At 60.1% G+C, this 57671-nt stretch carries 47 protein-coding genes and 1 pseudogene (1 of these 48 running past the window's edge); 19 read left to right on the forward strand and 29 right to left on the reverse strand.

Annotated features, from left to right (window positions below; genetic code table 11):
* The 4 genes from AB6809_RS09460 to AB6809_RS09475 all read right to left on the reverse strand — a co-directional run.
* The coding region (locus AB6809_RS09460) for an NAD(P) transhydrogenase subunit alpha (RefSeq protein WP_371026453.1) at positions 1 to 296 on the reverse strand (296 nt) is incomplete at its 3' end.
* A 25-nt stretch (positions 297 to 321) separates the two neighbouring features.
* Complete coding sequence (locus tag AB6809_RS09465) at positions 322 to 1464, reverse strand: Re/Si-specific NAD(P)(+) transhydrogenase subunit alpha (protein WP_371026454.1); 1143 nt, start codon at positions 1462 to 1464, stop codon at positions 322 to 324.
* Positions 1465 to 1563: 99 nt separating this feature from the next.
* Positions 1564 to 2562: an NAD(P)H-binding protein gene (locus AB6809_RS09470; protein WP_371026455.1), complete on the reverse strand. Its 999-nt coding sequence runs from the start codon at positions 2560 to 2562 to the stop codon at positions 1564 to 1566.
* Positions 2563 to 2604: 42 nt separating this feature from the next.
* On the reverse strand, positions 2605 to 3777 hold the full coding sequence (locus AB6809_RS09475) for an iron-containing alcohol dehydrogenase (RefSeq protein ID WP_371026456.1): 1173 nt from the start codon (positions 3775 to 3777) through the stop codon (positions 2605 to 2607).
* 207 nt (positions 3778 to 3984) lie between these two features.
* On the opposite strand from AB6809_RS09475, the gene AB6809_RS09480 reads away from it, so the two are divergent.
* The 3 genes from AB6809_RS09480 (at position 3985) to AB6809_RS09490 (ending at position 8020) form a co-directional block, all read left to right on the forward strand.
* Positions 3985 to 5787: an acyl-CoA dehydrogenase C-terminal domain-containing protein gene (locus AB6809_RS09480; RefSeq protein WP_371026457.1), complete on the forward strand. Its 1803-nt coding sequence runs from the start codon at positions 3985 to 3987 to the stop codon at positions 5785 to 5787.
* Positions 5788 to 5832: 45 nt separating this feature from the next.
* The gene (locus tag AB6809_RS09485) at positions 5833 to 7068 is read left to right on the forward strand and encodes a CaiB/BaiF CoA transferase family protein (protein WP_371026458.1); all 1236 of its coding nucleotides are present in this window, start codon (positions 5833 to 5835) and stop codon (positions 7066 to 7068) included.
* A 76-nt stretch (positions 7069 to 7144) separates the two neighbouring features.
* Positions 7145 to 8020 carry an SDR family oxidoreductase gene (locus AB6809_RS09490; RefSeq protein WP_371026459.1) on the forward strand — a complete coding sequence of 292 codons (876 nt, stop codon included), beginning with the start codon at positions 7145 to 7147 and terminating at the stop codon, positions 8018 to 8020.
* Positions 8021 to 9105: 1085 nt separating this feature from the next.
* Here the strand turns inward: AB6809_RS09490 and AB6809_RS09495 are convergent.
* From AB6809_RS09495 to AB6809_RS09515, 5 genes are all read right to left on the reverse strand, one after another.
* Positions 9106 to 10974: an AMP-binding protein gene (locus tag AB6809_RS09495; RefSeq protein WP_371026460.1), complete on the reverse strand. Its 1869-nt coding sequence runs from the start codon at positions 10972 to 10974 to the stop codon at positions 9106 to 9108.
* An 82-nt stretch (positions 10975 to 11056) separates the two neighbouring features.
* Positions 11057 to 12193 carry an acetyl-CoA C-acyltransferase gene (locus AB6809_RS09500; RefSeq protein WP_371026461.1) on the reverse strand — a complete coding sequence of 379 codons (1137 nt, stop codon included), beginning with the start codon at positions 12191 to 12193 and terminating at the stop codon, positions 11057 to 11059.
* Between the two features lie 84 nt (positions 12194 to 12277).
* Positions 12278 to 12868 carry a MaoC family dehydratase gene (locus AB6809_RS09505; protein WP_371026462.1) on the reverse strand — a complete coding sequence of 197 codons (591 nt, stop codon included), beginning with the start codon at positions 12866 to 12868 and terminating at the stop codon, positions 12278 to 12280.
* Positions 12811 to 14898 carry a 3-hydroxyacyl-CoA dehydrogenase NAD-binding domain-containing protein gene (locus AB6809_RS09510; protein WP_371026707.1) on the reverse strand — a complete coding sequence of 696 codons (2088 nt, stop codon included), beginning with the start codon at positions 14896 to 14898 and terminating at the stop codon, positions 12811 to 12813. The genes AB6809_RS09505 and AB6809_RS09510 overlap by 58 nt, the downstream gene beginning before the upstream one ends.
* A 216-nt stretch (positions 14899 to 15114) precedes the next feature.
* The gene (locus AB6809_RS09515; protein ID WP_371026463.1) at positions 15115 to 15810 is read right to left on the reverse strand and encodes a TetR/AcrR family transcriptional regulator; all 696 of its coding nucleotides are present in this window, start codon (positions 15808 to 15810) and stop codon (positions 15115 to 15117) included.
* 306 nt (positions 15811 to 16116) lie between these two features.
* Here AB6809_RS09515 and AB6809_RS09520 point away from each other — a divergent pair, with 306 nt between their 5' ends.
* The 6 genes from AB6809_RS09520 (at position 16117) to AB6809_RS09545 (ending at position 22640) form a co-directional block, all read left to right on the forward strand.
* Positions 16117 to 16935, forward strand: a complete 819-nt coding sequence (locus tag AB6809_RS09520; protein ID WP_371026464.1) for an ABC transporter ATP-binding protein — start codon at positions 16117 to 16119, stop codon at positions 16933 to 16935.
* A 3-nt stretch (positions 16936 to 16938) separates the two neighbouring features.
* Positions 16939 to 17706, forward strand: a complete 768-nt coding sequence (locus tag AB6809_RS09525) for an ABC transporter ATP-binding protein (protein ID WP_371026465.1) — start codon at positions 16939 to 16941, stop codon at positions 17704 to 17706.
* A gap of 65 nt (positions 17707 to 17771) precedes the next feature.
* Complete coding sequence (locus tag AB6809_RS09530) at positions 17772 to 19040, forward strand: branched-chain amino acid ABC transporter substrate-binding protein (protein WP_371026466.1); 1269 nt, start codon at positions 17772 to 17774, stop codon at positions 19038 to 19040.
* 31 nt (positions 19041 to 19071) lie between these two features.
* Positions 19072 to 20019, forward strand: coding sequence for a branched-chain amino acid ABC transporter permease (locus AB6809_RS09535; RefSeq protein WP_371026467.1), 948 nt, complete (start codon positions 19072 to 19074; stop codon positions 20017 to 20019).
* A gap of 20 nt (positions 20020 to 20039) precedes the next feature.
* Complete coding sequence (locus tag AB6809_RS09540) at positions 20040 to 21353, forward strand: branched-chain amino acid ABC transporter permease (RefSeq protein WP_371026708.1); 1314 nt, start codon at positions 20040 to 20042, stop codon at positions 21351 to 21353.
* 216 nt (positions 21354 to 21569) lie between these two features.
* Positions 21570 to 22640, forward strand: coding sequence for a porin (locus AB6809_RS09545; protein ID WP_371026468.1), 1071 nt, complete (start codon positions 21570 to 21572; stop codon positions 22638 to 22640).
* A 715-nt stretch (positions 22641 to 23355) separates the two neighbouring features.
* Here AB6809_RS09545 and AB6809_RS09550 read toward each other — a convergent pair.
* Together AB6809_RS09550 and AB6809_RS09555 are read right to left on the reverse strand one after the other, a co-directional pair.
* On the reverse strand, positions 23356 to 24225 hold the full coding sequence (locus AB6809_RS09550) for a TniB family NTP-binding protein (RefSeq protein WP_371026469.1): 870 nt from the start codon (positions 24223 to 24225) through the stop codon (positions 23356 to 23358).
* A 9-nt stretch (positions 24226 to 24234) separates the two neighbouring features.
* A complete protein-coding gene (locus tag AB6809_RS09555; protein WP_371026470.1) occupies positions 24235 to 25854 on the reverse strand; it encodes a Mu transposase C-terminal domain-containing protein in 1620 nt (539 codons plus the stop codon).
* A 283-nt stretch (positions 25855 to 26137) separates the two neighbouring features.
* Here AB6809_RS09555 and AB6809_RS09560 point away from each other — a divergent pair, with 283 nt between their 5' ends.
* Positions 26138 to 26338, forward strand: coding sequence for a hypothetical protein (locus tag AB6809_RS09560; RefSeq protein WP_027803822.1), 201 nt, complete (start codon positions 26138 to 26140; stop codon positions 26336 to 26338).
* A 312-nt stretch (positions 26339 to 26650) separates the two neighbouring features.
* Here AB6809_RS09560 and AB6809_RS09565 read toward each other — a convergent pair whose 3' ends face one another.
* The 6 genes from AB6809_RS09565 to AB6809_RS09590 all read right to left on the reverse strand — a co-directional run bounded on the left by AB6809_RS09565 (position 26651) and on the right by AB6809_RS09590 (position 35034).
* Positions 26651 to 28144: a methyl-accepting chemotaxis protein gene (locus tag AB6809_RS09565; RefSeq protein WP_371026471.1), complete on the reverse strand. Its 1494-nt coding sequence runs from the start codon at positions 28142 to 28144 to the stop codon at positions 26651 to 26653.
* Between the two features lie 51 nt (positions 28145 to 28195).
* A complete protein-coding gene (locus AB6809_RS09570) occupies positions 28196 to 29839 on the reverse strand; it encodes a GMC family oxidoreductase (protein ID WP_371026472.1) in 1644 nt (547 codons plus the stop codon).
* 4 nt (positions 29840 to 29843) lie between these two features.
* Positions 29844 to 31340 carry an aldehyde dehydrogenase gene (locus AB6809_RS09575; RefSeq protein WP_371026473.1) on the reverse strand — a complete coding sequence of 499 codons (1497 nt, stop codon included), beginning with the start codon at positions 31338 to 31340 and terminating at the stop codon, positions 29844 to 29846.
* 67 nt (positions 31341 to 31407) lie between these two features.
* Complete coding sequence (locus AB6809_RS09580; RefSeq protein ID WP_371026474.1) at positions 31408 to 32592, reverse strand: OmpP1/FadL family transporter; 1185 nt, start codon at positions 32590 to 32592, stop codon at positions 31408 to 31410.
* Between the two features lie 51 nt (positions 32593 to 32643).
* The gene (locus AB6809_RS09585; RefSeq protein WP_371026475.1) at positions 32644 to 33606 is read right to left on the reverse strand and encodes a 2Fe-2S iron-sulfur cluster-binding protein; all 963 of its coding nucleotides are present in this window, start codon (positions 33604 to 33606) and stop codon (positions 32644 to 32646) included.
* Positions 33607 to 33711: 105 nt separating this feature from the next.
* The gene (locus tag AB6809_RS09590) at positions 33712 to 35034 is read right to left on the reverse strand and encodes a Rieske 2Fe-2S domain-containing protein (RefSeq protein WP_371026476.1); all 1323 of its coding nucleotides are present in this window, start codon (positions 35032 to 35034) and stop codon (positions 33712 to 33714) included.
* Between the two features lie 433 nt (positions 35035 to 35467).
* Here AB6809_RS09590 and AB6809_RS09595 point away from each other — a divergent pair, with 433 nt between their 5' ends.
* Positions 35468 to 36409 carry a LysR family transcriptional regulator gene (locus AB6809_RS09595; protein WP_371026477.1) on the forward strand — a complete coding sequence of 314 codons (942 nt, stop codon included), beginning with the start codon at positions 35468 to 35470 and terminating at the stop codon, positions 36407 to 36409.
* A gap of 53 nt (positions 36410 to 36462) precedes the next feature.
* Here the strand turns inward: AB6809_RS09595 and AB6809_RS09600 are convergent, their stop codons facing one another.
* From AB6809_RS09600 to AB6809_RS09635, 8 genes are all read right to left on the reverse strand, one after another.
* Positions 36463 to 37632 carry a porin gene (locus AB6809_RS09600; protein ID WP_371026478.1) on the reverse strand — a complete coding sequence of 390 codons (1170 nt, stop codon included), beginning with the start codon at positions 37630 to 37632 and terminating at the stop codon, positions 36463 to 36465.
* A gap of 287 nt (positions 37633 to 37919) precedes the next feature.
* Complete coding sequence (locus AB6809_RS09605) at positions 37920 to 38873, reverse strand: Gfo/Idh/MocA family oxidoreductase (protein ID WP_371026479.1); 954 nt, start codon at positions 38871 to 38873, stop codon at positions 37920 to 37922.
* The gene (locus AB6809_RS09610) at positions 38870 to 39712 is read right to left on the reverse strand and encodes a class III extradiol dioxygenase subunit beta (protein ID WP_371026480.1); all 843 of its coding nucleotides are present in this window, start codon (positions 39710 to 39712) and stop codon (positions 38870 to 38872) included. Before AB6809_RS09610 ends, AB6809_RS09605 begins: the two co-directional genes overlap by 4 nt.
* Entirely contained in the window at positions 39705 to 40115 is a 411-nt protein-coding gene (gene ligA, locus AB6809_RS09615) for a protocatechuate 4,5-dioxygenase subunit alpha (protein ID WP_371026481.1), read from the reverse strand. The genes AB6809_RS09610 and ligA overlap by 8 nt, the downstream gene beginning before the upstream one ends.
* The gene (locus tag AB6809_RS09620) at positions 40112 to 41026 is read right to left on the reverse strand and encodes an amidohydrolase family protein (protein WP_371026482.1); all 915 of its coding nucleotides are present in this window, start codon (positions 41024 to 41026) and stop codon (positions 40112 to 40114) included. Before AB6809_RS09620 ends, ligA begins: the two co-directional genes overlap by 4 nt.
* Before the next feature lie 113 nt (positions 41027 to 41139).
* Positions 41140 to 41841, reverse strand: a complete 702-nt coding sequence (gene ligK / locus AB6809_RS09625; protein ID WP_371026709.1) for a 4-carboxy-4-hydroxy-2-oxoadipate aldolase/oxaloacetate decarboxylase — start codon at positions 41839 to 41841, stop codon at positions 41140 to 41142.
* A 5-nt stretch (positions 41842 to 41846) separates the two neighbouring features.
* Positions 41847 to 42875, reverse strand: coding sequence for an amidohydrolase family protein (locus AB6809_RS09630; protein ID WP_371026483.1), 1029 nt, complete (start codon positions 42873 to 42875; stop codon positions 41847 to 41849).
* Positions 42872 to 43981, reverse strand: a complete 1110-nt coding sequence (locus tag AB6809_RS09635) for a 4-oxalomesaconate tautomerase (RefSeq protein WP_371026484.1) — start codon at positions 43979 to 43981, stop codon at positions 42872 to 42874. The genes AB6809_RS09630 and AB6809_RS09635 overlap by 4 nt, the downstream gene beginning before the upstream one ends.
* A 114-nt stretch (positions 43982 to 44095) precedes the next feature.
* Between AB6809_RS09635 and AB6809_RS09640 the strand changes: the two genes are divergently transcribed.
* A complete protein-coding gene (locus AB6809_RS09640; RefSeq protein ID WP_371026485.1) occupies positions 44096 to 45043 on the forward strand; it encodes a LysR family transcriptional regulator in 948 nt (315 codons plus the stop codon).
* A gap of 342 nt (positions 45044 to 45385) precedes the next feature.
* Here AB6809_RS09640 and AB6809_RS09645 read toward each other — a convergent pair whose 3' ends face one another.
* From AB6809_RS09645 to AB6809_RS09655, 3 genes are read right to left on the reverse strand one after another with little or no spacing between them, the layout of a single operon-like run.
* Positions 45386 to 47041: a tannase/feruloyl esterase family alpha/beta hydrolase gene (locus AB6809_RS09645; protein ID WP_371026486.1), complete on the reverse strand. Its 1656-nt coding sequence runs from the start codon at positions 47039 to 47041 to the stop codon at positions 45386 to 45388.
* Between the two features lie 59 nt (positions 47042 to 47100).
* The gene (locus AB6809_RS09650; protein ID WP_371026487.1) at positions 47101 to 48144 is read right to left on the reverse strand and encodes a hypothetical protein; all 1044 of its coding nucleotides are present in this window, start codon (positions 48142 to 48144) and stop codon (positions 47101 to 47103) included.
* Positions 48141 to 49490: an MFS transporter gene (locus tag AB6809_RS09655; RefSeq protein WP_371026488.1), complete on the reverse strand. Its 1350-nt coding sequence runs from the start codon at positions 49488 to 49490 to the stop codon at positions 48141 to 48143. The genes AB6809_RS09650 and AB6809_RS09655 overlap by 4 nt, the downstream gene beginning before the upstream one ends.
* 112 nt (positions 49491 to 49602) lie before the next feature.
* Between AB6809_RS09655 and AB6809_RS09660 the strand changes: the two genes are divergently transcribed.
* Both AB6809_RS09660 and AB6809_RS09665 read left to right on the forward strand, forming a co-directional pair.
* Positions 49603 to 50511 (forward strand): LysR family transcriptional regulator, encoded by a 909-nt coding sequence (locus AB6809_RS09660; RefSeq protein ID WP_371026489.1) that lies wholly within the window; start codon positions 49603 to 49605, stop codon positions 50509 to 50511.
* 170 nt (positions 50512 to 50681) lie between these two features.
* Positions 50682 to 50983, forward strand: a pseudogene (locus AB6809_RS09665) (AMP-dependent synthetase); the annotation flags it as partial.
* 93 nt (positions 50984 to 51076) lie between these two features.
* On the opposite strand, the gene AB6809_RS09670 reads toward AB6809_RS09665, so the two are convergent.
* Complete coding sequence (locus AB6809_RS09670; protein ID WP_371026490.1) at positions 51077 to 51973, reverse strand: LysR family transcriptional regulator; 897 nt, start codon at positions 51971 to 51973, stop codon at positions 51077 to 51079.
* Positions 51974 to 52258: 285 nt separating this feature from the next.
* On the opposite strand from AB6809_RS09670, the gene AB6809_RS09675 reads away from it, so the two are divergent.
* The 5 genes from AB6809_RS09675 to AB6809_RS09695 all read left to right on the forward strand — a co-directional run.
* Positions 52259 to 54139, forward strand: coding sequence for a TRAP transporter large permease subunit (locus AB6809_RS09675; protein ID WP_371026492.1), 1881 nt, complete (start codon positions 52259 to 52261; stop codon positions 54137 to 54139).
* A 108-nt stretch (positions 54140 to 54247) separates the two neighbouring features.
* Positions 54248 to 55327 carry a TRAP transporter substrate-binding protein gene (locus AB6809_RS09680; protein WP_371026493.1) on the forward strand — a complete coding sequence of 360 codons (1080 nt, stop codon included), beginning with the start codon at positions 54248 to 54250 and terminating at the stop codon, positions 55325 to 55327.
* A gap of 32 nt (positions 55328 to 55359) precedes the next feature.
* Positions 55360 to 56076 (forward strand): HpcH/HpaI aldolase/citrate lyase family protein, encoded by a 717-nt coding sequence (locus AB6809_RS09685; RefSeq protein ID WP_371026494.1) that lies wholly within the window; start codon positions 55360 to 55362, stop codon positions 56074 to 56076.
* A gap of 13 nt (positions 56077 to 56089) precedes the next feature.
* Positions 56090 to 56824, forward strand: coding sequence for a dienelactone hydrolase family protein (locus AB6809_RS09690; RefSeq protein WP_371026495.1), 735 nt, complete (start codon positions 56090 to 56092; stop codon positions 56822 to 56824).
* Positions 56825 to 56851: 27 nt separating this feature from the next.
* A protein-coding gene (locus AB6809_RS09695; RefSeq protein ID WP_006048710.1) for a D-2-hydroxyacid dehydrogenase family protein crosses the window boundary here: on the forward strand, positions 56852 to 57671 show its 5' portion. It continues 167 nt past the right edge of the window; 820 of the gene's 987 nt are visible here — the first part of the coding sequence; its start codon is at positions 56852 to 56854; its stop codon lies off the right edge, out of view.

Consider the following 57671-nt stretch of genomic DNA (forward strand, 5'->3'; position numbering starts at 1 on the left):
TTTTTCGGCTCTTTCTTGCGGAACATCTCGAGCATTCGCCGCGTGACGAGGAAGCCGCCGAACACGTTGACCGCCGCGAGCGCGACGGCGAGCGTGCCGAAGAACTTGCCCGGCGTGCCGAGCGTGAGGCCGGTCGCGAGCATTGCGCCGACAATCACGATCGCGGAAATCGCGTTGGTCACGGCCATCAGCGGCGTGTGCAGCGCGGGCGTGACGTTCCAGACGACGTGGTAGCCGACGTAAATCGCCAGCACGAAAATAATCAGGTTGATGACGGTGTGGTTGAGCACTTCCATCGCCGTTTCTCCAGGTGAATTCGCGTTATGCCTTGCGCGCGACTTCGCCGTCGCGGGTGAGCAGCGTGGCCGCGACGATGTCGTCGGCGAGGTCGATGTTCAGCGTGCCTTCCTTCGTGATAATGAGCTTGAGGAAGTCGAGCAGGTTGCGCGCGTAGAGCGAGGACGCGTCCGCGGGCACCATCGAGGCGAGATTCGTGTAGCCGACAATCGTCACGCCGTGCCTGACGATCACTTTGTCGGCTTCGGTGAGCGGGCAGTTGCCGCCGCGCCGGCCTTCATAGTCCGCGCCGCGGCCCGCTGCCAGATCGACCAGCACCGAGCCCGGTTTCATCGCCTGCACGGTTTCGACCGAGAGCAGCGTCGGCGCCGCGCGGCCCGGAATCAAGGCGGTGGAGATCACCACGTCGGCCTGTTTCGCGCGTTCGTGAACGAGTGCCGACTGGCGTTGCAGCCAGGAAGGCGGCATCGGCCGCGCATAGCCGCCGACGCCTTGCGCGGCTTCGCGCTCTTCATCGGTTTCGTAGGGGACGTCGAGAAACTTCGCGCCGAGCGATTCGATCTGCTCTTTGACGGCGGGACGCACGTCGGATGCCTCGATCACGGCGCCCAGGCGCTTGGCGGTCGCGATCGCCTGCAAGCCCGCCACGCCCGCGCCGAGAATCAGCACGCGCGCGGCTTTCACCGTGCCTGCGGCGGTCATCAGCATCGGCATGAAGCGCGGATAAAGCGTCGCGGCGAGCAGCACCGCCTTGTATCCGGCGATGTTCGCCTGCGACGACAGCACGTCGAGGCTTTGCGCGCGCGTGGTGCGCGGCGCGGCTTCGAGCGCGAAGGCGGTGACGCCCGCCGTGGCGAGTTGCTGCGCATTCTCCGCATTGAACGGATCGAGCATGCCGACCAGCGTCGCGCCGCGTTTGAGCAGCGGCAGTTCGGCTTCCGTGGGAGACTGGACTTTGAGGACGAGGTCGGCGCCAAACGCGCTGGCGGCGTCGACGATTTCCGCTCCAGCTGCGACATATGGGTCGTTCACAAAGCTCGCATTAATGCCGGCACCGCTCTGCACGAGAACATGATGCCCCTGCTCGACGAGTTTTCTTGTCGTCTCAGGCGTCGCCGAGACGCGGGTTTCGTGCGCGCGCGTCTCAATCGGTATGCCGATTTTCATATGTCGATGGACTCCGTGATGAGAATACGTCACCTTTCGATTGACGACGCATAGGCCGCGTCACCTGCTAATGCACAAATTCGCGACCCTGCCCGCTTACTAGCGATCGTTTTTATGCTGGTCAGTGTCGCTGATTTGCGCATGCGGCGTTTCGTTGGAAGATGGCCTTGACGCAGTGAACGCCTTTGCGCTTTTTCTCACAAAATCCTGCACGCTAAGAGGTGCCTTCCCTGTCAGATCAAACACGTCGCTGGACATGCGGTCGTAACGCCCCGCACGATGCAGATCGGCCATGGTCGTGAGGTGGTTGACGAGATGCAGCGGCAGACCCCTTTCGAGCAGTTTCTCGCGCCACGGTCCTACCTCTATGTCCTGATAGGTGATCCGACGTTCCAACGCCTTTGAGTATTCTCCAGCGTAAAAGTCCATGTTGTCCGAGTGCGGCCCCGTCAGGTGATACGTCTTGCCGACATGCGGTTGAGGATTTACCAACAGTTCAGTGACCACGCGCGCGACATCTTCTGCGGCGACAGGTGAGGTCTTGCCCCGGCCGAACGGCAACCGGATTTGATCAAACTGCTTGACCGATTGCGCCGAGAACATCATGAAAAAGCCTTCGAGAAAAACCGTTGGCCGTAGATATATAACAGGCAGTCCTGACCAATCAAGCGCCTGTTCGGCGAGCCAGTGCAACTTGTGCTGGGGACTGTCGGTTGTCTCTGTGATGCTCATTTGCGACAGCGTCATCTGCGACATGTTCACGAACGCTTTAACGCCGTGATGCTTTGCAACGCAAGCGGCATTGATCGTCGCGGCCAGATACAGGTCGGAGACTGACATGCCGAAGTACATGACCTCGCAGCCCTCGACCACGCGATGCATCGCATCCAGATCGAGCAAATCGCCCATCACCACTTCAGCGCCCATTTCCCGCAGTGCCAACGAACGATCATCCTCCTTGCGCACCATCGCCCGAACTCTTTTACCCCTTTCCAGCAGCAACTCAGTGACGGTGCGGCCGACCGCGCCCACGCGCCCGGCAGCCCCCGTTACCAGAATCGGTTTCTGATCCGACATATCAAACTCCTCTTGAGCCATGTCTACTCCTCTGCGTCCCGACAGAACAGAGGAGCCGAACGATCAGGCTGCCAGGTTCAAAATCTCGAGCACGCCTGCCGGCTGATTCACCGGGCGCGGATTGCTGAAGATAAAGAACTCGGTCATCGTGTTCTCTGCGACGAGCTCGAACTGATCGGGGCCGACATCCACTTCGCGAAGACTGGTCGGCAGGCCTAGCGACTGGCAAAACGTTTTGAATGCAACGGAGGCGGACTCGCCGGACTGCCCAAGCGCCTTCGCCAGCGACGCCTGAGCGTCAGCCGTAAAAGGAAGGTTATATTCAAGAATGCCGGGCATCATCACCGGCGTGCATAGAAAGTGCGGCACGCCGCACGTGCCTCCAAGCACGTGCCCGATCGCGTGACTTGCGCCCATGGGCACGCGAGCCTGCAATCCGAACGAACAGAGCCACGAGGCCACCTGACACTGGTTAGCAGCTTCAAGATCATTGCGGTCGTTGCGCGCGCGCGGCAGCCATTCGCGCATCAGTTCGATCCCGCGCAACACCGCAGCATCGACGAGCGGATTGCCCTGCGGCGAACAAAGCGCTTCGATTGCGTGATCCATCGCACGCGTGCCCGACCCCAGCAGCAGCGACTCGGGCGCATAGGGCAGAAGCTGCGGATCGAGAATGATTGCGATCGGCATCATCTTCGGGTGATAGAACGTCTGCTTTAGCTTTCTGCGCGCATCGGTGACGAGGCAACCGGCGTTGTACTCGCCACCGGAAAGACTTGTCGGAATCGCAATCATGCGTACCGTCGGCCCCTTGTAATTGCTGATCTTGCGACGGCCCTGCTCGTCGAGTTGCACCTCGAAGCCGTCCAACCCATCTTCATCGAGAATCTGGTGCTCGATGCAAAGGGTAGTAATCTTTGCAATGTCAACTACAGAGCCGCCACCAATAGCGACTATCAGATCCGCTTTTGCGTCGAGTGCGGCGCGCGTAGTCTCGACCGCGCCGTGCCGTGTGGTGTGCTGCGCGACGCCGTCGAATACGCCAACGCAGCGTTCGTCCAGCGCGGATACGATTTTTGCGATCTCGGAAGTGGTCGTATTCAGTGTCCGGCTGACGATCAAAAACACCCGCTTTGCGCCCACCCGTTCGACTTCCGCCATTAGCGTTGCGGCCGCTGGCCGGCCGAACGTAACCCGCTCCATTGTCGGGAAAAGATGTGTGCCCTTCGTTCGCATGACTTTCCTCCTAAGTTGTCCGTGATCGGAATCAGCCGCCCTGTTCGCCAGATTCGACGCGACAGCCGGATTTCCATGCAAGTCTCCTCTTGCACTGTCAAGTATCCGGAGATAACATAACACTGTCAAGTTTAATAATTTGGCACCTGAAAACCGCCGGGCACAGGCGTCAGGCTGAACTACAAATCAACCTTTCTTGAGACAACCATGCCAGGTTTCGACGCCCCCATCCGAGAACTTCGATTTCTACTCGAAGACGTTTTCCGGTTCGACGAAAAGACGGCCAAACTCCCAGGTTTCGAGGACGCCACACTCGATGTCGTCATGGCGATTCTCGACGGCGCGGCGACGTTTGCGCGCGAGGTGCTCGTTCCTATCAACCTGCCCGGCGACAAGGAAGGCTGCCACTTCAGCGATGGCACCGTCCGCACGCCCCACGGCTACAAGGCCGCTTACGATCTTTATTGCAAGAACGGCTGGCCCTTGCTCGCCTCGTCGCCCGATTGGGGCGGTCAGGGCCTCCCGCCTTCCGTCGCTCTCATGGTGCGGGAGTTCATAGCCTCGGGCTCCATGTCGTTCGGCATGTATGCGGGTCTATCGCAGGGCGCGTACCGTGCCATTCTCGCGCACGGCACGGATGAACTGAAGGCCACTTACCTGCCCAAGCTCGTCGATGGATCGTGGACCGGCACCATGTGTCTGACCGAGCCCGATAGCGGCTCGGATCTGTCATGTCTGCGTACACGGGCGGAGCCCGATGAGCAAGGCAGCTATCGCATCACCGGTACAAAGATCTTCATCTCCGGCGGCGATCACGATCTCACCGAGAACATCGTTCATCTGGTGCTAGCGCGCCTGCCCGATGCGCCGCCCGGCACGCGCGGCATCAGCCTTTTCGTCGTGCCGAAGCGGATCCCCGACTCCGCGACGGGGGAGGTCGCGCCTGATTCGGACGATCTTGTGTCGACCGGAGCGATTGAGCACAAGATGGGCATTCGCGCGTCTGCTACTGCCACGCTGAATTTCGAAGGCGCTCGCGGCTGGATGATAGGTCAACCCAACGGCGGGTTGCGCGCGATGTTCACGATGATGAACTCCTCGCGAATCGGGGTGGCCGTGCAAAGCGTCGGCGTGTCGGAGATCAGCTATCAGAACGCGCTCGCCTACGCGAAAGAGCGACGGCAGGGCAAAGCGCCGGGGCACAGCGGCGAACAGCGCGCCACGCCGGATGCGATCATCGATCATCCCGACGTACGCCGCGCGTTGCTCACGATGAAGGTACTGGTCGAGGGGATTCGCGCACTCTATGTCGAGTCTGCGATGCTTCTCGACGTGCGCGCGTCACAACCGGATTCAACCGAAGGGGAAGCCGCGGAAAGCCGGCTCGCGCTTCTCACACCTGTTCTGAAGAGCTTTATTAGCGATTGCGCGGTGCAAATCACCGATCTCGGTGTGCAGATTCATGGCGGTTATGGCTACGTGCACGAGACCGGCATGGAGCATCTGTTCCGCGACGCACGCATTGTGCCGCTCTACGAAGGCACGAACGGCATTCAGGCACTTGACCTCGTCACTCGGAAGATCGGTCTGGAAAATGGTCGTGTGTTTGACGCGTGGTTAGCTTCGATCGATCAGGTTATCGCGAGTGCGTCCAGCATGAAGGCACTTTCGCACCTGGTGTCTGCCCAGCGTCGCGCCGTCCAGCATCTCCGCGATGCGACTGACGCATTGCGCGCGTGGAGCAACGGAAAGGGACCGGATCAAGCCGGCGCTGCCACGGATTACCTGCGGCTATTCGGACTCGTCGCCATGGGCGCCGTCTGGCTGCGCATGGCCGAAGCGTCCTCGGCGGGCCGCGAGCGGGAACCTCATCTAGCGTCCTTCCATAACGGCAAGATCGGTGCAGCAACGTTTTATTTCGAGCGTCTGCTTCCCGAGTCCGACTGGCGCTTCGACAGCGTAATGCAGGGCGCACGCACTTTAATGACGTTGCGCAGCGCCGAATTCTGACGCGTCCGTAGGCGCGGCGCGCTTTTACCCATTTCGAGGAGTCATATGTCTACAGATAACACTCACGGTCCGCTCTCCGGTGTACGCATCCTGGACCTGTCGAGCATTGTGCTCGGTCCCCTTGCAACGTTGACGTTGGCCGGCCTCGGCGCGGAGGTCATCAAGATCGAAGCCCCCGACGGCGACAACGTGCGGGAGGCCGGCGTCATGCGGCACGACGCGTCGGAAGACGAGCACGTCAAGATGGGGCACGTGTTCATGCACAATAATCGCGGCAAGAAGAGCATCGTGCTCGACCTGAAGCGCGCCGAGGCGCGCGACGCGTTGCTTCGTCTGGTTGAAGATGCCGATGTTTTTCTGTCGAACGTTCGCCCGGCGGCAATGAAACGGCTTGGACTCGACTATGACGCGCTTGCGAGCGTCAACCCCCGACTTATCTATGTCACGGCGACCGGCTACAGCCAACGCGGACCCTACGCCGACCGGCCGGCCTATGACGACCTCATCCAGGGCGCTACGGGCATCCCGTGGCTTCTGCAGCAATATGGGGGCGGAGAACCTGTCTACGCCCCTGTGTCGCTGGCCGATCGTGTCACCGGTCTGCACGTCGCCTACTCCATCAGCGCTGCACTGTTCTCCCGCGAACGCAATGGTTTAGGCCAGCAAATCGAAGTGCCGATGTTCGAAAGCGTCGCGCATTTCGTGCTCGCCGATCACATGTCAGGAAAGACCTTCAGGCCCGCCGAAGGCGAGGCGGGCTATGACCGGTTGTTGTCACCCGATCGACGTCCGTACAAAACCGCCGATGGCTACCTGTGCGTCCTGATCTACAACGACAAACACTGGCGCGAGTTCTTCCGCGCAATCGGCAAGCCGGAGCAGTTCAGCAACGACATCCGCTTCTCTACCCAGCGCAATCGCTCGCGCAACATTCGCGAGGTCTATGCATGGGTTGCATCGGTCATGCCAAGCCGTACCACCGCGCAATGGCAGGCGTTGCTGGACGAGGCCGATATCCCCTATCAGGTGGTCAATTCAATGGACGATCTCCTGAACGACCCGCATTTAAATGCGACCGGCTTCATCGGCGAGGAAACGCATCCGACCGAGGGCCGGGTGTGCACGCTGGGCAACCCGACCGTCTGGTCGGGAACGCCGTTGCCGCCGCTCGCGCCCGCGCCAAAGCTCGGCCAACACACCGCGGAACTCCTGGAAGGGATCGGTTATTCGCCGGAAGAGGTCGACCGCATTATCGGTAAAAGCTCAATCGCCATGGACTAGCTGGCAGCCTCCACCGTCGCGGCATCTCCCGCGTCATTGACCATTCACTCAACATCGACTGTTACGAGGGATTCACATGTTCAAAAATGATCTTCTCAAGGGCAAGCGCATCCTGATCACCGGTGGCGGTTCCGGTCTGGGCAAGGAAATCGCTGCACGCTACCTGGAGCTAGGCGCAGATCTTTACATTTGCGGACGACGCGACGTAGTACTGAACGAGACGGCTGCGGAATTGATGGACCGTTTCGGCGGATCCGTGAAAGGCTACGCGGTCGACATTCGCAATGCGGAAGCAGTCGATCAGATGGTCGGCGAAATCTGGAAGGATGGCCCGCTCACCGGTCTGGTCAACAACGCCGCCGGCAACTTCGTCAGCCGCACGGAAGATCTGTCCTCGCGCGGGTTCGATGCCATCGCGAATATCGTGCTGCACGGAACGTTCTACGTGACGCAGGCGGTCGGAAAACGTTGGATAGAAGGCCAACTGTCCGGCAGCGTGGTGTCCATACTCGTGACCTGGGTGATGAACGGCGGGCCGTTCGTGGTTCCGTCGGCGATGTCCAAAGCGGGCGTCAATGTGATGACGAAATCGCTCGCGGTCGAATGGGGACGCCACCAGATTCGCCTGAACGCAATCGCGCCAGGGGTATTTCCGACCGAAGGCATGAGCAAGCGTCTTTACCCGGGACGCGACGACGCCGGCCGCTCAGAAGGCAATAGCCCGATGGGACGCGCGGGATACATGTCCGAGTTGCAGAACCTTGCGACCTTCCTGATGGCGGATGGCTGCGAATGGCTAACGGGCCAGACGATGACGATTGACGGCGCCAATTCGCTGGCCACCGGCGGCAATTTCTATCACTTCAAGGACTGGACCGATGCGGATTGGGACCACGCGCGCAATTCGATCCGAGAGCTGAACGACCGCGATCGCGCAGCCCGCGCCGTGTGATCGCGTTCACCGGTCTTGCAGCAAGACCGCGGCGCGGCGCGCTAATGCCGTTCAGTCAAGGTCTTTTCGAAGGTACAGACGGGAGTAACGCCAAGGTCGCGTTTTGACGACTTGGCGCCTGAGCAGCCGGATCGTTTTTCATTGGACGGGACTTCACCCGCCCCCGCAAACGCCGAACGCATGCGGAGGTTTCGCGGAGGCGCGCGTAAAGACGGTCCGCAAGTTTCTGCTGGATTGTATGGTGGGCTCGCGCGAAGCTGATGTCGATTGGTAGGAGTTTCCCTCACTTGCGGCGCTGGTGATCTCATTGCGGATCCGGTTTAGGCGATCAACGCACCGTATCTTTCGTGATACGTCCGTTCGACGATGCTGCCGTCCAACGTCAACCTCGAACTCTATATCGATTGCTTGATCACCCCAGTAGCTGGTCTAGATCTGCCGGCGACGCTGTAAGCAGGCGACGATATCTGCGTCTCTGTAGACGTTGGCGATCCCCAAGCAAAGTCAACGGCACGCGTTCGCGTCGACGCACGTCGACGGTCAGACCGCCCGTGCTTGCAAAAAATCCGGCAAAGCCAGCCCCTTCTTGCGCGCCTGCGGTGAGACGCGCATGCACACCGCCGCATGGTCAGCAGTGCCACAAATCACTTCCGGCAGAGATTCACGCGCCCCGGATCAGGAAGTGACGATTGGCGGCGGTCCCGTCAGGCCACACAGCATTTCTGCCACTCGAAGCGGGGATGTCCGGCTAACCGGCGCACATCGGCCTGCTCCTTTGCTTCAATAGCGTAGGTCAGGTGGTCCGCGAACATTGCGTCTAAAAGTTAAGAGTTCGGCGCAACGTTTGCGACCTGACCTGCAACAGGAACAAGACGCCGCTGGTCGCTTAGCCGAACCGCACTATGAGGGAGGCGCCGTTTTTTGCTCATCGACGATCGTCGCCATACATCTTGACGAAGAGCTTCGCGAGCCTGCGCGATGCATCAGCTTCGCGAAAGAAAAAATGCTTCCACCTTCGGTGGCCGCACATCGATTGACACTACCGGCGCAGGGGCGCTGCCCACGCCGCTGTCCCGCTCAAACGTTCATAGACCGGCCACCACGTGCGTGGGCCGCGGGACGGCAAACAATGTTGTGATAGCCTCTGCGCGTCGCTCCATGACTGCACGCTGGTTGATGCTCCCCTTGTCCGTCAGCTCATAGTGTTGCAGCGAAGGCGGCTCGGCCAGCAGGATTAGCCGGGCGATATACATCGACGCCCCCTTTTGTCCTTCGTTGGCGACACGCAGGCGGCGCTGGAGTTCCACAAGTAACGCGGGATGCTCCGGCAGATCTTCTACGCTGTGACCACTTAGTTCCGGTAGTGCTTGCGCGCACGCAGCGGGGTCGTGCCACGCCAGCACGCCGAGCGTGTTGTCGCCGTCGTGTACGATCACCGCTTCCTTAATCAACGGGCCACACGCGTTGAGCAAACGGGTACGCAATGCGGCTGTCCTCACCCACGTGCCATTTGCAAGTTTGAAGTCTTCTGCGAATCGACCGGCAAAGCGTAGACCCGCGACCGGGTTGTCCGGATTGACGAAGCGCACCGCGTCCCCCAGGATATAGAAACCTTCATCGTCGAACGCCGCTGCGGTCTGCTCCGGAGCATTTAGATACTCACGCACTATATTCGGCCCCTTGATACGCATTTCGTAGCGGTCCGGGAGGTCCGTGTCCGCTATCAACTTGAGTTCGATACCGCATAGCGGCAAACCAATGCAGCCGACGTCGTCGACGGCCCAATACTGCGTGACGGCCGGCCCTGAGCTTTCCGTGGCGCCGAACACGGATGTCAGCACGACGCGCTGGCCTGTCGCGCGGACCGCGACCGCCTGAAAGCGGTCGTAGACGCTACGTGAAAGTATCGCACCGCCGTAGTAGACGTAAGCCAGCCGCGAAAAGAAGTGAGCGGCGAACTTAGCATCGCGTTCCAGGGCGTCGATCAGCATCGACAGCCCTGCCGGTACGTTAAAGTACAGCGAGGGCGCGACTTCCGCGAGGTTTTTCAGCGTCGCGTCGAAACGGCCGGGCAATGGGCGGCCATCGTCGATATACAACGTCGCACCGAACCGCAGGATCCGGTTCAACACGATGTTCCCGCCCATCACGTGGTGCCAGGGCAGCCACTCCAGATAGACCGGTGCATAGTCGGGGGCCTGTTCGAAAATGCTGACCGTCATCTCCTGCGCGGCCGCGAGATTGCCGCGGCTCTGGACGACGGCTTTCGGCATCCCTGTCGATCCAGATGTGAACATGTATTTCGCTGGCAAATCCGGACTCAGATTTCGGTGCCGTGACTCGACATCTGGATCGATAGCCGTGCTCGCAAGATCGGCGAAGCGCAACATGCCGGGGCGGACATTCTCGACCGCCACCACGCGTTCGGGCGCCACGTCGAGCGCCGCCACCGCGCCGGCGAAACGCTCTGCGTCCTCGACGAAAACCATGTGTGGCTGGACGAGCGACACCGCATTACGCAAGCGCGCGTAGTTGCCGCCGATCAGCGAATAGGCGGGCGACACCGGCGACACGGGCACGCCAGCGTACAGCGCGCCCCATGTCATCAGGGCCTGCGCGATCGAGTTTTCCGACAGAATGACAAGCGGCGCCGTCGTGCCAGCACCGTGCCACAGCAATGCCGAGGCAATCGAACGCACGGCATTCCATACCTCGCTCACGCTCCACGCAATCCAGTCGCCGTTTGCGTCCCGCTGCGCGAGCATCGGATTATTCGGCCGAACCCGTGCCCAATGTTCAAGCCAGTCCGTCGTGCACGACTTCACAGCGGGCAAAAACTTGCCCGACCGCACTATCAGCGTGCCGTCCGGGTGCCTCTCGATATCGACTGAAGGCTCGCGAAAGCCCGGCTCGCGGAATGGCAGTTCCGTGAGATCCGCAACCGTTGACGTCATATAGTCCTCTGATGTTGTCCCGTCGACGCGCTTATCACCTCGTCGCGTCGCTCAGCGTTTCCTGTTTGACCGCGCGGCGCGATTAGAGCGCCTCGAGAATCGTGGCGATACCCTGCCCTCCACCGATACATTGCGTTGCCAGCGCATAGCGTCCGCCGTTGCGTTTGAGCAGCGACGCGGCCTTGCCGACTAGACGCGCACCCGTTGCGCCAAGCGGATGGCCGATCGCAAGCCCGCCGCCGTCGAGGTTGACACAGGCCGGCGACAGTTTGAGCTCGCGCATGCACGCGACCGCCTGGCTTGCGAAGGCCTCGTTGATTTCGATGACATCGAGTTGAGAGGCGTCGATACCGGCGCGCTGCAACGCCTTGCGGGTGGCCGGAATGGGGCCGATGCCCATCAGTTCGGGTTTGACCGATGCGACCGCCGCGGACTTCACTCGAGCGAGCGGTTCGAGGCCGTGTTCGCGGGCAAACGCTTCGGTGCAGATGAGCGTGGCGGAAGCGCCATCGGTCAGCGGCGACGACGTGCCGGCTGTCACGCTCCCGTCATCCCTGAATACCGGCTTGAGGCCAGCGAGCGCCTGCGCATTCGTGCCCGGTCGGATGCAGCCATCCTCGGCGACACGGCCATCCGGCGTTTCGATCGGCACGATCTCGTCCTTCAGTCTGCCTTGCTCCCGCGCCGCAGCCGCCTTCGCATGAGACGTGACGGCCAGCGCTTCCTGAGCCTCACGACTCACCTCGTAGAGACGCGCAACGTTCTCCGCGGTCATGCCCATCGACGTGTAAACCTCCTTGTAGTCGCGTTCGAGCACCGGATTGGGCGATTTATTGAAACCGCCCTGCGGCACGCGCGACATGGACTCGACGCCGCCACAAATAAAGGCGTCACCGAAGCCGAGCGCGATTTGCCCGGCGGCATAGTGAATCGCGGACATCGACGATCCGCAGAAACGGTTGATCGTCGCGCCGGGCACGTGCTCGCCGATGCCAGCGCGAAAACTGACGATACGCGCGATGTTGTGCCCCTGCTCCGCCTCGGGATACGAACAGCCCAGCACAAGATCTTCGATCAACGCAGGATCGAGCCGCGTGCGTTCCAGCAACGCAGCCACGACTTGAGCCGCCAGATCGTCGGGGCGCACACCAATCAGACCGCCTTTGCGCGCGAGATGGAAAGGCGATCGGGCAAAGCCGGCTATTACAATATCGTTCATTGCACTTCTCCTGACTGAAAACCAGCGCGGCTTGCGGCGCCCGGCATATTCGGAATTCGTATCCTGCGACCAGAAAACCTTCGGCTATTTCAGGTCGTCGGCCGGGCGGCGCGGAATGCTGGTGAGCCCATAAAGCCGCATGACGAGTTCATCGCGTTGATTCTTCAGGTCGATGCGTCCTTTCGCGATACCGCGTTTCGGCTTGTCAGGATGGGTGATGATCTCCACCAGCTCACGTTCGACATATACGACATCGCCGGGTCGCACCGGCAGAAGCCAGCGCAACTCGTCCGCACCGACGCCCACGATTGGCGTTTCGCCGAATAGACGAGCCCGCACGCACAGTTTCATTGCCACCGCGGCGAGATGCCAGCCGCTCGCGATCAGCCCGCCAAACGGACCCGCTTTTGCCGCCTCCATATCGGTGTGAAATGGCTGCGGATCGAATTTGCACCCGAAGTCGATAATGTCCTCGGCGTGGAGGGTCATTTTTTCGCTCATCCATTTTTCGCCGATCTTCAGGTCTTCCAGATATCGCCGCGTCATAGGTGTCGCTTCCCGCGCTCCGCGCGCTTCGTGCATTATTGAGGCCCGCCGTGCTGCTGAACGAGCTACCGCTACTCGAAGCGCGCCCCTCGCTGCGCTAACTTCACGAGCAGCGCGGCGGGCTGCCATTGGTCGCCCCGATAGCCGCTCTGGAATTGCCGAATTCTTGTCAGCACTGTATCGAGCCCCAGCGTGTTCGCGTAGTACATCGGGCCGCCACGCGTCACCGGGAAACCATATCCGGTCGCGTAGACCACATCGATATCGGATGCCCGTTGAGCGATACCCTCCTGCAGAATCAATGCGCCTTCATTGATCAACGCGAGCATCAGCCGGTCAACGATTTCCTGTTCGCCTATTGCGCGCGACGGCACGCCGATCTCTTGCCGGTAAGCAGACACAATCGCGGCAGCTTCGGGATCGGGAATTCGCTTACGGCTATTCTGCTCATAGCGATACCAGCCTTTACCGGTTTTCTGACCCTGACGCCCCGCTTCGCAAATGCGATCTGCGACGCGTGAATACACCATGTCAGGACGCTCGCTATAACGGCGTTTCCGGATCGACCAGCCAATGTCGAGGCCGCTCAGATCGCCAACTGCAAGCGGCCCCATCGCCATACCGAAACGTTCCATGGCCGAGTCGATCTGCTCGACAGTGCATCCTTCGTCGAGCAGGAACAGCGCCTGTTGCAGATAACGCTGCAACATCCGGTTGCCGATAAAACCGTCGCAAACCCGAGACATCACCGCCGTCTTTCGCAGCTTGCGGGCGATCTGCATGACGGCGATCAGCACCTCGTCGGAAGTCGTCCGGCATCGCACCACCTCGAGCAGACGCATCACATGCGCAGGGGAAAAGAAGTGCATGCCGACCACGTCCTGCGGCCGACTCGTCACGGCCGCGATCGCGTCGATGTCGAGCATCGACGTGTTCGTCGCCAGAATCGCGTGCGGCGGTGCGAGGCTGTCAAGTTCGCGGAAGATTTGTTGCTTGATTTCGAGTTGCTCGAAAGCCGCTTCCACGACCAGATCGACGTCGCTCACCGCGGAGGGAAGAGAAACCGTCGGAGCGATGAATGCGAGCCTACGGTCGCGCTCATCAGCACTAATGCGGCGTTTCACGACGTCGGCCTCGAACACGCCACGAATGATCGACATGCCACGCTCGAGCCCTTCAGGGCTCGCATCGATGAGCGCAACCCGGATCCCCGCATTCGCGAAGCAGACCGCAATGCCGGCGCCCATCGTGCCTGCACCGACAATGGCCACGGTGCGGATATCGCGCGGTCGTACATCGGCGGAAACGTCCGCGATCTTCGCGGCGTTGCGCTCGGCAAAGAAGTTATAGCGTAGCGCTTTAGACTCGGGTGTTTCGAGCAGTTCGAGGAATCGCGCACGTTCGAACTGGCGACCTTCTTCAAAGCTCAGTTTGGTCGCTGCCACGCAGCAATCGACGATATAAAGCTTTCCCTTATGGCTGGGGTAACGCTTGTTGATATCGTCGCGCAATTGATCGAACAGATCAGCGGGCGCCGTGTCCATGCGGACGCGGAGTTGGCTCGTCCGGCGCAATGGCGCGCCTTCGGCGACGAGTTGGCGTGCAAAGCTCACCGCATCGTCGAAAAGATCGCCATCCGACAGACGGTCGACAAGGCCTTGCCGGTGAGCCGTCGCTGCATCCACGGGCGAGCCGCTGAGCATCACCCTGGCGGCGTACTCCATGGGCACGAGTCGCGGCAAACGTTGCGTGCCACCCGCGCCCGGCAGGAAACCGAACGTCACCTCGGGCAACCCGAGCTTCGCATCGGCGGCCGCGATGCGGTAATGCATCGCCATGGCAAGTTCCAGGCCTGCACCGAACGCAAATCCGCCGATGGCGGCAATCAGCGGCTTGCCGAGCGTGTCACAACCTTCGATCAATTCGGGCATGGTGGGCGACGACAGCTGCGCGGCCGTGTTGAATTCGCGAATTTCCGCGCCACCGCAAAACGGCCGTGCGCCGCCCGTGAGGATAATCGCCGAGACATCGTCGCGCGCCGCAGCATGTCGCAGCTGGTCCTGCAGCGACTTACGCTGCACGGCCGACAAGCTGTTGACCGGCGGGTTCTGAAAAGTCACGACGGCAATGCCCTCCGTGACCGAATAGGCCGACTCCATGTCCATCTCGTCTCCTGATTATTGCAACGCCGGGAAAGGTCGTGCCGCTATCGATGAACAAGCCAGGCGGCCTCATCGATCTGCGCTGCAATTCATTGTGACAGCGTCAAGTTTGAGTGTCAACAAAGCAGTACAGACGTGCCAACAGGAGGTGAAGAGAAGCGTTCAGATCAACGAGGGTCGGGTGGGCGATGCGTCGCGCAAAGAAGCCGCGCCTTATTTCCTCGCGCGCCCGCCGGTGCGTGCTGGTGCGGGTGCATCAGCCTCAAAATGCGGCATCTTCAGGCCGCCGAGCAGCAAGTTGGTCACGCCAGTGCAGACTTCTTCGATCATGTCGTCCGGAACCTGGCAAAGGCCGCTCTCACGATCGGAAAGCAGCGTAGCGAGCCCGTGCATACCCGACCAGACAGCAATTGCGGAAAAACGCGGCGGACGGCCATCCTCCGCATGATCGGCCATAAATTCGGCGATGGTGTTATTGAGGAACTGAAAGGAGCCCGCGCTGGCTTCCATTAACTCCGGGTATTTACGCTTGTCGGAAACGCGCGGGCCGAACATCAGATGGAAAAGCTCAGGCTGCTCCAAGGCGAACTTGACATAGACCCGCATGATCACGCGCAGCCGGCGCTCTTTGGTCATGCCGTCTTTCAGCGCAGCGAGGCGCTCGCTCATCAATCGATGGAATCCCTCGGTTGCGATCGCCGCCAGAAGCCCTTCCTTGTCGCCGAAATGATGCGTCGGAGCGGTCTGTGACACCCCGGCCGAACGCGCCACTTCACGCAAGGACAAATCGGCCGCGCCGCGCAATGCCAGCAAAGCGATGCCACGTTGCACCATTTCCTCTCGCAGATTGCCGTGGTGCCACGACACTTTTTTGGAGGGTTCGATATGGCCGGATACAGAAGAAGACATAAACTTTTCACTGAAATATTAGGGGCCACTGCGGCAGACAGCATGCTTATATTCGTATCTTACCCTCTTGCAGGACAGAACGAAGTAGCAGCGCAGTGAACGCTGCGCCATCACATCGCGCGAAAGATCTCTGGAGTAGGTAACCAGGGGAAATCCCCGACGGAAAAGTCATTGCAAGCTTATCCCCCGCTCCCTATGATCCCATTAACTTGACACTGTAACGTTATGCAACGCTTCAGCCGCCGAAAATCGGCTACTGAAACGTAATCGGCATAGACGGTTTGCAGCAGGCTTAGGGTTCTGAAAATGACAGAGACGCACACAGGATCGCATCAGTTCCCGGCCGCCCTCGCGCTTGCTGGGTTGAAGAAGGCATTCGGCCCTACCGAGATCATCCGCGGCGTCGACTGGTCGGTACCACAAGGCGAGTGCCACGTCCTCATCGGTCCGAACGGAGCAGGAAAGTCGACGTTGTTTCACCTGATCAGTGGCCGATATCTAGCCACCAGCGGCACCATTCGTCTGAACGGTACGGACGTCACGCGGTACGGAGCAACGCGTATCAGCCGTGTCGGGCTTGGACGAAGCTTTCAAACAGCAAATATCTTCGGTCGGATGAGTACGTTCGAAAACGCTCGCATCGGCGCGCTGCGCGCGGTCGGTCATGGCGCGTCGTTCCTGCGACCTCTGCCGCGCGGTGGTGCAGCGGACATCCGCGCGCTCGAAGTGCTCGATGAAGTGGGACTGCTCGATAAGCGCAACGAACCGGCAGCACTTCTCTCATACGCGGATCAGCGCGCGCTCGAAATCGCACTCGCGCTCGCCGGCGGCCAGAAGGTCCTGCTGTTCGACGAACCCACGGCCGGCATGAACAAACAGGAAACGCGCAAGGTCATCGACCTAATGCAGAGACTGCGCGCGGCCGACCGAGAGCGCACCATTGTGATCATCGAGCACGACATGGACGTGGTGTTCGAACTGGCCGACCGGATCTCCGTGCTGGTCTATGGAGAACTCATCGCGACCGACACCCCCGCTGCGGTCCGGGCGAACAGAGCGGTACAGGAAGCCTATCTCGGCACGCCTGCCACATCCGCCGCAACTCATTCCCACCAGAAGCGCTGAACCATGAATGCATCCCCCCACCCGCACGTGGCAAAGAGCGCCAACATGACGCCGCTTTTCAGTGCCAGCGATATCGTCGCCGGATATGGACAAAGCCGGGTATTGCACGGCGCAACCATTCATGTGAGCCGAGGGGAGACCGTCGGACTCCTGGGCCGCAACGGCGTCGGCCGCTCGACGCTGCTTAAAGCGATCATGAAGCTGCTACCTGCGAGCGGTGCGATCGAAATGGACGGCGCGCCGCTCGGCGAGGCCAGAACCCATGACATGGCGCGCGCGGGGATCGGCTACGTCCCCGAAGATCGGGCGATCTTCCCGGATCTAACCGTGCGCGAGAACCTGTCGGTGGGACTGCCGCAACGCGGCCGCGCCGGATCGGCGGCGCGCGAACGCGCGACGTGGACCGAAGAAGAGTTCTTTGCGATGTTTCCGAACCTCAAACGCAGAGCAGACGTTGCCGGCGGGGTGCTTTCCGGAGGCGAGCAGCAGATGCTGACCATCTGTCGCACGCTAATGATGCAGCCGCGCCTGGTTCTGGTCGACGAACCGACTGAAGGCCTGAGCCTGTCGATGGTCGATCAGGTCGCACAGCTCCTGAGGGAAGTCGCGCGGCGCGGCGTAGCCGTGTTGCTGGTCGAACAGAAGCTAACTATCGCGCTTGGCTTGTGCGACCGCATTAACGTGATGGGGCATGGCCGCATTGTCTTCGACGGGAGTGTCGACGAATTCGAAAATGATCCTTCCGTGCGTGCCGAATGGCTAGAGGTTTGATCAAACACGCTGTCGATAAGGCAGGCGGCCATTCCCAGCGATGGCCGCGTCAGAGGAGATTCACGATGTTGCAGAAATTCAGTCCCGTCCTGCGCCGATCGTTGAGCGCGTGCATGATCGCAACGCCCTGCGCGCTTGGTGCGCTTGGCATTTTTGCCTCGCCCGATGCGCACGCTGCCCCGCCCATCAAGATCATGGTCATCGAACCGATGTCCGGCCCCCAGTCGTCCACCATGGAAGCGTCTGCAAAGAACCTGCAATATGCCGTCAAGCGCGACAATGATGCGGGCGGTGTTCTCGGATCGAAAATTGACCTCCAGTTCTGTGACGACAAGTTCAGCCCGAAAGACGGAAAAGACTGTCTTGACAGAGCGATTGGCAGCGACACCCACTTCGTGATGCAGGGCATCGGTGCGAATGTCACGCTGACGTTAGTCGACGCAATCGAGAAATACAACGCGCGTAACCCCGGCAAGGAACTCATTCTGATCAATTGGGCCGGTCTGGATGAAGAAATGACCGGGAAGTACTGCTCATTCTGGCATTTCCGCACTGACGGGCATATCGGCATGAAGATGAAAGCCGCTGTCCTCTCGCTCGACCAGTCGGTCAAGCGCGTGTACCTGATAAACATGGATTACTCGATGGGCCAGAACGCGGACGCCGCTACGCGGCGCCTGCTGAAACAGTACCGCCCCGACATTCAGATCGTCGGCAGCGAACTGCATCCCCCAAACCGGGTTCAGGATTTCACGCCGTATGTCGCCAAGATTAAGGCTGCGAAGCCGGACGTGATACTTACGGCTAACATCGGCACCGACCTGAGCCGGCTGATTCGGGCGGGTAACGACATCGGCCTCGAGGCACGTTGGTACACCGTCTACGCCTCGCAACATGGACAGGTTACGACGATCGGCGCGAAAGGCGTCGGCAAGGTGTATCAGGCTTCTGACTCAATCATGAGCATGGACAACCCGGTAATCGACAAGCTGGTCGAACAGTCGCGCGCCGACGGCTACGGTGATTTCGAAAGCGTGCGGCTCTATCGCGGCTACCTGTTTCTGACAGACGCCATTCGTGACGCGAAGACAACGCAGCCGCTCGCAGTGGCGAAGGCGATTGAGAAGACAACAGTATCGATCGGCGACTACAAAGCGACGATGCGCGCGTCCGACCATCAGGCGCAATTGCCGATGAACCTCTCGGTGGTCACCGCAGACGCCAAGTTCAAACAGGAAGGTACGCCGTGGGGTTTCAAGTTGCTGAAGAGCTTCCCCGCCGCTGAAATGACCGAGCCCACCGATTGCAAGATGAAGCGGCCGCCCGGAGCCTGAACGGGTGCCAGACAATCAACGGACGATAGACATGCAAACTCTCGCACTGGGACTGTTCAATGGCATCAGCTACGGCATGCTGCTGTTCCTGATGGCAGCCGGCTTGACACTCGTTCTCAGCATGCTGGGCATGCTTAATTTCGCGCATCCTGCGTTCTACATGCTCGGCGCGTACTTCAGCTACTCGGTCGCGCAGTTGCTCGGGCTCGGCTACTGGTGCGGACTCTTCGCGGCTCCGCTGTGTTGTGCGCTTATCGGCGGTCTCGTCGAGCGATATCTATTGCGCCGGGTCATTCAGTTTGGCATTTTAGGGCCGCTATTACTGACCTTCGGCCTTGGCATCGTCATTGTCGAATCCGTGACGCTGTTATGGGGCAAACATTCGGTTCCCTATGCCGTGCCCGCTTCGCTGGATTTCCCGCTGTTCTCGCTTTACGGCATCGATTATTCCGCCTACCGCGCGTTCACTCTCGTCGTCACCATCGCAGTGCTCGGCGTACTGTATTGGTTACTCAAAGGCACTCGCATCGGCACGACGGTTCGTGCGTCCCTCTCGCATCCCGAGATGGTCAACGCGCTCGGACACAATTTGCCGCGCCTGCGCACCAATGTGTTCGCCTTGGGTTCGGCACTCGCCGGTCTGGCTGGCGCACTGTCGGGGAACATCATCGGCACTGAGCCGGGCATGGCTGCGCAGCTCGGCGGCATACTGATGATCGTAGTTGTCGTCGGCGGACTCGGTTCGCTTGCCGGAGCGTTCGTTTCGGCGCTGCTGATCGGCATACTTCAGACGCTGACCGTATCGACGCCGTTATCGTGGTCCGACTTTCTCACGCCGTTGCAGCACGTGCTTTCCGGTATTGCAACAAACGAGGCGCTCACGCAACCCGTCAGCCGGTTCGCTCCTTTGGTTCCGTTTGCCATCGTCATCGTCGTGCTGGCAATTCGTCCGCGCGGCTTGATGGGACGTCGCAATTAATGGACTTCGATATGTCGACAATGAATAGTGGGCAACCTGTCGTTGGAACTCCGGTCCAGCAATCCCTTGCATTGTCTGGCAACGCCGAGCGCTGGCAAGCGTTTTTGCCGCCTCGACCGAATCTGGCCCGAAGCATTTCATGCTGGGGTGCCGCACTGATCGCTGCAATCGCGTTGCCGTTTATTTTTCCCGGCACGCTGGGCATCTCGGTGCTCACGCAAATCTGCATTGCCGTGACGTTCGCGCTCGCCTTCAACATGCTGCTCGGCGGGACCGGGATGCTGTCGTTCGGTCACGCGCTGTATTTCGGCACGGGTGCCTATGCGACCGCGCATTTCCTCAACTTTTTCGGCGGGGCGGTGCCCGTCGTGCTGGTGCCGTTGGTCGGCGGGCTTGCCGCATTGCTCATCGGTGCGTTCATCGCGCTTTTCACCGTGCGTAGCGGAAAGGTGATCTTCGCGATGATATCGCTGGCGGTCGGACAGCTTGCGTATTCCGCAGCGACGATCATGACGGGATGGTCTGGAGGCGACGAGGGTATCCGACTGGACCCAACACAAGCGGCCGGATGGGGCATCGACTTCGGCTCGCCGCTAGCCGTGTATTTTCTCGTGGCCGCGTGGGCGTGGCTCGCGGCGCTTGCCATGCATACTTTTACGCGGACGCCACTTGGCCGGCTGATGAATGCCACGCGCGACAACGCCGAGCGAATGAATTTCGTCGGCTTTGATCCGGTGATGATTCGCGGCCTCGCTCTCACGCTTTCAGCGGGTTTCGCGGGCATCGCGGGCGCCCTCTATGCACTCGCCTTCCAGGTCGTGACGCTCGATACTCTCAGCATCGCGCAAAGTACCAACGGAATGCTGCATACATACATCGGCGGCCATACGACTTTCTTTGGCCCGGTAGTCGGCGCGGTGCTAATTACGGTTATTTCGGCCCATTTGTCCACACTGACCGACGCGTGGTCGCTCTACATCGGCATCTTTTTCGTTGCCGTCGTGGTATCGATGCGGCGTGGCTTGACCGGTTGGCTGGCTGATCTGTCACGCACCGGCGCGAACGTCTATCGCAAAGGCGGTGCGCAGCGCGTCGTCAAACTGGCGGCACCGAGCTTGTTCGGCGGCATCGCGGTATGCGCGGGATTCATCATGGCGATCGAGATGACCCGCTCGCTCCTCGAAGGCATGGGTGCGCCGGTCAGAGTTTCATTTGGCCCGCTCGGAACTGGTTTCCAGCTTGACCCTCAACAAGCGATCTATTGGATTTTCGCCGCCCTGCTATTCGGCGCTGGCGTCGGAATCATCCGCAAGCGTCAGAAGAACCGCAACTAGCAGCTTTACTCATCCCTTTCCGAACTGCGGACGACGCGAGAACGCCCCCGCGTGTCCGTCCGACCACCATGCGCCCACGCGGCGCGTCCGCGGCGAGAGAAAAGACTCCACAGCTCGCAGAAGAAGCGCCTCGACGTTTATTTGCCCAAAACTTGACATTGTCAAATTTTCGTTGCGGCCATAAAACGAACAACAGACAAAGGTAAGGAGAAGACCTTGAAAAAGCTATACCTCGCAGAAATTGCCTTAGCCGGCGCCGTTCCGCTGTCAAGCTATGCCCAAACGTCGGTGACCCTTTATGGCGTGGTCGACAGCGGTATTTTATACAAGACGCATGCGGGGTCGGGCGGCTCCGCATGGTCACTGGGAACAGGCATCGATTCGACGAACAGATGGGGTTTGACCGGTCGTGAAGATCTCGGCAACGGCCTGTACGCGACGTTCGAACTCGAAAGCGCCTTTCGCATCAATACGGGCGCTTTGATCAATGGCGGCCAACCCGCGAGTTCCGGAACCGTGTTGTTTGATCGGGGAGCGACAGTCGGCATAAGCAGCAACGTTGCGGGCGCCCTTCTGCTCGGCAAGAACCGCTCACCGCTGTTGCGCACCCTGGCGCGACTCGATATCGAGGGCTATTCGAATTTTGGCTCATTGAACAACCTTCTTTATGAGAACCTGTCCGGCTATACGGGGTATCAATACTCGTGGGTGGACAATTCCGTCGAATATATGAGTCCGGATATCGGCGGGTTCCAGGGTTCGGCAATGTACTCGTTCGGCGGTGTGGCGGGCGATATCAAATCCAAACAGGTGTTCTCTATCGGCGGCACTTATCATCTGGGCAGTTTCACGGGCGGGGCGGCTTACTTCTCGGGACATGACGTGACCGGCGCCACCGATGCCACCACGGCGCGCGCGTATACCGTCGGTGCAAATTACGGCTGGAGCCAGTTCAAGTTCATGATTGATTTTGCCAACTTCAAGAACCCTTCGCGCGGCACCAGCGACAACTTTTACACCGCCGAGGTCGCGTACATGCCGACGTCTTTCTGGACCGTCACCGCAACGTATATGTATCAGGACGACCGCGTCACCAGTGACCGCAATGCCAGCCTGTACAAGCTCGGGCTGAACTATGCGCTGTCTCGTTCCACATCACTATATTCGTTCGTAGGCTATGTGAGGAATAACAAGCTGGCCATGTTGGGATTGCAGAACTCCGCTCCCACCGGAGTCACGGGAAAGAATCAGTTCGGTGCTGCAATAGGCGTTCGCCATCTTTTCTGATACTACTTGCTGCCCATTGCCGTCCGGTCGTCGTTCGACTAGGCAGCTGCAGTCCAGCGAGCGTACATCTGCGTTCATCGAGACCGAAGTTCAGCGCGGCGTCGGGATCGGACGTGGTCACGATGTTCCACCCTGCCCGACCGCCGCTGTTGGAGCCCACAATTGACGCTAGCAGCGTTCACAGAAGCGCTAGCAAGTTCAGTAACGCCGCTAGCGTAGCCATCCGTTTCTGGGAAATCGGGGAGTTCGATAGCGCGATATTGCCCGGAGCGCCGCACCGCAGTTGGCGGCTTTTCCAAAGACCGATGCAGGGACCGCTTCCAGCAGGCTATGATGCACGGTGCAGTATTCAGCATCGGGACTGAGCCATTCCCTCTTCCACCGTGGGGCCGAAACGTCGACATCGTTGAGCACGAGACATTTGAAACAATAGACAAGGTAACGCTGGTCGGCCATCCATTCGGGTGGCGTCTGGATCGCTGCCAACCTACCCTCGCTCATCCGCGCCAACTTGGACAGCTGATCCAGCGGTGATGCGGAGACCGGGGGAAACAATATCCATCCCGCTTTTCCAAGGTTCGGCAGATCCAGCCCCGTGCTCGTTTCCCACAGCATGCCCACGCTAATCTGGCAACACGTCGCGACTCGACCTAGCCAGCTGCCAAATGCCTCTTCGAAAAACGGCCTGGGAGCAAGAGGCCATGGCTTCACAGGATCAGGCATGTTCGCGAGCGACACGCTCGAGATGCGAGATGTCGATGAGCTCTTCTCCGTTTCGGATAGAAAGCTCCGCTCCGTCGTTCAGGATTGTCGAAATGGCGCCGGTAAGCCCACCACTCGCTTCCAGAACGTACTGGACAATCTCGCGCCGTGAAAGATCGGACGGTTTCCTTAGCGGCAGCACCCTTTCGAAGGCGGCGAGAAGCCGCCGAAGGCTATCGCTCTCCCTCCACCGCGGTATCTCGAATGGCCTGTAACGGCTCACCATCTGCGGATCGGTTTGAAGCGCAAGCACTGCGTCGCGCGTGCCCACCAGGACCATGCTGATCTGCAGATCATTTGCAAGGTATTTCAGCAGATTCAGAGAGGCACGCTGCTCACGATACGTTCCTGCAAGCAGGTGATGCACCTCATCCACAATCAACATTTGCGGCGACATCCGTTTCAGGATATCCCGCGCCAGCCGTTCGAGAGACGCCAGACCGGCAGCAGCGTTATGGGGAGCGCCGAGTTCGAATAACAGCGCAGAACAAAACCTATGTTGATCTGGAGTCGGGGGCATCTGGACGGAAACAACCGGACACCGCTCTACACCTCGTCTCTCGTCAAATTCGTTGGGATGGGCACGCCTGAACTTCGCCGTAATCTTGGTCTTCCCAATGTTCGAATCGCCGTGCAACAAGAGGCATGGCATACGGTCGCGTGGGGGTGTCTCATAGAGCCTCTGAAGCACCTGTAACGCTTCGGTCGCGCGCGGATAATCGATCCAGCGATCACGAAGGAGACCTTTTACACGATCCTCGCTTCCCAACTGCGCCTGCTCTCTGGCAGCCGGAAGTAAGTGCGCCAGTCCATCGTGCTTCATGTCGGCTCCTTACCACTGTTCGACGTCGTACGCGGTCACTGGTAAGTCATAATCCACCTGTTCCGCGTCCCGCTGTTCAGGTTGCTGCTCGACTCCCTGCCGGTCTAGCCTTCCCAAAGGAGGAATGCTCTGCGATCTGGAACGCCGACGCTTCCGAGTGGCTCGCGTCGCATTCATGATCACACTCCGTTGCTCCATGATCGTCTCAAAAATTCCTCTTTGTGAGATCGTTCGCTGTCCTCTATCCCTGATCGCTTTCAAAGCTGCCCGCTGTTCGAAGAGCGAGATGGGAGGCCGCCGCAAATCCGCGTAACGCACCTCTATGTAGATCTTCTTTCCCGCACTTACGATTACCCTCGACAGGTCCTCGGGATGGTAACGCACAGTCACAGCACGGCGTGTCTCCCGCCATGCGGCGAACAACGGGTGCCAATACCGGATCCGAAATATGTTGAGGCCATCCGCCTGTATTGTTCGTGGCTCGACTGGCAGAAACCTTATCAAAAATTGAAGTTCTGCATCCGGTGCATTCGGCAGATATCGGGACTCAGCCGAGCTGGAAAGTTCGCGCCACTTTTCGGCAGGAGGAAGCCCAGACAAGCCGCGATGAGGGCTTTGATGATATCGCCTTCCGATTTCGATCGTCATCCATTGTTCGAAGTCCTTAAGTGTCAGGCTGGCGGTTTTCTCGGCCTGGCGAGCCTTGCGTCCTTTTGCGGACGATCCCGTCGCTCCTGGCAACCCACGCACGCGCTCCATCAACGTCCGGTTCAGCCGTTCAATATGGCCACCAAAATGGGGCTTACCGACCGGACGATACATAAGGTCAATGCCGTATTCACGGCATCCGCTGCGGAGCGCCCTGCTCTTGAATTCAGCGGCGTTATCAAGATGCAGGACACGCGGAATACCTCTCATGGGCCAGTCTGCTTCTACGCCTATCTTGGCAAGCCATGCCGCCTTCGGCAGCACGACCCGTGTCAGAAGCAAGCCGACCGTGGCCGCGCCGGGTCGTTCCATTCTCAGGTAGAAGCCCAGCACGCACCTCGACGCAACATCAAGTGCGAGGGACAGCCACGGGCGGCCAATAACCTGCCCGTCCAACTCGCTCACCAGCAGGATGTCGGCCTGCGTGTGATCGATCTGGACGATGTCAAGCGGATAGCGGACCCCGAACGTGCCGGGTGCAATCATCGACTCGGGAAGTGCAGCTCGTGCCAATGCATCTTGCTGGCGATATGCTGTCCATCGGCGAGCCACCGTAGACCGACTGGGAGAGTCCAGGCCCGCAACCGCACATCGACGTTTGATTTCAAGCACCAGGTCGGTTGCTGGATGGGCCAGTTGCCGTTGCGCGGGTAACCATTCGTGCACGACATCGTCGATGACGGTCTCAACCGCGGCGTCCAGTTGCCCGCCTGGTATGCGACCGCAAGGCGACGGCTGTAAAGTGCTCGTTACAGGATTCGCGAGAAAGCGGCGACGCAGGCGATAGACGGTCGCCCAATGAACCTTGAGCAATTGCGCCGCGCGTTTCGCCTGCTCCCGGGAAAGCTCACCGTTTCCCAGAGGTCTCAACACCGACGCTATTTTCGCTGCCCGAGCTTCAATCTCCTCGGAGGACGCCATGTCTACCCCCATATGCGGCAAGGACGCGCTAGCAGCATTAGAGAACATGAAATCGACGCTAGCAACGTTAGTGGACATCGTGCCACTCAGCCGTTGCGCCGTTACAACAGCCTAAAATCGCTCGATTTTCCATTTTTTGCTCGATATGTCGAGCACTTTCAGTCAATTTTCTGCTAGCAGACTTACTGACGCGGCTAGCGGCAACTGTGGGCACCAACATCATCATCGAGATCCTCCCGCGCACCCATCCGATTCGCGCGCCCCCGACATTCCGAGGCAGCGTATGAGCGCAAATGACCAGGATCTTCATTCGGACCGTCGGCTCTTCGGCAACGAGCGCCAACAGGAGACACTCACGTCTGCCGCTCCAGGCAGCCCCTGGCGCCGCTCGCGGCATCGTCACATCATCCCGGTCGACACCTTCGAAACCGCCTTCGACACCATCCCGACCCAGGTTCGCTTCAGCATCCGGTGGCAAGGCTGACGGTGAGCCCGCTTTATTCCCCATAGCCGATCCAGGTTCCGGCCGCGTCGGTTCACTCCGCGGTTTCCTCCCTTCAGCCTTGTCCAACGCCTGCCCGCATGCGTCGCCGTGCACTCATGGGCTGCGGACAAGGGCAGGCATCGAACAACGCTTAACGGAAAGACTCAGTCGTCGATAGAGAGAAGACATTCGCCGGCACGATTTGCGAATGTCAGTGAAGCGTCCTTCTTTAAGGACGCTTCACTGAAGAGCTGCTGGCGCGGTCTTTATGCGGTCAACCAGTGCGTCCTGCGACCCACGTCCGGTTTGATCTCAGATGTCGAAGAGGGAGACGGCTTGCGCGACGCCGGCCGCTTTCAGACGGATTTTTTCGGATATCGAAGCAACGGCGTCTACCAGCGCCGAATTCCGTTGCGTCGTCACGTCAATCGCCGTTATGGCCTCTTCGATCTGCACCATGCCATGCCGTTGTTCGGCACACGCATCCTTTATCTCACCAATCAGGTTGCAGACTGTGGTTACGGCGGCCTCCGTTTCCCGCATTTTCGCGCCGGCTCTTTCTGCGACGCCGCGGCCCTCCTGGGCCAGATTTACGCTATTTGTGGCAAGGCTACGGATTTCATTGGCGGCCGCCGCGCTTCGCTGAGCAAGAGCCCTCACCTCGGCGGCCACGACCGCAAAGCTGCGCCCGCCTGGTCCTGCACGAGCCGCTTCCACTGCGGCGTTTAGAGCAAGAATGTTGGTCTGATACGCTATCCCATCGATCACGCCCAGTATGCTCCCGCTTTCCGAGCTGGACGCATCAACCTGCCGCATGATCTCGACCATCCGCTCGACTATCTCTCCTCCCGCACGCGCCACAACCGTGGATTCCTGCGCAAGTCGATCCGCCTCGCTTGCCGCCTCCGTATTGTTCGAAATCGTCGCGTTGAGCTGCTCGACACTAGCTGCAGTATTCTGAATACTACTAACCTGTTGATCGGTCCGTTCGGACAGGTCACGATTTCCGCCAGCTAGCGTCTCGGTCCCCGAGGATACATGGATCACCCCGTCACGCACATCGGCTACCGTTGTCCGCAAGTTCAGGATCGCCTGGTTGAGTAGCAGCAGGACGTCCCCTAATTCGTCATCACGCGGCAAGCCAGGCGCAATGTCGAGCTGTCCTGCCGCCAGACCAATAGCCACCCGGGTGATTTCGCGCAAAGGCCGATAAACCATTTTTGTCAAAAGCCAACCGGCAATGACGAAGACAGAGAGCAGCACGGCGCATATAGTTTCAAGACGTATTCCATTGGAAGATGCAATGCACGCCGAGAACGATGCCAGCAACAGCCCCAGCACGACACTCGCAATCTTCCAACGCAAACTTATGCGTATGGCGCCGGACGGCGAAAAGAACCCTCTTTTCTTCCGAACTCTTCCGCCGTGTACAGACCAGTCCCTGCTGCCGTCACCGATCATTCGGTAGGCGTGGGCTACGTCGGCGGCCTCCGCAAGTTCGATGGGTTCGATCATCGCAATTGCCCGTTTGCCGGAACGGCTGGGCATCAGATTCGATCGGGCCCAAAAAACCTCACCAGTCACCGTTCGGTAAGCGAGGAATCCAATCCATGGGCGATTAGCCCGCACCGTTTTCTGGATATCGAGCAGGACGGCCTTAGGTATATCTGCAAGTAGCGACGACGCTGGCGCATTAAGCACGGCTTCGCGGGACCACCCGAGCGATTCCACGAACGTGTCGTTCACATATTCAACGTTCCCATCAAGTGCCACCATAACGAGTGGACGGCGTGCGCTTGACGTCATGTTTCCACCTCGCAAAGATCGCTCGCAGCATCACGTGTGTCTGTCATCGCTTCACTCGGGCTGCATTGCATGCGAACGGTCGCTCGCCGCAGGTGACACGGTTGCGCTCGACATCATGATGTCCACCGCTCGATCCGCGACCGCCATTACCGTCGCATTCGTATTGGAGCTAATGATCGACGGCATCATCGATGCATCGAACACACGCAACCCGGTGACGCCTTTCACTTGGAGATCCGGCGTCAGGACTGACATCGGATCGTCAGGATGCCCCATCCTGCATGTGCCGACCGGATGATAGTTGGATTCCGTCGTCCGCCTGATGTACTCGGACAGTTCGTCGTCCGACTGGAGCTGGAGCCCCGGCCCCACTTCGGCCTTTACGATAGACGCGAAAGGTTCGTGAGCCGCGATTCCTCTCAGATACCGGATCGCTTCGACGAGCCGCTTCGTGTCTTCGTCATCGTGGAGCCAGTTGGGATCGACCAATGCATCGTCTGTCGGGTCGGCCGATTTCAGCCGCACGGTTCCGCGTGAACGCGGCCGCACGAGATTCGCCATCAGCGTCATGCCGTAGGACGGCTTTGGAGCCTGCGGATCGGGCCACATAACCCCAACGCAATAGAGCTGCAGGTCCGGTTCGTCGTCCGGGACGCTGAGGTTCACGAACGCCATCGTTTCCGCACCGTTCGACGCAATAGGACCGTTATGGAAAGCAAGGTATTGCAGCCCGTTCCATAGGGCACGTGCTCCGCGATCCTCGCCGAAGTAACCGTGCTGCCCGTGCGTGGTCATCGAGACCACCGCGACGTTATGGTCCTGCAGGTTTTCGCCCACGCCCGGCGAGTCGACCCGCACCTCCACGCCGTGTTCGCGCAGATGGGCGGCGGGACCGATGCCCGACAACATCAGCAGCTTGGGCGTCGCGAAAGCGCCGGCGCAGACAATCACTTCGGACGACGCCCGCGCCTGCATGAGCGCGCCGCGTGCCGTGTATTCGACACCGACCGCGCGTTCTCCCTCGAAAACAATGCGATGCACATTGGCTTGTGTGACCAGGGACAGCAGCGGATCGGACATGACCGGCGCAAGGAACGCATCTGCAGCACTGCAGCGTTGCCCCTTGTGCGTAGTCGTCTGCATATACCCGACTCCGCGCAGCGTTCCGGCATTGAAGTCCGTCGCGAACGGCAAGCCCTTGCGCTGCATGGCACGCACAAACCGGTCCGCCACATCGGCTTTGTACAACGGGTCCGAGACCTTCAGTGGGCCGTCGGCGCCGTGCGCCTCGTTGTCGAGTCGCTGGTTGCCTTCCTGTTTGCAGAAATACGGCAATAACCCTTCCCACGACCAGCCCGGATCACCCGTAGCGGCGACCCAGCGTTCGTAGTCGGTACGCGATCCCCTGGTATAAGCCATCGCATTCACGGAGCTGCCGCCGCCGACAACATTGCCCTGCGGAATGGAGACCGCGCGACCACCCAGCGACGCCTGCGGGGCCGACGCGTAGCGTTTTATAAGCGGGCTACCGTTGAACAGCATTTTGAACGTCCCAGCGGGCATACGGATCAGCGCGCTGTTAGCCGGCGGCCCTGCTTCCACCAGCAGCACTTTCGCCCGCCACTCGCGAACCAGTCGGTTCGCCGTCACGCAGCCAGCGCTCCCGGCGCCGACCACAATGTAGTCGTAGTCCATCACGTCACTCCTGCCGCGCGCGCGGCGAACCGGCAGGAAGATATATCGCCTGGTCTTCCAGGAATGCGTGCAAGCCCTCTGGACCTCCCTCTCTCCCGATCCCCGATTGCTTGAAGCCGCCAAACGGCACGTTAGGCGCCATCTCCAGTCCGTTGACCGAAACGTTGCCGGTTCTGATCCGCCGCGCCATTGCATAACCGCGCTCGACGTCGCTGGTGAACACCGTACCGCTCAGTCCGAAGTCGGTATCGTTCGCCAATGCCACCGCCTGGTCGACGTCGTCGTACGCGATGATCGACGCGACGGGGCCGAAAATTTCTTCGCGGGCAATCGTCATGTCGGCTGTCACGCCTGCGAATACGGTAGGCTCGACGAAGAACCCCTCTTCAAATCGAGGACTGCGGGCACCGCCCGTCGTGATTCGCGCCCCTTCCTTACGCCCCGCCTCGATGTATCCGAGCACCCGGTCGAGCTGACGGCGGCTCGCAAGCGGGCCAACCTGCGTGGCCATGTCCCAGGGGTCCCCTACCTTGAGAGAGCCAATGACCGCGCTATAGGCTTCGACGAACTCCTGCTCGCGCGTGCGCGGGACCAGGATTCGTGTCTGTGCAAAGCAGATCTGCCCGGAGAACGGCATTGTGAACGGCGCTAGCGCGGCAAGCGTCGGATTCAGTTCCGCATCATCCAGAACGATGGCGGCAGATTTTCCGCCCAGTTCGAGCGTCACTCTAGCAAGCCGGTCAGCACAGGTTCTAGCAATCACCTTTCCTGTGGCTGTGCTCCCGGTGAAGCTGACCTTGTCGACTTCCTGCTTGGCTACCAGATGTGCGCCTCCGTCCGCGTCAGCAGTAATCACATTCAGTACGCCCGGCGGGAGGCCCGCCTCGTGCGCGCATTGCGCGACAACAAGCGCATCGAACGGTGTTTCTGGGGGCGCCTTGACCACAACCGTGCATCCGGCAGCCAGTGCCGCGCCCAGCTTATAGGAGAGAATGGGTAGTTGCGCGTTCCACGGCGCGATCAGCGCAGCAACGCCGACTGGTTGCCGGATAATGCTGGCCGTTCCGTTGCGCGTGGGCCGGCTCTCTTCAAAAGCGAAGGTCGACGCCAGGTCGGCGTAGTAATCAAGCATTGCCGTCGCGGTGGGTACGAACATATCCGCGAACCACACAGGTGCACCGACTTCAGCAGTCCAGATGCGCGACAGGAGCGTCATGCGGGACGCCAGCGACGCGGACATCCTTCGCAGGCAGGCGGCCCGTTCGGGGCCAGTCATGCGTGGCCAGGGTCCGGTATCGAACGCTCTTCGCGCGGCATCGACCGCTTTGTCTACATCCTCCGCGTTCGCGAGCGACACCGTTGCAAAAACCTGTTCAGTCGACGGCGCCACGAGCGATACGGATGCATTGGAGACAGGTTTCACCCACTGCCCATCGATGTAAAAGCTGGATAGCAGGTCGGGAGCCAGTTCGGATGTCGGGTCAAACGGAAAGGTAGGCATGGGTTCTCCTGATATTCACTGCGTCTTCGTGGCCGGATACGAACGCCGGCGTCTGCGGGAGTGCGAACTAGAAACGATGCCCGTAACTAACGCCAACGACCTCGGTTCGCGTTCGTTCGCTGAACCCGGTACTGGCACCGTCTCCGGTCACCGTGACGGGGAATCCATATTCGAAGACTCCGCTCACTTCATCGGTCTTGTTGAACCGGTACGACGTGCCGACGGAAACCGATGTTGATACCGGCATCGCGGAAAGCAGATTCTGCGCGACCACAGAAGGACCGATAGGATGATTGCCGCGTGAGAATCCCGTGCGCAGCGTCCAGCGCGAATTGACGTCCCACGCCGCACCGAGGCGGAAAAAGTCCTGGTTTTGCCAGCCGAATCCTTGCGCGGAGCCGATTACCGTATTGGAAAATTCCATATGTAACCAGTCTGCCGCCAGTGTCACGCTCGGTATGATCCTGTAGGCAATGCCGACGCCGTATTGGGCGCCGATATCGATGCGGCCGCCGCCAGCCGCCAGCAGGTCGTCTTTGTAGCCGGCGAGCTTACTCATCCGGATGCGCGAGGCGTAACTTGCTCCAAAGGTGAAAGCAGGCGTCGGTTGCCAGATGTAACCGACCCGTGCTCCGTAGCCGAACGCGTTCGACACACCGTGCGAAGGCAGCGGCTGGAGTGTCCCGTCGCTCATGGGGACAATGGCGCCATTCGCAGAAAATCGCTGATAGGCCAGCGCCAGACTGAAACCGAGGATGTTGTGTTCTGTGATCCTGTACGTGACAGTCGGCGCAGCGATTGCGGTCTGCAAGCTCGATTGAGCCACTCCTGCACCGGCAATCGAGAGCGCGGGTCGGCCATAGCTCGTGCCCACACCAACCCCGAATAGAGAAACACCCAATGTGAGCCGCGGCGAGATCTGCCAGTTCGCGCCTCCATTGGGAACCGGATACACTTTTCCGCTATGCAGTCTGTTGGACGCACTCCCATAGTCGAAATCTGTCAGCGGCTCCAGAAGCTGAACGCCGAAGTCGGTTCGCGATCCGACTAGCCCCATGCCGGCTGGATTGTCGGCCGCGGCCGTACTGTCCTGGGGAAACGCGATCGAAGTTCCGCCCATACCGGCGGACAGGACATTGGACCCGCTAAGCGCGATGCCGTCGACAGCCACTGCGTACTTCACGGGGAGTATTACAAGGGCGCTCGCGGTTAGCGCGCGCACACAGCCAGTCCTGCCAAAGCGCTTTGACATCGTTGTCTCCAGTCTTTTTTATGAGTTTTTCCCTTAACTGCCGACTCCGAATTACAAATCGACCACCAGCACCTTCGTAAGCGAACGGGATACACACATCGCCATGCAATCCCCCTTCGCGTGTTCCTGTGCAGTGAGAAAGTAGTCGCGATGGTCTGGGCATCCTTCGAGTACCTTCACGATGCAGGTCCCGCAGACTCCCTGCTCGCAGGATGTCTCGACGTCCGTTCCATGCTCTCGCAGCACATCGACAATCGTTTTGTCCGCGGGGATGGTGAACGTCTTGTCCGACCGGGCGAGCCTGACGTCAAAGGAGGTGTGCGGCTCGGCCTCCGATGGCGCCGCAGCGGCAAAATACTCGAGATGAACGGCGTCGTCTGGCCAACCGTGACGCGCGGCGACCATGCGGACTGTGTCCATGAAGGGCTGAGGTCCGCACAGGTACAGATGACATCCGTCATGGCGGTTGCGCAGCGCATCGTCCAACGTCGCTTCGACAGCATCGCGCTCCAGGCCGAATAGCAGCCGGCACGAGCTATTGAGCGGCTCACTGCCCAGTTCGTCTCGGAATGCCGTGTGAGTTTCAGAGCGGGTGAAATACAGTAATTCGAACGCACGGTCCTGACGGTGGAACTGTCGCGCCATGCTGATAATCGGCGTAATGCCGATACCCCCCGCCACCAGCAGATTGCGTTGAGCTTCAGCACAGGTGGTGAAATGATTACGCGGCGCAGAGATTCTCAGTAGACTGCCGACATTCAACGACTCATGGACAAACTTCGAGCCGCCGCGCGATTCGGGCTCCCGCTTGACGGCGATCTCGTACGTCGATGTGTCGGTACACGATCCGCACAGCGAGTACTGGCGGATCACTCCCGAATCAAGATGCACATCGATATGCGAGCCAGGCTCCCACGCCGGCAGCACAGATCCGTCCTGCGGCAAGAGTTTCAACAGGCGGATTCCCTCGGCAATGATTTCGGCAGCAACGACTCGAACGGGGATGGTATTCATGGCAAAAATACGTCAGGGAGAGTCAGGTCACACAACGACGACGTCATTGCGGCAAAGAATAATTGCGTCCCGCCGGAAAACCTGGCGAGACGCGTGGACGTTTTCTTAAGTCGTGCGCGGTTGCAAACTGAACAGCTCGGCACTTTCGCTGTAACCCGCGCAATACGTTTCCTTTGACTCCCCAGCGCCGATCTCTCCGGTTATCACGACCATGTCCCGGAAATCGTTGTCTTCCTGGCGGCGAACCACGCCGCGAGGATCTCCGTTTTCCGCTACCACCTGCGCCGCCTCGTCGAGCATCCGGCGCGCTCGTACGATGGCAATATCGGACGACGAAAGGTGCTCGCCGCTCTGCTCGTGGATCGTCCCCTGCGACTGGGTGATCGCAATGTCATGCACGGAAAAACACTCGCCCAAACCCAGGTAAGCCTGGCGCTTCATCGATTCGCGATCCTGTGAATACAGGTCGTCTTTGGCGCGCCGCATGCGGTCGCCTTCGGCTTTTTCGGATTCGTATTGTTCCGCGAGTGCGGCCTTATCGAGTTTGCCGCTGCGATGAAAAATGAACTCCCAGCGCCAGTGATGTTCATCATCGATAGGAACGTCCCACAGCATCGTTACCCCGCCGTCACCGAGATAGCCCTCGAAGCCACCAACAGCGCAGGCGTTAGGCATCACGAAATTAGTGATGCGGATTGACGACCGATCAGTGCCTTCGATCTTGCGCAGGGTATATAGCCTCACGCCAAAGCGTGTATCCTCCACAGCCAGCTCGGGCCTCGCCTGATTCGAAAACACGCCCCAGCGGGCTTGCATGTCCGCACTCGACAGCTCCAACTGATGCAAGTAAGACGTGTGAACAGGATCGATATTGCCTTCGCTCGCCTGCATCCAGTTGCAGTCCCCAAACCAGCGCGTCGTGTAGCGATACTCGCTACCGCCTGCGAGCGCCGGATAATTCGGAAAAAGCGGTGGTTCGCCTGGACCCATATACGCCCAGAACGCGCCACCCGCCTCATGAAGCGGATATGACTTCATTCGGATCCGGTCTTTGGCGGTAGCCGAAGCTTCGGCAGGCTGATCGAGACAATGGCCATTCACGTCGAACAGCCAGCCGTGATAAGGACAACGAATACCGCCAGATTCAATACGGCCCAGCGCGAGGTCCGTGCAGCGGTGAGCACACTTCCGGTCGATCAGACCGACATGACCATCGTCATCGCGAAACAACACCAGGTCTTCGCCCATGATGCGAATCGGCTGTGGCGCAGAACCGACTGGCAACGAATCGATCAACGCCACTGGCTGCCAGTAACGCCGAAGCAATTCGCCTGCAGGCGTGCCGGCATTGGTCTGCGTGAGGTACTGGTAGCGATCCGCTCCGCGCGGGCGGGGCTTGATGGTGATTGGATGTGTGGAGGTGTCCATAATGTCTCCTGTGTTTTGTTCAAAGGGCAAGACGTAAAAGGCGGGCGCACCCGGCTGGGACTGGCGTCAACCTATGCGCCGTCGTCCGGACTCCTGTGACGCGGACGCCCAGACAGAAGCGGGAATGCAAGCACCACCACCACAGCCGATCCGACATACCCGATAGCCAGCCGCCGCATGAGCCCCGCTGTTCCCAACACCTCGAAATGACCGTCAACGAATGCATTGAACAGCGTGCCCGCCAGGCAGGTCAGAAACGAGCCGAGCAGGCTGTTCCTGATAACAGTGCGGCCACGCCGCCATAAAGTGATCCATCGCTGCAGAGACATTGCCAGTTCACTCGGTGTCCATGAGTGTTAAGATATAGTGATATCTGATTTAGGGAAACCGCATCATCGGCATATCTGATATACATTTTCGGTAGGACTGGCAAATGGAAATAAAACAGCTTCAGCATTTCTCGCGCATCGCTGAGATCGGCAACCTGACGCGGGCCGCCAGCGTGCTTGGGTTGACCCAGGCGGCACTGAGCCGTCAGGTCGCGCAACTCGAGGCAGAGCTTGGCACCGAGCTATTCCGGCGCAACGGCCGCGGCCTTGTCCTGACCGACGCCGGTCAGAGGCTGCTTGACCACGTTCCGATGGTCCTGCGTCAGGTCGCGCTAGCGGAACGCGCGGTCAGAGGCAGTGTTGGGCCGGCGCAGGGTAACCTCGTGCTCGGACTACCCCCCAGCCTTGCACGCACAGTCGTCGTCCCGCTAATTGATGCCTTCCGCGAGCACTTGCCAGAAGTGACACTGCGCACCGTCGACGGTCTATCGGCGAATCTGGTCGATATGGTCGGCACGGGCAAGCTCGACTGTTCAGTGGTCTATAACCAACCGCCTAGCGATTCCGCCGAATTACGCCTGCTAGCCGACGAGGAGTTGTACCTTGTCTCTGGGCCACTGACCCAGCGCGCTGGAAGAGCGCTGCCGCGCTCCCTTGCGCTCGCAGACGTGGCGACACTCCCGCTCGTGACAGCGGGCACCAATAATGCAGTGCACGCGGCACTGGCGACCGCCATGGCCTCGCTCGGCCTGACGCCGCAGGTTGTGCACGAGATCGAAAACCTGACGGCGATACTGGAACTGGTCCGCAAAGGTTACGGAAGCGCCGTGATCCCGCTGAGTGGTGTGCACCCCTGCATCAGAGACTCCAACCTACGACTGCATCGCATTCGCAAGCCAATTCTTAAATGCAGTCTTTCCGTTGCGACGCCGGTGCGTGCGCTGAACGACTCCCTGATTGCGCAAGGTACTTCGTTAGTACGCGACGTCGTGCGACAGCAACTCGTGCAATTTCATGGAGATGTCGAAAAAGCCATCGACGGGTGACACCCACAACGGCATAGATTCCATGGCCTCGCCAGAAGCCATGGAACACGTTTCTAGAAGCGCTGCTGAATACCGAAAAGAACACCGACCTGTTTCGCATTCGCCACCGTGGAGTAACCCGCCCCAACGGAATAGGACGCACGACTGTTGTTCTGCATGAAGCCGAGCATCGTGTAGACGGATGTTCTTTTCGACAGGAGATACGTCGCGCGCATCACGTAGTAGTTGGCATTCTTGTGATCCGTTGTGGCGATCCTCGATACCTCCGCGTCCAGCGCGATATCTGGCTTGAGCATGTAAGAGGCGCCGCCGTAGAAAATGTTGGTCTGGTAGTCCGTTGCCGCAGTCGTCATTCGGTGGATTGCGCCGCCACGCAAGGCAAGCTCCCCCAACTGAAAATAGCCACTGACCATATATCGCGTCGTCTTCTGACCTGCACTTGAGAGCAGCAATGGCATCGACGGATCATAAGAAACGCTGCCTGGCAACAAGCCGGGGCCGCCGCGCAACTGATCGTACACGAACTGTAGACCGTACTCCGGCCCCCAATAACCGGCCAGCGCCGTAATCTGACGGCACGCTGTCGAGTTTCCTGGAACATTGCCCGGACAATTGGTTGCGCCGGGGTTGAATGCCGCCCCGCCATTTACCGTTGGGCTACCCTGGCTGCTCGCAGCATCCCGGCCGGTGCTGTAGGTGGCACCCAGAACGAAATGATGAAAATCGTTGAAGTAACTTATCGTGTTGTCGGAACGGCTATTGGGCAGATACGGATCAAGCGCCGCCAACGAATATAGCGCCGGCCCGAGGACAGTCGACTTCATCAACGCGATATACGTCATATTGATCTGACGCCCCGCGCGAACCGTGCCATACGGTGTTTCAAGTCCTACCCACGCCGATCGGCCAAAAAGCCGGTTTCCATTTTGAAGAGCACCTGAGTTCGGTGCAAAGCCACTCTCGAGTTCAAAAATGACATTCAATCCCGCACCGAGGTTTTCTTTTCCACGCAACCCCCAACGAGACGGGAGCGAGCTGGATAAGGAGGTCATCCGGACCGCAGAACCGGAAGCGCTCTTTTGACCCGGCGTCCTGGCCGCCTGACTTTCCCAATCTATACCGGTATCAATAATTCCATAGAGGGTCACGCTGCCCTCTGCATATGCCTGCACGGACACGAGCAGCGCGGATGCGAGTACCGCCGCGTTCAGAATTTGTTTCATGTCTCCAATCCTTAAAAGATTTCTTTTTTATTTTTGTAACCAACGACGAACGGCGATTCGTTTGCGACCATCAAACCCGGCAATCCACAAAAGGAGAGCAAGGTTGACTGTCGGCCGAACGGTACTTCAGATTGTTTATTGGTAATGCTAACGATCGTGCTAACACCACGCGGTGTAGATGTCTTTGGCTAACGTCCTCCACGGAGTCATTTCATTGCCGGTCTGCAGTGTCAACGCCGTCACGCGAGCTAATCACCCGCGCTAAGCGTGACCCGTGAACCGGCTGCTCACTCTAGCTGTCTGGCAAGCTGGTGTAAGACCCGGTAGCATGGAAGCACGCTTGCGACGCTTGCATTCGGCTCGCGGCATTCGCGGATCGCTGCGAAAAATTCCTTGTCTTGCCGCGCTACTCCGCTCAACACCGGCTCGGCCATATCAAGGTCAAGAGTCTCTCCCATGCCGTTGGTCAACACGTCATAGCGGGCGATGTAGGTCAAGCCGTCGCCTATATATCGAAACGTTGATCCCAACGGTCCATCGTTGTTGAAACTAAGAGATAGCGTGCACACTGCACCGCCGCGACTCTTGAGTTGGATTGACATATCGAGGGCAATGCCAAGCCTCGGATGGATAGGCCCTTGCAACACATTGGCAGCGATTACCTCTTCACCGGTCTGATACTGGAACAGGTCTACGGTATGAGCCGCGTGATGCCACAACAGATGATCCGTCCAGTCCCGCGGTTGCCCAAGGGCATTTGTATTGAAACGGCGCAAAAAATGTGTCTGCACATCGAGCTGACGTAACGAAAACTCGCCAGTCAGAATGCGTTCGCGCAGCCACTGATGCCCCGAATTGAAACGTCGCGTATGTCCGCACATCGCGACCAACCCCGTGCGTTGCTGCCAAAGCGCAACCGCTTGCGCATCGTCAAGCGAGTCCGCAAGGGGAATCTCCACCTGAACATGCTTGCCCGCCTGCAGGCAGATGATCGCCTGAGCGGCGTGCAATGGAGTTGGCGTGCAGAGGATAACCGCGTCGAGATCGGGCTGAGACAGCACTTCGTCCAGTTGCGCGCTTGTCTGTGCAATCTGATAGCGGCCCGCGACCTCACGCGCTTTTTGGAGGTTTTCGTCTACGATGCACACCACTTCGGCTACATCGAGGCTCTGAATCGCGTCCAGATGCTGAATGCCAAATGCCCCAGCACCGGCGAGCGCGACTTTCAGCGGCTTGATCACGTGTCCTCCAATACCAGCAGACCATAGGCTGTGTTCGATGCCGGCACGTGATAGAAACGATGAATCAGACGAACCGTTTCACTCATCGCACCGCGCATGATGAGCCACATGATGATCTCCAGCCCTTCAGAGCCCGCCTCGCGCAACAGTTCTGTATGTCCGATCCTCGCCAATGACAGCGGATCACGCACCATGTCGTCGAGCCATTGATTGTCGTAGGGCGCGTTGATCAGTCCGGCGCGCTCCCCCTGCAATTGATGCGACATGCCACCGGTCCCGAGCACAGCTACCTTGATGTCGGGACCATACGAATCGATTGCCCGGCGAAGAGCCTGTCCAAGCTTGAAGCAACGCAAGGCGGTCGGCTGAGGATACTGGATCACATTGACGCACAATGGGATCACACGGCAGGGCCACTGCTGCGGCTGACCAAACAGCAGCGAGAGCGGCACAGTAAGACCGTGATCCACCGACATTTCCCCAACCATCGTCACATCGATTTCATCGTTCAACACCAGCGATTCGATCAGGTGCCACGCCAGCGCCGGGTCTCCAAGGCACGTCGGTACGGGCCGAGGTCCATACCCCTCGTCATGTGGAGGAAACTCGTTCGCGACGCCTATTGCAAATGTCGGAGTGACATCGAGACCGAATCTCGACGCGTGATCGTTATAGACAACGATAACCACGTCGGGCTTGACCTCGTCCATCCAGTCGCGCGCGGCCTGCACTCCGTCGAACAGCGGTTTCCAGTATGGTTCCTGAGTTTTTCCGTGATCGATGGCTGCACCAATTGACGGCACATGTGAAGTACCCACCCCTCCGACGAACCTAGCCATGAGACCACTCCTCGACACTGCGGTTACCGTTGATCGGACGGCCACCGGAAATCATCATCTCGCGGAAGTCATCCACTGACATTCCGTTGGCCGACATGGCCGCGCCGACGTGCTGCATCGTAAGACCGTCGAAAATTGCCAGCTTAAACGTGTAGTAAATGTTCCCGCCGAGTCGTAACATTGCGAGCCAGTCCCGATTCAGCACGGCATTGCGTTGCTCGTCGCTCAACTTGAAATTCTTCAGGTAGCCGGGAGAGTCGGCTCGAAAGGCTGCACGATTGCTTTCCAGGTCTAGCGACTTGCAAAACATGTTTAGCGCGTATCCCTTCTGACAATGGGCCCCATCGAAGACATAGGTGCCGGGAATCTGGCGATAGTCGCGAGCGTTGGTCGCATTCATCATTTCCCCCAGTACAGTCGCATGGGATTGTCGACCAGCAGCTTGCGCTGGAGCTCAGGCGTCGTGGCAATGCTAGGAATAAAGTCCACCAGCAATCCATCGTCCGGCATATGATTCTTCAGATTCGGGTGGGGCCAGTCGGTGCCCCAAAGCACCCGATCCGGGAACGTTTCCACCAAGCGCCGGGCGAACGGCACCACGTCCTGGTAAGCGCCCTGCTCTCCGTTCAGCGCTGGTTTTCCAGTTATAGAAAGTCGCTCGGGGCAGCTAACTTTGGACCAGACGTTGGCATGCTCGCGCATGAATTTCACGAGCAGTTCGAAATCCCTTCCGTCTACAGGTTGGGTGACGTCAGGCCGCCCCATGTGGTCGATCACCACGGTAGTCGGCAGTCCCGAGAAAAAGTCCCACAGCTCTGGCAGGTCCACAGCCTCGAAATAGACAACGACATGCCAGTTCAGTTTGGCGACGCGATGTGCGACTTCTATCAGTTCTTCTCTCGGTGTAAAGTCGACGAGACGTTTGACGAAATTGAATCTGACTCCCCTGATCCCGGCAGCATGCAACGCGTCAAGTTCCTGATCGCTGACATTGCGTTTTACCGTCGCAACGCCGCGCGCTTGGCCGCCAGAACTGAGGCACGCGTCCACCAGCGCACGGTTGTCTGCGCCATGGCAGGTTGCCTGCACGATTACATTGCGCTCAAACCCCAGGTGATCGCGCAACGCAAACAGCTGTTCCTTGCTGGCATCGCACGGGGTGTACTTGCGCTCGGTTGCATAGGGAAAGCGCTCACCGGGACCAAACACATGGCAGTGGGCATCTACCGAACCGGCCGGTAGCTGGAAACGCGGTTTGGAAGGACTCTGGCACCAGTCCAACCAACCGGGTGACTTTGGGAAATGCTCGCTCATTGTCTTTCTCGTTCCGTCTCAATCTATTTCAGGCCCAGTTTCTGAATGCTCTTCAATGCCGGAATAAGGGTGGAGAAAAGCGCCCTGCGAGGTCATCGCTTGACTCATGTCAATCAATCGATGTACTTGAGCCCTGCCCGTTCCAGCGGTTCGCGCATCGAGTACATATCCAGCCCGAGGACCCCAGCGGCCAGCTTCTGACGTTTATCGGCTTCGTTAGCCTCCCGCGCGGCCGCTGCGTCGGCGACTCTTTGCGCCAAGGCGGCCGGGACCACGACGACGCCGTCTTCGTCGGCCACAACGACATCGCCCGGATTGACCAAAGCGCCAGCACATACGACCGGAACGTTGACGGAGCCGAGAGTCGCCTTGACCGTACCTTTTGCGCTCACTGCTTTCGAAAAAACGGGAAACTTCATGGCAGTGAGATCCTTCACATCCCGGCATCCGCCATCGATCACGAGGCCTACGGCTCCGCGCGCCCGGAAGCTGGTGGCCAGGAGGTCACCGAAGAAACCGTCGGTGGTGTCGGCCGTTACGGCGGCGACGACAATGTCACCCGGCTGAACCTGCTCCGCCACAACATGCATCATCCAGTTGTCGCCCGGATGGAGCAGCACTGTCACTGCGGTGCCGCACGCGTACGCGCCTGCGTACACCGGGCGCATGTAGGTTTTCATCAGGCCCATACGCCCCATCGACTCGTGGATGGTTGCCACGCCGAAGGCTGAGAGTTTTTTTACTGCAGCCTCGTCGGCGCGAACGATGTTGCGCTTGACAACGCCAAGCTGGCTGCCGAGATGGGTATCAGTCATGGTGCTCATAATCCTCTGCGTTTCAACGCCGCATCGAGGCGCGGATATACACGCCGCGCATTGCCTTCGTAAACCTTCTGCCGGTCCTGCGCGGAAAGATTCGTCGAGGCATCTATATAGCGTCGAGTGTCGTCGTAATAGAAGTTCGTCTCCGGATCGATGCCTCGCACCGCGCCGATCATTTCGCTTGCGAAAAGAATGTTGTCGACCGGTATTACTTTGGTTAGCAGATCGATGCCTGGCTGGTGATAGACGCAGGTATCGAAGAAGATATTGTTGAGCAGGTGCTCTTTAAGCAAAGGCTTCTTCAATTCTTGCGCAAGACCACGGAAGCGACCCCAGTGGTAAGGAACTGCACCGCCGCCGTGGGGAATCACAAACTTCAATTCCGGGAAATCCTTGAACAGGTCGGAGGTCAGACATTGCATGAACGCTGTCGTGTCGGCGTTCAGATAATGCGCGCCCGTCGTGTGAAAGCAGGCGTTGCAACTGGTCGATACGTGCACCATCGCCGGAATCCCGTATTCAACCATCTTCTCGTAGATGGGATACCAGTGCCGATCCGACAGCGGCGGCGACGTCCAATGACCGCCGGAAGGGTCCGGGTTCAAATTGATGCCGACAAAGCCGTACTCCTTCACGCACCGCTCCAACTCCGGGATGCAACTTTTCGGATCGACACCTGGAGACTGGGGCAGCATGGCGGCGCCGATGAAGCTATCAGGAAACAGTTTCGAGACGCGATAGCAAAGCTCATTGCAGATCGACGCCCATGTCGCGCTGGTCTGGAAGTTACCGATGTGATGCGCCATGAAGCTCGCACGCGGTGAAAAAATCGTCAGGTCGCTTCCGCGCTCCTGCATTTTTTTAAGCTGGTTGTTGACAATCGATTCGCGCAGTTCGTCGTCGCTAATGTTCAGCTCGGTAGCCCGGGGTTGCTCTGCCGGCGCGGTCAACGCCGCGATCTGACGGTTACGCCAGTTTTCCAGCGCCGGGGGCGCCGTCGTGTAGTGGCCGTGGCAATCGATAATCATGCTGCACTCCCCTCCATGAAAGCCGAGTCACTCACCATGACTTCGCCACGCATGATCAGACGTGCGGTTCGCAACAGCGCCGCACGCTGCACCATCTGCGGATTGGCCGGATCGATCTCCAACTCGACGCTGAACTCGCCTGACGGATGTTCGACTGAGACCTGCTTGATGACGCCTGGCGGCACCGCTGCGAGACCTTGCGTGACACTGCCTTCCAGCACACACGCCGTGGCGACGGTGACCGCAGCAAGTACCCCGATCGCGTCATGACACACATGCGGGATAAAGCAGCGTGTCGCGAGAGTTCCGCCGGCGGTCGGGGCCGCAATCAGGCACATCTTCGGATAGTTTTTGGACGTCACGTCGCCAAGGCCCATCAATTCGCCGCAGCGCAAGCGAAGCGTTTCCAGCGTGGACTTCAGCTCGACGTCGCCATTCAGTTCTGCAACCGGTTCCCGTCCCGTGCGGCCCACGGCGTCGGCGCGCAGAAGCACCATCGGCATGCCATTGTCGACACAGGTCACATCAATCGCGAACGTTGCGTCTACTTGAACGTGATCCCGGACAGAGCCGGTGGGCAGCAGTCCCGAACAGACCGAGCCTGCCGTATCCAGGAAGTTGATCGAAATCGGTGCCGCGGTACCGGGCACGCCATCGATGCGCGCGTTCCCGTCGTAACGCAGTCGGCCGCCGGGCGTTTGCACGCTTATATCGCACGCCATATCGGTGTTGAGCGTGACGACGCGTAAGGTCGTGATGTCACCTTGCGGCGCGGCCAGACCGGTTTCCAGCGCGAATGGCACGACAGCCGCGAGCATGTTGCCGCAGTTGGGCGTCGTGTCGACTGTGTCCCCGTCCGGCTGCAACTGCGCAAACAGGAACTCGAGGTCTATGCCCGGCCGGCTGCTGCCACTTACGATCCCTACTTTGCTGGTCAAGGGATGTGCTCCCCCCAAGCCATCAATCTGACGAGGGTCTGGGGAACCCATCACATTGAGCAGGAGCTGGTCTCGCGCAGCTACGTCCGTCGGGAGGTCGGCCGCATTAAAAAACGGCCCACGCGACGTGCCTCCGCGCATGAACAGACAGGGTATGGCGTGTTGCATGGACGTTCTCGATCCGGCTCGTTGATGTGCTTGTATTTTTTTACATTATCTGCCATTCTGCAATGACATTTCCAGCATATTAGATATGCATGAAATGCAATTCTGGAGATGGTCATGGAACTGCGACAGCTTGAATCGTTTGTTCACGTTGCGGAGCTCGGAAGTTTCACCCGGGCTTCGAATTTCCTTTCGGTCGCTCAGCCCGTGCTGAGCCGTCAGGTGCGGGCTTTGGAGGTGGAATTTCGCCAGGCGCTGCTTGAGCGTAACGGTCGTGGAGTGACGTTGACCGAGGCTGGAAAGCGCCTCCTGGAGCATGGCCGTAGCGTTCTCGCCCAGATAGAACGCGCGCAGCTTGACATGGAGGAAGGTCGGGGCGCCTCTACTGGACGGCTTGTAGTGGCGCTGCCGCCTAGCGTTAGTCTTACCCTGACGGCACCATTAGTGAGAGTTTTCCGCGATCACTTCCCTAAAGCGACCCTTTGCGTGCTTGAGGGGCTGTCCACCTACGTGCTCGAATGGCTGACAATCGGCCGCGCCGACTGTGCCGTTGTTTACACGGTCCCGACTTCGTCAGCCGTGGAGTTGGCACCGGTGTTGAACGAGCAGCTTTATCTGGTATCGAGCCGCAGGTCGGACCCTTCATCCTCTGACCCACCAATCAATGACGAAATCAGTCTGGCGGATGTCGCCGAGCGAAATCTGGTTATGCCCAGCCGTCCGCACTCCATTCGTATGCTGGTAGAAGCAACCATGGCGCAGGCGTCGCAAAAACCGCGGATCACGCTCGAAATCGAAAGCATCCCGGCGATTCTCACGCTCGTCCGCGATGAGGGTGTACACGCGATACTGTCGCTCAAAGCGGTTCGCTCAAGCGGCCACGAGCACGATTTCCACGTCCGGCCGATCCGCCAACCCCAACTTCAAACTACCCTCTGGATAGCGACATCGGCGCAGCGCCCACGGGGGCCGTTGCTGGATCAGACAGTGCCCCTGTTGCAAAATTTGTTGCGTGATCATTGGGCGACTGGTGGTGGGAGCGTGGTAGACGCTGGGTCCGTATAGGGCGGCGAGCAACCGATTGAACTATGCTTGCTGACTACATGATGAACGCAGACCGCTGCCGAGGCACTACAGAGAAGCTGGCAGCATTTCGAACCGCGGCGAACGGTCGTATCATTGGCGACTGCTATTGTTTGCCGATCGGCCGTTGGCCCACTGGTCGGGGCGAGAGGATTTAAATCTCCGACCACCTGCACCCCATGCAGAAATTAGCGCCTGCTGACAATCTGCACCTTCGGGGCCGTGATTGACACGAAAATTCCGACTCGTTCCACGATATGCTGTGAGCGACCGCCTGGCGCCGATCGTGGCGCCGCCCTGCAGGCGGCGTAAGGCAATTGCGCGTCAGGAGCTAGCACACTGGAAGCTCGCGGCCACGGCGATATCTCCGCCAATGTACTTTGGCCATAGCGGATAACGGCAAAGCGGCCTCGTTCTACCGAGCGTTGCGGCGTTCAGATCGCTCATCGAGAGGGTTTCGGGCGCCTTGCCGGTCTCTACCCATTGATCGAGTGCGGAAAGGGAATCGACGGCCGGATGAAACGGTCCCGTGCCGTGGCCTACGCCCGGCATCAGGTAGAAGCGTGCGAACCCATCCACCGTGCTCTGTCCGAAGCGCTGCACAAGTCCGTTGTAGTAATCCGTGCTCGAGTCAGTGCTGACAATCTCGTCTGCAAGACCGTGCGTCATGATCAGCTTGCCGCCTTTCGCGACATAGGCGCTCAAGTCGGTGCTGGTCGCGTCCGTGAGCGCCGACACGGTTTGCACTCGCGACTGGTACGTACCGGGATTCAGCGGGTCGAATGTCAATGAATCGAAAGTCGGCACGCGCGTGACGAAGTACTTGACCCACTGGTCGCCCGTTACCCATTGGTTAGCGTCCTTCTTCCCCGCTGGGTTTGCAGGGACTCTGGACTCGCCGAGATCGCGCGTGGTATTTGGCCCGGCGAAGACCGAACCGGCGAGAATGTTGTAGCCGGCATAACGCATCACGCCGTTAGCAAGCGGATAAGGCAATTGCAGCGGCGCAGCAATGGTCTGCACGGTCGCGATCTGCGCGTCAGACAGACAGGTATCGCCCGAGTCCGCGCCGCTCGGGCAGCGCAGCGATGCCAGCACCGTGGCCGACTGTGCCTTGCACGCCGCCACGTTCGCGATGACGCCGTCGGCGACGCCGTCCAGCGCATCGCATGCGGTCATGACCGCGTTCTGCAGCAAGACCGTTTTCGCCACGTCGAGCCAACCCGCACCGCCATTCAGATAAAGCGCCCGGCCGAGCACGACATTGCTCAGGCGAAGCCCCGTATAGTTGAGCGCGGGACGGTTCACCACAATGCCGTCGTAGTCCTGCGGCCAGCGCTGCGCTTCGCTCAGACCATCGCGTCCACCCGTCGAACTGCCGAAGAAATAGACCTTGCCGGGCGCGCTCGCATAGCGCTTCCTGATCAGCACCATGGCGACGTCGTGTGTCTTCTTGAGGCTCAAGCCGCCGTAGTTCGCAAGCGACTCGTCGTTGGCGGCGAACTTGCCGTCCGTAATGCTCGAGCTCTGATGCCCCGAGTCGTCGCCGAAGGTCACATAGCCGTTTGCGAGCGGCGTGGATGTGCCGGTCGGGGCCATGTCGAGCGGATCGACACCGGTGATCAGCGTGCCGTCGAAACCGCCGCCGCCATAATGCAGCGCCTTGTGATTCCACCTGGTCGGGAGGTTGACCTGGAATTTGATGGAAGGCGCAGTCGGGTCGACCGGGGCGATTGCACCGTTCACCTGGCAGTATTCGCCGCTCGTTTCGACTAGCGTCGCGCTGGTAATCGTCGCGCCGCTGGTCGGTTCAGCAATCGAGGACGCAGGAATCGACAGCCCGCTCAACGCGCTGCATTGCGTGGCCGCGGTGGGCGCAGGCGTCGAACCGCCTGGATTCTCGCTGGTCGGTCCATTGCCGCCGCATCCGCTGATGCAAAAGGTGAAGGCGAGCGCCCACGCGAGCCATCTTCTGATCATCTTCGTCTCCTGAAACCATTGGCTGGTTATGTTGTTGCTATGCGTCGGCGCCGCTATCGCTATTCGAGCGCGCGGCCCTCATCCACGACGCAGGTGTCGATAAGCCCTGCAGTTGTGCCGAAGAGCGCCTGCACACCCGCCTGCGACACGAACATCGCGTCACCGCTGTGCGCCGCGCCCGCCACCTCGACCAGTTGATGACGCAGTTGCGGATGCCGTCTGCGCAGATACGCGAAATAGGCGCGGCCCCTTGCGAGTCGATGCGGGCCCTGCATCATGGCCTCGCATGAGCGGTCGAGAGCCTGATGAGCCGGATCGTTGTCGTGCGTGCCGAGCAGGTAAGTTACGTCGCGATCGACATAACGGTATTCGAGCTGTTGTACATCCAGTCCCTTTGCATAGCGCGGCAACCCTTCCGTGCCGTACTTCCATGCGTTGAACCCGGTGCAAGCCGCGCGCGCGTCCGCGTTCGATCCGTCTGTACAGTGCGGACGCCAAGCGTCGAAGTACACATACGACGACGGATTCGCAATGACATAACGCACGTTCACTCCCGCCGCCCTGCATCGCGCGGCGGCGTCGCTGAGTATCGCGTGACGATGCGCGACCTGCGCCCCGCCGGAATGCCCGGCAATGACGATCTCGCGCACGTTCGGGTAAGTGCCGTCACGCACGTAGTGTTCGATCAGCGCGTCGAGTACATCGAAAGAGCTCAGCGGCGCTGGCCCGATCGCATCGAGACCGCCCATCCACGAGGTCCATTCCCAGTGCAGACAGTTGGCCGGCAACGAATGATGCTGGACATCGGCCGTCGCCAGAAACTGGGGTACGGCGAGGATCACGCTGTCGGGCTCGACACTCGACGACGCCAGCGCGCACTGCGTGGATTGCAGATATGCGTCCGCATCGCGAAGTCTTCCGTGCAGCATTACGACCACTCGAGTCACCTCGGTGGGGCGCGCACTGCCGCCCTTGAAAAGCGGCACGGCCGCCTCACCGCGCGCGTTCGACACGATCAACCGTTCGCTGGCCACCACCTGCACGGGCACTTCGTTGCGTGACCGTGCATCGCTGTCCATTACAAGATTCATCGCGCCGCTCATTGACCGTCGGCCAGCCAGAGATCAGGCTTGCGAACGAGGCGCCGCCCCGAGGCCGTCAGTCCAACGAGCAGCAGCGAAATGACGCCTGCGCAGATCAGATACCATGCCGGGACCAACCGCGAGCCGGTAACGTCGATCAACGTCGAAACCGTGAGGGGCGCAAGACCGCCGAACAGCGTGACTGCCACGTTGTAAGAGAGCGCAACGCCTGTCGAGCGCGTCGAGGTCGGAAAAAGCTGCGTGAGCATGCCGGGGTGCGCACCTGACATGAGGCTCAGCACGACAGTCGCAATCATTTGCGCGGTGAACACACGTTCAGCGGACGGCCCGGCGAGTACCCATGCAAAGAGCGGATAGGCAACGCACACCCACGCTATCGTGACCGGGAAAAACAGACGATATGCGCCGAAACGGTCGGCAAGACGCCCCGCCAGCGGATAGCCGACAATCCCGATCAGGCCGGACATGGCCGTGCCGAACAACGCATTTTTCAGCGGCAAATGCAGCTGGTGCTCGACATACAGCGGCATGTACGAATGCCACAGGTAGTTCGTTGCGGCTCCAACGATGATGACACCCATCGCGCACAGCGCCGCATCGCCGCGCTCTCGAATGAACGTGCGAAGCGACTGACGCGGTGCGTGTCCGAGCCGCTCGCGCAGCTGAAGAAATTCCGGCGACTCACCTACTTTGTGCCGGATATAGAAGCCCACTGGACCGACGAGCGCGCCGAGCAGAAACGGCACGCGCCAGCCCCACGACACCAGCGATTCGTGCGAGAGCCGCGTGGTGAGGAGCAGCGAGCAGAGCGATGAGAGCAGGAGCGCGACGGCCTGCGATGTCATTTGAAAACTGCCGAAGAACATCTTGCGCCGAGGCGGCGCATATTCCGTGAGCATTGCGGCTGCGGTTGCGAACTCTCCACCCACCGACAACCCCTGCAGAATGCGCGCGACAATCACAATGAGCGGCGCAGCAATCCCGATAGTCGCGTAGCTGGGTGTGAGGCCCATCATCAGCGTACTCAGCGCCATCAGAAGAATCAGCAGCGACAGGGTCTTGCGGCGTCCGTAACGATCGGCGCACGCGCCGATAACAATGCCGCCGAGCGGCCGCACCAGGAAGCCGATTGCAAACGTGGCGAGCGTCAATGTGATCGACACAAAGCTGTTATTCGCAGGAAAGAACACCTCTGCAATGACCCTGGCGAAATACCCATAGATGAGAAAGTCGAACCACTCAAGGCCATTGCCGATGACTGAAGCAAGCACCGCACGGCGCATCTGTGAACGGCTCAGCGGCGGCGCGGCCGCAGCGGGCGTGACCGCTTGCATAACGGTTTGCATGTGTCTCCTTTTGTTTTCGGCTGCCTGCGAATAAAGAGTACGTGCGTAAGTCACCAATGTAAAATACATATGAGACGCGGTTGCCATATCCAGAACATATAGCAGGCTAGCCATGGAACTGAGACATTTGCGCTACTTCTTCGCGGTCGCCGAAGAAGGCCAGTTCACGCGCGCCGCCGCCCGGCTGCACATTCAGCAACCTCCGCTGTCGCAGCAGATCCAGGAACTCGAGCAGGAACTCGGCTTCGCGCTTTTCGTGCGGCAGCCGCGCGGCGTCGCGCTGACGGCGGCAGGTGAAACGTTCGCAGCACGCGCCCGTTCCGTGCTGCTCGAACTGGACAATGCGGTCATTCAGGCGCGCCGCGTTGCGCAAGGGCACATAGGCACCGTGCGCGTCGCGCTCACGAGTTCGGCTGCGTTCCACCCTCTGACACCCACCGCCATACGCAATTTCCGTGAGCTGTACCCAGAGGTCGCAATCGAAATGACGGAGGTCAACGCGGCGGACATCATCGAAATGATGGTAGACGACCGCACGGATGCTGCGATTCTGCGCAAACCGGTTCACACGCCCGCAGGTCTTCGGTTCGAACTGCTGGCTGAAGAACGGATGTTGCTGGTGCTGCCCGTAGGACATCGGCTCATAAGCAGCCGCGCAATAGCGCTTCAGAAGCTTGCCAACGAGTCATTCATTTTCGTGCGTCGGCCTGGCGCCCCCGGCATGTACGCGGATTTTATTAGCGCCTGTCAGTCAAAGGGTTTCGAGCCGCACGTGGTCGAGGAAGTGCCGCGCATGGTAACGGCCATCAACCTCGTCGCGGCGGGCGGCGGTATCTCGCTCGTTCCCGCGTCGATGCATCGCTACCATCAGGAAAGCGTGCGCTACTGTCGCGTGGCGGGCGATCGTGCTTTTCGCGCACCACTGCATCTCGTTACGCGTGATGACTCGCAAAGCGCGGTGGCTTCCCACTTTCGCAAGACGCTGCTCGCTTTTGTGCATCGGCATCCGAGCCGCGAGTGAGTGTTGGGCTGGCGAGGTTTGGGGGGGGGCGACCAGTGCTGCTGTTTCATGCGGCGTGTCCTGTCCTGTATAACAACGTACGCATGTCACTACGGGGCGTGGACTGTTTCGGGAACGTGTTGCCATCAGGTCCAAGTCCGTTGTCGCGGGCCACACGCGAATACACACCAAGCGCCGGTTATCGCATCGGTCCGGGACCGATCGAGGACTGGCTGCTCCGCCATCCGGCGGTGCCGGCCGCCGCCGTGGTGGGCGCGCCCGACGCCGGGCGCACGGAAATCGTTTGCGCCTTCGTGGTGCTCAAGGACGGCTTCGCGCCTGGCGATACACTCGTGCGCGAACGGCAGGCGCATGTCAGAACGGCGCTCGCGCACACGAATATCCGCGCAAAGTACTGTTTGTCGCCGCGCTGCCGCTGACGGCAACCGGCAAGGTCGTCCGCCGCGCGCTGCGCGATTCGCTCGCCGGCTGACGAGCGCGCGACACCGCCAGCGTCTCTTTTCCGGCTAATACTGTGCGATCGCCTGGGCCGCGCACGCCTGGCCGGAATGCATCGGCCGAGAGATCAGAAGAGCTCGTGATGCGCGATCAACTCACGAATCAGATCGACCAGCCTTTTGATTCCCGGCCCAAACTCACTCGCCTGGTAGCAGATCGAGACGCTATGCGCCGGGACCTCCGGCGCAACCACAAGCTGCCGCACCCGATGCGCGTCGACTTCCGACTGGATGATGCGCACCGGCACCAAGGCCACGCCCAGTCCTTTGACAACCGCCTGAACCGTCACCGGCAGGCTATTGCAAGTGCTCACTCGCTCCGGCGTCACGCGCGCGTCGGCGAACCATTTGAGAACCGTCTCATGCAGCCTTGCCGTCGGCGGGCTGATGAGCAGATGCAGGGAAGCGAGGTCCGATGGCGACAGCACCTCGCGCGTGACTGGGAAACCTGCATGCGCAAACCACCCGAAACGGTTCTTGCCGATCACCTCCTGTTTCACATGTCCGGGCACATGTGCCTCCGACACGATCGCCACGTCCAACTGCTCTGCCGCAAGCATCTGGCCAACCGCGCCGGTATCGCCGACGAAGATGGACGTCCGCACCGCCGGATAATGACGCTCGATGCGCTCGATCAGATCGGTCGCCGACACCAGCGCGAAGCTTTCATTCATTCCGAGCCGCAGCAAGCCTCGCAGCGGATCGCGCGTGCGAAAGCGCTCGACGAGTTCACTCGCGCTGCCCAGCGTTCTATCGGCCAATTCGATCAGCGCGTGCCCCTCGGCGGTCAGCCGGATCCTCGGTCCCTGTCGCACGAACAACTGCACGTTTAGCGCCGATTCGAGTTCCTTCACGCGCGCTGAAATGCTGGGCTGCGCAAGGTGCAGGTCCTCCGCAGCCGCATTAAAACTGCCGAGACGCACCACCCGCTCAAACGCGCGCAATTGATCCAGCGTTACGTTCATTCCAGTACCCCGCGCTCGGCGTCGATAGAAAATTTGGATCGCTAGACCGCAAAACAATCAGTTTTTCCTTGCGAAGGATAGCGCTTAACATCGCCTTCACGAAACTGGGAAAACCCGGCACCGCAGCTCACCGACGCCAAGCGTCTCACGTGCGCCGCGCAGACTGAGTAAAAAAATACGGAGACGACGCATGGACATCATCAACGCATCGGACCCTGCGTGCGCGGTCCGCAATCTTGCGCTGCGAGGCGGCGCCCGCCGCGCGATGTGGTGCGGAGGTGCACGATGCAGCCGGTGAACTCGACCGCGCACGGCCCACTTTCGGGCCCCGCCCGTGCTGATCTGCCTGCGTGGATCCGCTCCACGGATCGCATCGTCATCACAGTGCTGAATCTGATGCTGATAGCGCAGGTGTTCCTGATCTTCATCGCGACGCTCTCGCGCTCGGTGTTTCATTCGTCGGCGCTCATGGGCGTCGACGAGCTATCACCGCTCTTTCTCGTGACCGCCGCGTTTCTCGGCGGCGCTGTTGCCTACAGCCGCGGCCAGTTCCTGTCGATCCGCCTTCTCGTGGACCGTCTGCCGAGGCGCTGGCAGGACACCTGCGATGGCGCATCGGAATGGATCGTGATCATCGTCTCCCTGCTGATCGGCGGCTTCTCGATTCCCCTCCTGATCTCGAACGCGGACGAATCGACCGTGCTGCTCGGAATTCCCTACGCGTGGAGCACTCTGCCGATCACCTTCGGATCGGCACTCTTCGTGATCCATGCGGCGCTTGCGAATTTGAAGCGGCCGACCTTCGCAAAGCTAGCCTCGTTCGCACTGGTGTGGCTGCCGGTGCTCCTTTTCATGTTGTGCAAGACGTGGCTCGGTCTTCATGCGCCCGTGCTGTACTTGCTGCTGACCGCGCTCTTTCTCGGCTTGATCGTGATCGGGGTGCCGGTGGGATTCGTGCTCGCGGTGATCGGCGTCGTCTGCGTGCAGGCAATTGGCTCGGCCGATATGATGTCCGCCGTCGCCAACGCTCAGCGCGGCTCGGGCGGCTTCATCTATCTCGCGCTGCCGTTCTTCATCCTGGCGGGATTCGTCATGGACCGCGCGGATGTGGGACTGCGCATCGTCGATTTCGTCGGCAGCCTGATCGGACACAAGAAGGGCGGCCTCTTCCAGGTGATGATCATCGGCGTGTACATCTCGTCGTGCATATCGGGCTCGAAAGCCGCCGACATGGCGATGGTCGGCCTGCCGATGAACCGCAAGCTGCAACACCACGGCTACGCCGCCGAAGAACGCGCGGCGCTGCTTGCCTCGTCGGCAGCGATGTCGGAGTCTGTGCCGCCTTCTATTGCGTTGATTCTGATGGGCTCGGCCACGTCGATCTCGACCGGCGCGCTGTTCGTCGCCGGTCTGATACCAGCCGCGACGCTCGCGATCTGCCTGATGATTCTGGTGCGCGTGCGTGCGACGTTCGCCGGCTGGATGCCGACCCCGCGCGCGAGCCGCGCCGAAGTGCGCGCCTCGGCGAGGCGCGCCGCGCTGCCGCTGCTGATGCCCGTGATCCTGATCGGCGGCATCGCGGGCGGGCTCGGCACGCCGACCGAGGTGTCGACTTTCGCGGTGCTGTACGCGCTCGCGCTCGGCCTTCTGAACCGCAAGATCGGCGCGCGCAGCTTCTGGCAAACACTGACACAGGCGACGCTGCTCAACGGCATGATCTTTTTCACCGTGAGCGCGGCCACCATTTTCTCGTGGGCGCTCACCCTCGAAGGCGTGACTACCGCGATTGCCAATATGGTCGCGAGCTTCGGCGCGGCGACCTTTCTGCCCGCCGTGGTGGTCATCACGGTATTGCTCGGCTCGCTGCTCGAAAGCTTCGTGACCATCATCATCATCGCGCCGCTGTTGCTGCCGGTGGCTATCCAGTTGGGCATCAATCCACTGCATTACGGCATCGTGATGGCGGAGGCGTTCGGCATCGGCGTGATCCTGCCGCCAATCGGCATCGCGCTATATGTCGCGTGCGCGATTTGCGGTGCACAGGTGGAACGCGCAATCCGGCCGATGCTCTGGTATCTGCTGGTGCTCTTCGCCGGCCTCGTGATCGTTGTGTATGTGCCGGGACTCACCGAATTTCTGCCGCATGCGCTGGGCTTCAAGACGTAAACCTTCATGAACCTGACACTCAATCCCACGAAAACCGGATATGGGTCACTCGCATAACAGCGCGCCGCCAAACGGAGCGGCCCCACCAGCCTGGAGGAGACACAACAGATGAAACCGATCAACATCGTCACACATGGGGCAGCGGATAGTTCGGAGCCGGCTGGCGCCGCGCTGGACGAACATGGCCGCGCCCGCCGCGCGGTGATGCATGCGGCGGCCGGCACGGCGCTCGTCGCCGCCTTCGGGCCGCTCGCGAGTTTGCATGCGCACGCGCAGGGCGCGCCGAAGCGTCTGCGCGTTGCGCATACGGCACCGACCGAGCACGGTTGGCACGTATGGTCCGTCGCGTTCAAGGAGTCGCTTGAAAAGCGCAGCAAGGGTGCCATGCTCGTGCAGATCTATCCGAATGCGCAGATGGGCACGGAGCGCGACATTGGCCAGGCGGTGCGTAATGGCGCGCTGGAAGTCGGCGTGATCGGCGTGGGGCTCACGAACTGGGTGCCGGAAGTGTCGATCACCGATGCGCCCTATCTGTGGAAAAGCCGCGATCAGGCGTACCGCGCGTTCGCCGGCGCATTCGGCGACGATCTGCGAGCCAGGTGCCGCGAAAAGGGCTTCGGGCTTATCGGCTGGACGGATCTGGGTTTTCGCTGCATCACTAACAGCAAGCGGCAGATCCAGTCGGTAAACGACATGCAGGGGTTGAAGATGCGCGTACCGATCTCCAAGGCCTACATCGCGATGGTGCAGGCGATGGGCGCAACCACTGCGGCAGTCGATCTGAGCGAACTGTACCTCGCGTTGCGCCAAGGCGTTGCCGACGGCCAGGAGACGCCGCCCACAGTGGTCAAGTCGAACAAGTACTACGAAGTACAGAAGTACGTCGCGAAAAGCGATCACGTGCTAACCACCGGCTATTCAGTGACCAGCACGAAGTATTTCGATGGGCTTACCGCCACCGAAAAGCAGACTTTCATGGCCGCCGCGAACGATGCCGACAACGTGCTGCGCACCCACACGCAGAAGGAAGAGGTCGACGCATACCAGTTCCTCGGCAAGCATGGCATGCAGGTGAACCTCAGCGTGGACGTCGAATCGTTTCGCAAGGTCTGCCTGCCGCTCGTCGACAAGATGCCCGACCAGTTTCCACCACACCTTGTAAAAATCGCGCGCGCGACGCCTGTCTGAGTGCTCATTTCCTAACAACGGATTCCTGAAAAATGAACCATGTAAAGCACGCGGCGGCAACCGGACAGCCAATTCGAGGCATCCATCTGACCTTTGCTGCGCCCGCCGTCATCGAAGTCGCGAGCGCGGCCGACCTGCAGTTCATCTACATCGATGGCGAGCACGGCGCGTTTGACTGGCGCGATGTCGAGGCAGCCTGCATTGCCGCCGAACGTCACGGTATGACGCCGATCGCGCGGGTACCCGACATTTCCGTCGCGACCATCACGCGATTTCTCGATCGCGGCGTGCGCGGCATCGTTGCACCGCACATCGAGACGGTCGAGCAAGCGCAGCGCGTGATCAGCGCAACCTATTTCGCGCCGCTGGGCGCGCGTTCTTTTGGCGCGGGGCGGCCCGAATACGGCCAGCGAATCGCGAATCGCACCGCGTATATGCAGCAGTGCAACGAAAGCGCATCGGTGTGTCTGATGATCGAAAGCGCGCAGGGCATCGAGATTGCGGGCGAGCTCGCGGCGCTCGAGGGCGTGGACTATTTGAGCTTCGGGCTGCTCGATCTCGCGCAGGATCTCGGCTATCCAGGGCAGTCGGATCACGCGCAGGTAAAGGCGGCCGTCGCCGACGCGGACCGGCGCATCGCGGCGGTCGGCAAGCGCACGCGAGAGAGCTTCATGAAATATGCATGGATCAACGAGGTGCTGATGGCCGGTATGCACGAGTTGCTCGGCCAGAAAGCGCCGGCGCGATAGCCAGGGAGTGGAGATGATCGAGAAAGAAGTCGCAATTCCGACGAAGTACGGGACGCAGCCTGCGTTCGCCGTCTGTCCCTCCGAGCCGGGCATGTATGCACCGGTGATCCTGTTCATGGATGCGCCGGGCATTCGCGAGGAGCTGCGCAACATGGCGCGGCGCATTGCGTGTGCCGGCTATTACTGTCTGCTGCCGGATCTGTACTACCGACTCGGCACGCTGCGCTTCGACGTACCGCGCCGCAACGAGGCGATGTCGGTACTGATACGCGGCGCGATGGCAAGCCTGTCGAACGCCGATGTGCTCGACGACACGTACGGCCTGCTGGGTTTTCTGGATGCGCAGGAGCAAGCGGCGCCCGGCCCTGTCGGCGCAATCGGCCATTGCATGAGCGGGCCGTTCGTCGTCAATGCCGCCGCGCGTCTGCCCCGCATAGCGGCGGTCGCGGCGCTTTATGGGGTGAACATGGTGACCGACAAACCCGATTCGCCGCATCTTCTCGCGGAGAACATTCAGGGCGAGGTTTACGCCGCGTTCGCCGAGATCGATCCGGCCGTACCCGCTAATGTCGTGCCCACGTTTCGCGATGCAATGGAAAAAGCCAATGTCGCGGCGCGCGTCGACGTGGTGCCGGGCACGCATCACGGCTTCTGCTTTGCCGCGCGCAACGACTACCACCCGCACGCCGCCGAAGCCGTCTGGGAGGACATCATGGCGATGTTCATGCGCCGGCTTCATGGCCAATGAGTGCATTGCTCTGTCAGGAATCATCCAATGAACGCCGTAGATACCGATAACACCCGCTGCCGCGTCGCGATTCTCGACGACTGGCAGGATGCCGCGCGTAGCTGCGCGGACTGGACCCGACTCGAAGCGCGCGCGTCGCTGGCATTTTTTGGCGAACCCTTCGCAAGCGAAGATGAAGCGGCCGACCGGCTCGCGCCGTTCGACGTGATTCTCGCGATGCGCGAGCGCACCGCATTTCCTGCCTCGCTGATCGAACGGCTGCCGAAGCTGCGCATGTTCAACCTGTCCGGCATGCGCGCGGCGCTCGTCGACATGGCGTTCATGCAATCGCGCGCCATCACCGTGTGCCTGACCGAAGGCGGCCCAGGCGTCGAATCGACCGCCGACCTCACGCTCGCGCTGATGCTGTCGGCTGTGCGGGATTTGCAGGCGGCTTCCGGTGCGGTGCGCGAGGGCAGATTTCAGCGCGGCACGCGGCCCGGCGTCGCGCTCGCGGGCAAGACACTCGGACTCGTCGGCTTGGGAAAGATCGGCGCGCGCGTGGCGGGCTACGGCCGCGCGCTTGGCATGCGTGTCATTGCGTGGAGCCCGAACCTGACGGCCGCGCGCGCTGCCGATGCGGGCGTCGAATACGCCGCCAAGGAGACACTCTTCTCTACCGCCGATGTCGTCAGCGTTCACCTCGTGCTCTCAGCGCGTACCGCCGGCGTGGTCGGCCGCAATGATATTGCGCGGATGAAGGACGGCGCGACGCTCGTCAATACGTCACGCGCGCGGCTCGTAGACGAAGCAGCACTGATCGATGCGGTGCGCGAGGGCCACATTGTCGCCGCGCTCGACGTATTCG

Origin of the sequence: Paraburkholderia sp. RCC_158, from assembly GCF_041355255.1 — a bacterium.
Taxonomy (GTDB): domain Bacteria; phylum Pseudomonadota; class Gammaproteobacteria; order Burkholderiales; family Burkholderiaceae; genus Paraburkholderia; species Paraburkholderia graminis.

Coding starts and splice junctions, on each gene's coding strand:
- AB6809_RS09465 (WP_371026454.1), bottom strand. CDS start 1,464: ATGAAAATCGGCATACCGATTGAGACGCGCGCGCACGAAACCCGCGTC.
- AB6809_RS09470 (WP_371026455.1), bottom strand. CDS start 2,562: ATGGCTCAAGAGGAGTTTGATATGTCGGATCAGAAACCGATTCTGGTA.
- AB6809_RS09475 (WP_371026456.1), bottom strand. CDS start 3,777: ATGCGAACGAAGGGCACACATCTTTTCCCGACAATGGAGCGGGTTACG.
- AB6809_RS09480 (WP_371026457.1), top strand. CDS start 3,985: ATGCCAGGTTTCGACGCCCCCATCCGAGAACTTCGATTTCTACTCGAA.
- AB6809_RS09485 (WP_371026458.1), top strand. CDS start 5,833: ATGTCTACAGATAACACTCACGGTCCGCTCTCCGGTGTACGCATCCTG.
- AB6809_RS09490 (WP_371026459.1), top strand. CDS start 7,145: ATGTTCAAAAATGATCTTCTCAAGGGCAAGCGCATCCTGATCACCGGT.
- AB6809_RS09495 (WP_371026460.1), bottom strand. CDS start 10,974: ATGACGTCAACGGTTGCGGATCTCACGGAACTGCCATTCCGCGAGCCG.
- AB6809_RS09500 (WP_371026461.1), bottom strand. CDS start 12,193: ATGAACGATATTGTAATAGCCGGCTTTGCCCGATCGCCTTTCCATCTC.
- AB6809_RS09505 (WP_371026462.1), bottom strand. CDS start 12,868: ATGGCAGCCCGCCGCGCTGCTCGTGAAGTTAGCGCAGCGAGGGGCGCG.
- AB6809_RS09510 (WP_371026707.1), bottom strand. CDS start 14,898: ATGGAGTCGGCCTATTCGGTCACGGAGGGCATTGCCGTCGTGACTTTT.
- AB6809_RS09515 (WP_371026463.1), bottom strand. CDS start 15,810: ATGTCTTCTTCTGTATCCGGCCATATCGAACCCTCCAAAAAAGTGTCG.
- AB6809_RS09520 (WP_371026464.1), top strand. CDS start 16,117: ATGACAGAGACGCACACAGGATCGCATCAGTTCCCGGCCGCCCTCGCG.
- AB6809_RS09525 (WP_371026465.1), top strand. CDS start 16,939: ATGAATGCATCCCCCCACCCGCACGTGGCAAAGAGCGCCAACATGACG.
- AB6809_RS09530 (WP_371026466.1), top strand. CDS start 17,772: ATGTTGCAGAAATTCAGTCCCGTCCTGCGCCGATCGTTGAGCGCGTGC.
- AB6809_RS09535 (WP_371026467.1), top strand. CDS start 19,072: ATGCAAACTCTCGCACTGGGACTGTTCAATGGCATCAGCTACGGCATG.
- AB6809_RS09540 (WP_371026708.1), top strand. CDS start 20,040: ATGAATAGTGGGCAACCTGTCGTTGGAACTCCGGTCCAGCAATCCCTT.
- AB6809_RS09550 (WP_371026469.1), bottom strand. CDS start 24,225: ATGAAGCACGATGGACTGGCGCACTTACTTCCGGCTGCCAGAGAGCAG.
- AB6809_RS09555 (WP_371026470.1), bottom strand. CDS start 25,854: ATGGCGTCCTCCGAGGAGATTGAAGCTCGGGCAGCGAAAATAGCGTCG.
- AB6809_RS09560 (WP_027803822.1), top strand. CDS start 26,138: ATGAGCGCAAATGACCAGGATCTTCATTCGGACCGTCGGCTCTTCGGC.
- AB6809_RS09565 (WP_371026471.1), bottom strand. CDS start 28,144: ATGACGTCAAGCGCACGCCGTCCACTCGTTATGGTGGCACTTGATGGG.
- AB6809_RS09570 (WP_371026472.1), bottom strand. CDS start 29,839: ATGGACTACGACTACATTGTGGTCGGCGCCGGGAGCGCTGGCTGCGTG.
- AB6809_RS09575 (WP_371026473.1), bottom strand. CDS start 31,340: ATGCCTACCTTTCCGTTTGACCCGACATCCGAACTGGCTCCCGACCTG.
- AB6809_RS09580 (WP_371026474.1), bottom strand. CDS start 32,592: ATGTCAAAGCGCTTTGGCAGGACTGGCTGTGTGCGCGCGCTAACCGCG.
- AB6809_RS09585 (WP_371026475.1), bottom strand. CDS start 33,606: ATGAATACCATCCCCGTTCGAGTCGTTGCTGCCGAAATCATTGCCGAG.
- AB6809_RS09590 (WP_371026476.1), bottom strand. CDS start 35,034: ATGGACACCTCCACACATCCAATCACCATCAAGCCCCGCCCGCGCGGA.
- AB6809_RS09595 (WP_371026477.1), top strand. CDS start 35,468: ATGGAAATAAAACAGCTTCAGCATTTCTCGCGCATCGCTGAGATCGGC.
- AB6809_RS09600 (WP_371026478.1), bottom strand. CDS start 37,632: ATGAAACAAATTCTGAACGCGGCGGTACTCGCATCCGCGCTGCTCGTG.
- AB6809_RS09610 (WP_371026480.1), bottom strand. CDS start 39,712: ATGGCTAGGTTCGTCGGAGGGGTGGGTACTTCACATGTGCCGTCAATT.
- ligA (WP_371026481.1), bottom strand. CDS start 40,115: ATGATGAATGCGACCAACGCTCGCGACTATCGCCAGATTCCCGGCACC.
- AB6809_RS09620 (WP_371026482.1), bottom strand. CDS start 41,026: ATGAGCGAGCATTTCCCAAAGTCACCCGGTTGGTTGGACTGGTGCCAG.
- ligK (WP_371026709.1), bottom strand. CDS start 41,841: ATGACTGATACCCATCTCGGCAGCCAGCTTGGCGTTGTCAAGCGCAAC.
- AB6809_RS09630 (WP_371026483.1), bottom strand. CDS start 42,875: ATGATTATCGATTGCCACGGCCACTACACGACGGCGCCCCCGGCGCTG.
- AB6809_RS09635 (WP_371026484.1), bottom strand. CDS start 43,981: ATGCAACACGCCATACCCTGTCTGTTCATGCGCGGAGGCACGTCGCGT.
- AB6809_RS09640 (WP_371026485.1), top strand. CDS start 44,096: ATGGAACTGCGACAGCTTGAATCGTTTGTTCACGTTGCGGAGCTCGGA.
- AB6809_RS09645 (WP_371026486.1), bottom strand. CDS start 47,041: ATGATCAGAAGATGGCTCGCGTGGGCGCTCGCCTTCACCTTTTGCATC.
- AB6809_RS09650 (WP_371026487.1), bottom strand. CDS start 48,144: ATGAGCGGCGCGATGAATCTTGTAATGGACAGCGATGCACGGTCACGC.
- AB6809_RS09655 (WP_371026488.1), bottom strand. CDS start 49,490: ATGCAAACCGTTATGCAAGCGGTCACGCCCGCTGCGGCCGCGCCGCCG.
- AB6809_RS09660 (WP_371026489.1), top strand. CDS start 49,603: ATGGAACTGAGACATTTGCGCTACTTCTTCGCGGTCGCCGAAGAAGGC.
- AB6809_RS09670 (WP_371026490.1), bottom strand. CDS start 51,973: ATGAACGTAACGCTGGATCAATTGCGCGCGTTTGAGCGGGTGGTGCGT.
- AB6809_RS09675 (WP_371026492.1), top strand. CDS start 52,259: ATGCAGCCGGTGAACTCGACCGCGCACGGCCCACTTTCGGGCCCCGCC.
- AB6809_RS09680 (WP_371026493.1), top strand. CDS start 54,248: ATGAAACCGATCAACATCGTCACACATGGGGCAGCGGATAGTTCGGAG.
- AB6809_RS09685 (WP_371026494.1), top strand. CDS start 55,360: ATGAACCATGTAAAGCACGCGGCGGCAACCGGACAGCCAATTCGAGGC.
- AB6809_RS09690 (WP_371026495.1), top strand. CDS start 56,090: ATGATCGAGAAAGAAGTCGCAATTCCGACGAAGTACGGGACGCAGCCT.